The sequence below is a fragment of the Pantoea sp. S62 genome, assembly GCF_016658625.1.
Classification (GTDB): Bacteria; Pseudomonadota; Gammaproteobacteria; order Enterobacterales; family Enterobacteriaceae; genus Pantoea; species Pantoea vagans.
Window position 1 is genome coordinate 56,436 of sequence record NZ_JACVVI010000010.1, and the last position, 57,671, is coordinate 114,106.

The window sequence follows — 57,671 nt, forward strand, 5'->3', positions numbered from 1 at the left end:
TGATGCAGGGGCTGGAGAAAGCGAATCTGCCACCGTCGCTGTCCGTGCCGAAAGGGGACGCAGTTACCGTCGCCTGGCAGCCAGGCTGGATACCCGCAGGCATGTCGCTAGTGTCGCAGAATCGTCGCACGCTGCCGGGGCTGAACAAAAATATTGAGTCGAAGCTCTATAGCGATGGTCTGTTTAGTTTCGCGATCAACGTGACGCCAGCTGATAAAAGCAGCACAACCCAGACATTGCGCACTGGGCGTCGTACGGTCCAGACCGTTGTGCGCAATAATAACGAAATTGCGGTGATCGGCGAATTACCGCCCTCAACCGCAAAGCGTATTGCGGACAGCATCGACCTGGGGTCACAAAAATGATGAGAGAATGGGCCACCGTGGTGGCATGGCAGGATGGCATTGCCACACTGCACACCGAAGCAAAAACGTCCTGCAACAGCTGCCAGGCACGCAAAGGCTGTGGCAGCCATATGCTGAACAAACTCGGTCCGAAGAATGCTCACGTGATGCAGATTGCCAGCAGCAAGCCGCTGCAGCCGGGACAGCGCATTGAGTTAGGCATCAAAGAGAGCAGCCTGCTGGGTTCAGCGCTGCTGGTCTATATGACGCCGCTGTTTGGCCTGTTTGTGGTTGCCGGATTGTTTCAGTCGCTGTTCAGCAGCGATCTGGCGGCCGCCTGTGGCGCACTGCTGGGCGGCATCGGCGGTTTTATTGTCGCGAAAGGCGTTTCAATGAAATTTGGCGATCGCGAAGCCTTTCAGCCGGTCATTCTGAACATTGCCCTCCCTCCCGATGCGCTGCGTGTTGAAAGCGAAGCGTAATGTACGTCCAGGCCGCGCATCCCGCGGCCTTTGTCCGTTCTGCCTTGCGCAGATATCTGTTTCGCTTCCACCACGTTCCATTCTTTTATGCGCGGCGTTAACAGTGTAATATGCGTCGTCATTAATGAGGCTGACAGGATTGTGGGTAAAGAGCGATCTTCCTGAATGTGTCTGTGCTCAGATTTTCAACTGAATTTTAAGCGAAGATATCCCTATAAATGAAGCACATAAGAAATTTCTCCATCATCGCTCATATCGACCATGGTAAATCTACGCTCTCTGACCGCCTTATTCAGATCTGCGGTGGCCTCTCTGACCGTGAAATGGCTGCGCAGGTTCTTGACTCCATGGATCTGGAGCGGGAGCGTGGCATTACTATCAAAGCACAGAGCGTCACACTCGATTACCACGCGAAAGACGGCGAAACTTACCAGCTCAATTTCATCGATACTCCGGGCCACGTAGACTTCTCTTATGAAGTTTCCCGCTCACTGGCTGCCTGCGAAGGTGCATTGCTGGTGGTGGATGCGGGTCAGGGTGTTGAAGCGCAGACACTGGCGAACTGCTACACCGCGATGGAGATGGATCTGGAAGTAGTGCCGGTTCTGAACAAAATTGACCTGCCGGCCGCCGATCCCGATCGCGCTGCGCAGGAGATTGAAGATATTGTCGGCATCGATGCGGCTGATGCGGTGCGCTGCTCCGCTAAAACCGGCGTCGGCGTTCCGGACGTGCTGGAACGCTTAGTGCGCGATATTCCGCCGCCGGAAGGCGATCCGGAAGGCCCGCTGCAGGCGCTGATTATCGATTCCTGGTTTGATAACTACCTGGGCGTTGTCTCGCTGGTGCGTGTGAAAAACGGCACCATGCGTAAAGGTGACAAGATCAAAGTCCTCAGCACCGGCCAGGTCTATAACGCTGATCGCCTGGGTATCTTTACCCCGAAACGTGTCGATCGTAATGAACTGAACTGCGGTGAAGTCGGCTGGCTGGTCTGCGCCATTAAAGATATCCTCGGCGCACCGGTGGGGGATACCCTGACCACCGCCCGCAACCCGGCAGACAAAGCGCTGCCAGGCTTTAAAAAAGTGAAGCCGCAGGTTTATGCCGGTCTGTTCCCGATCAGCTCTGACGACTATGAAGCGTTCCGTGATGCGCTTGGCAAGCTGAGTCTGAACGATGCCTCGCTGTTCTATGAGCCAGAAAGCTCAACGGCGCTGGGCTTTGGTTTCCGCTGTGGCTTCCTCGGTCTGCTGCACATGGAAATCATCCAGGAGCGTCTGGAGCGCGAATACGACCTCGATCTGATTACCACTGCACCGACGGTAGTGTATGAAGTCGTGACCACCGGCGGCGAAATTGTTCATGTCGACAGCCCATCCAAGCTGCCGCCACTGAATAACATCGAAGAACTGCGTGAGCCGATCGCGGAATGTCACATGCTGCTGCCGCAGGAGTATCTGGGCAACGTCATCACGCTCTGTATTGAGAAGCGTGGCGTGCAGACCAACATGGTTTACCACGGCAATCAGGTTGCACTGACGTATGAAATTCCGATGGCAGAAGTGGTCCTCGACTTCTTTGACCGTCTGAAATCCACCTCGCGCGGTTATGCCTCGCTGGATTACAACTTCAAACGTTTCCAGCCTTCAGACATGGTGCGTGTCGACGTACTGATTAACTCTGAACGTGTGGATGCGCTGGCGCTGATTACTCACCGCGACAATGCGCCTTATCGCGGCCGCGATCTGGTTGAGAAAATGAAAGAGCTCATCCCGCGTCAGCAGTTTGATATTGCGATTCAGGCTGCGATTGGTAACCACATTATCGCGCGTTCAACCGTTAAACAGCTGCGTAAAAACGTTCTCGCCAAGTGTTATGGCGGTGACGTCAGTCGTAAGAAGAAACTGTTGCAGAAACAGAAAGATGGTAAGAAGCGTATGAAGCAGGTTGGTAACGTTGAGCTGCCACAGGAAGCGTTCCTCGCCATTCTGCATGTCGGTAAGGACAGCAAATAAGGATTTCCAATGGCTAATATGTTCGCCCTGATTCTGGCGATAGCGACGCTGATTACTGGCATCGTCTGGGTAATTGATCGTTTCAAATGGGCACCCGAGCGTCGCGCGAAACAGGCGGCGGCGCAGGCCCAGACCGGTAACGCGCTTGACAGCAAAACGCTGGCGAAAGTCTCTTCACAGCCAGGCTGGGTTGAGACCACCGCGTCCGTGTTCCCGGTGCTGGCCGTGGTTTTCATCGTGCGTTCGTTTATTTACGAACCGTTCCAGATTCCCTCTGGCTCGATGATGCCAACACTGCTGATTGGCGACTTTATCCTGGTGGAGAAGTTTGCTTACGGCATTAAAGATCCGATTACCCAGACGACGCTGATCCCAACCGGTCAGCCGAAGCGTGGCGACATTGCGGTATTTAAATACCCGAAAGATCCGAGCCTGGACTACATTAAGCGCGTTATTGGCCTGCCAGGCGATAAAGTCATCTATGATCCTTACAGCAAAACGCTGACGGTGAAACCGACCTGTGGTGATGATAAAGCCTGCGACACAGCGTTAGCAGTGACTTACACCGACGTTGAGCCAAGCAATTTTATTCAGACCTTTAGCGGCTTTGATGGCAACGAAACCGGCAACGGTTTTTATCAGGTGCCACAGGGCGATACCCTGCGCGGTGGTCTGCGCCTGGGAACCCGCAAAGAGACAATCGGTAACGTGACGCATGACATTCTGCTGGTTAACGAAGCGCAGAGTCAGGCAGGCATGTATTATCAGCAGCCAGGTCAGCCGCAGGCGAGCTGGGTCGTGCCGAAAGGGCAATACTTCATGATGGGCGACAACCGTGATAACAGCGCCGACAGCCGCTACTGGGGCTTTGTCCCGGAGCGTAATCTGGTCGGCAAAGCGGTCGCTATCTGGATGAGCTTTGAGAAACAAGAAGGTCAGTGGCCAACCGGCGTGCGATTCAGTCGCATCGGCGGTATCCACTAATAATTTTGTCTGATTAACAGGCAAATCGGGTGGCCTCCTCAGGGAGGCCACTGCACACCAAACGGAACGTGTTGGACTGCCAGCCCCGTTTGGTATGCAGAGTCACAGACGCAACAAAGAACTGGAATCGCATGAACCCCATCCTGATTAACAAGCTTCAGCGCAAACTGGGCTACACTTTTACTCATTCGGAACTGTTACAGCAGGCCCTGACTCATCGCAGCGCCAGCAGTAAGCACAACGAGCGCCTGGAATTTCTGGGCGATTCTATTCTTAGCTATGTGATTGCGAATGCCCTTTATCACCGCTTCCCGCGTGTTGATGAAGGTGACATGAGCCGCATGCGTGCCACGCTGGTGCGTGGCAATACGCTGGCTGAAATGGCTCGCGAATTTGATCTTGGCGAGTGCCTGCGCTTAGGACCGGGGGAGCTGAAAAGCGGCGGTTTCCGTCGCGAATCGATCCTGGCGGATACGGTGGAAGCGCTGATTGGCGGCATCTTCCTCGACAGCAGCATCGAGCGGGTAGAGCAGCTGATCCTCGACTGGTATCAGACGCGCCTGGATGAAATCAGTCCTGGCGACAAACAAAAAGATCCCAAAACGCGCCTGCAGGAGTATCTGCAGGGACGTCATCTGCCGCTGCCAAGTTATCTGGTGGTGCAGGTGCGTGGCGAAGCCCACGATCAGGAATTTACCATTCACTGTCAGGTGAGTGGCATGGCCGAGCCGGTCGTCGGCGTCGGCTCCAGCCGTCGTAAAGCCGAGCAGGCAGCGGCTGAACAGGCACTGATAAAATTAGGTCTCGAATAGGTCTGTCGGGGTGACAGTGCCGGACCGGCGCTGAATCAATCACCCTCTGACAGCTCTATCCCGGCGTCAGAAGACGCTGAATGACACATGACTCAAATAGCACTCTTCGGCGCCGCATCAGGCGCTGAACAATTCAGGACTCGAATGAGCGAAAACGTTACTTATTGCGGCTTTGTCGCGATTGTTGGCCGACCGAACGTCGGTAAATCCACCTTACTGAACCAGTTGCTGGGGCAGAAGGTGTCGATCACCTCGCGTAAGCCGCAAACCACGCGCCACCGCATCATGGGCATTCATACTGAGGGCAACTATCAGGCGATTTACGTCGATACCCCCGGACTGCACATGGAAGAGAAGCGCGCCATTAACCGTCTGATGAACCGTGCAGCCAGCAGTTCGATTGGCGACGTAGAGCTGGTGATCTTCGTCGTTGAAGGTACCCGCTGGACGCCAGATGATGAGATGGTGTTAAACAAACTGCGCGACAATAAAGTGCCGGTTGTGCTGGCTGTGAATAAAGTCGACAACATCCAGGATAAAACCATTCTGCTGCCGCATCTGCAGTTCCTCAGCCAGCAGATGAACTTCCTTGATATCGTGCCAATCTCTGCGGAGAGCGGCAAAAACGTCGATACCATTGCGGCGATTACCCGCAAGCATCTGCCGCAGGCCGATCATCACTTCCCGGAAGATTACATCACCGATCGCTCTCAGCGTTTCATGGCGTCAGAGATGATCCGTGAAAAACTGATGCGCTTTCTGGGCGCTGAACTGCCTTACTCGGTCACCGTGGAGATTGAACGCTTCGTGACCAACGAACGCGGCGGTTACGACATTCATGGTCTGATTCTGGTCGAGCGCGAAGGGCAGAAGAAGATGGTGATTGGCAACAAAGGTGCCAAAATCAAAGTCATCGGAACAGAAGCGCGCAGGGACATGGAAGAGATGTTCGAAGCGAAAGTGCATCTCGAACTGTGGGTGAAAGTGAAATCCGGCTGGGCAGATGACGAACGAGCGCTGCGTAGCCTGGGTTATACAGACGATCTCTGATTCAATGGAAGGCTGGCAACGCGCCTTTGTGCTGCATAGTCGTCCCTTCAGCGAAACCAGCCTGCTGCTCGACCTGTTCAGTGAAAACGAAGGGCGGGTTCGGGTGCTGGCCAAGGGCGCACGCTCGCGGCGCTCCCAGCTGAAAGGTGCGTTACAGCCTTTTACCCCGCTGCTGGTTCGCTGGAGCGGGCGTGGGGACGTTAAAACCCTGCGCAATGCCGAAGCGGTGTCGCTGGCTTTACCGCTCAGCGGCATTACGCTCTACTGCGGTCTCTACGTCAATGAGCTGGTCTCTCGCGTACTGCAGCCGGAATCGCCTTTCCAGGAACTCTTCTTCGACTATCTCAACTGCCTTCAGGCATTAGCCTCAACGCACGGCAAGCCCGAACCGGCACTGCGTCGTTTTGAACTGGCGCTGCTCGGTCACCTGGGCTACGGCGTCGACTTCCTGCATTGTGCCGGCAGCGGCGAGCCGGTCAGCGACGACATGACGTACAGTTACCGTGAAGAGCGTGGCTTTATCGCCAGTCTGGTGGTTAATCAGCGCAGCTTTACCGGCCGTGAGTTGCACGCCCTGTGCGAACGTGAGTTTCCCGATGCCGACACGCTGCGCGCTGCGAAGCGGTTTACCCGTATTGCCCTGAAGCCCTACCTGGGTGGCAAGCCGCTGAAAAGTCAGGAGCTGTTCCGCCAGTTTATCCCGAAGAAAAAGCCCGAACAGGCAGATGAATAGCGCAGGGTGTACTGACGGTTTATAGTTGCGCGGTACACTCAACATCACGATGGAAAAGAAGTGAGGATGGTTATGGCTGAGTTGCTGTTAGGCGTCAATATCGATCACATTGCCACGGTGCGTAACGCCCGTGGGACAAACTATCCCGATCCGGTGCAGGCAGCGTTCATCGCCGAGCAGGCAGGCGCAGACGGCATTACAGTGCACCTGCGCGAAGATCGCCGTCACATTACCGACCGCGACGTGCGAATTCTGCGGGACACCATCCAGACGCGCATGAATCTGGAGATGGCGGTCACTGATGAGATGATCGGCATCGCCTGTGATATCCAGCCCCATTTCTGCTGCCTGGTGCCGGAAAAGCGTCAGGAAGTGACTACGGAAGGCGGACTGGATGTGGCAGGGCAGCAGGAGAAGATGAACGCGGCCGTACGACTGCTGCGTGACGCGGGCATTCTGGTTTCACTGTTTATTGATGCCGACCACCGCCAGATCGAAGCGGCCGTTGCCACGGGTGCGCCTTACATCGAAATTCACACCGGCGCTTATGCCGAGGCTCCCGAGGGACGAGAGCGTGACGCAGAGCTGGCACGCATTCGTCATGCCGCGACCTTTGCCGCCAGCCTGGGGCTGAAGGTGAATGCCGGTCACGGTCTGACCTACCACAACGTGCTGCCGATTGCGGCGCTGCCGGAAATGCATGAGCTGAATATCGGCCATGCGATTATCGGCCGTGCGGTGATGAGTGGCCTGCCGGATGCGGTCAAAGAGATGAAGCAACTGCTGCGTGAAGCCCGCCGCTGATGGCTATTCTGGGTCTGGGCAGCGACATCGTTGAGATTGAACGCATTGCCGACGTGATAGCGCGCTCCGGCGACAGGCTGGCGCGTCGGGTGCTGAGTGAAGCCGAATGGCAGCAGTATCAGGCGCACAAACAGCCGGTGCGCTTTCTCGCCAAACGCTTTGCGGTTAAAGAGGCGGCAGCCAAAGCCTTCGGCACCGGCATTCGCGGTGGTCTGGCATTTAATCAGTTCGAAGTTTACAACGATGCGCTGGGTAAACCGGGGTTACGCTTCTTTCAGCAGGCCGCTGACGTGGCAGAGAAGCTGGGCGTTAACCACGTTCACGTAACGCTGGCCGATGAGCGTCACTACGCCTGCGCCACGGTGATCATTGAAAGCTAGCCGTGCAGCAGCACGAACTTATCCCACAGCGCATCGCGTGATTCGGTGTGCTGTGGGTCAGTGATAATGGTGTTGTCGATGGGGCAGACCCGCTGACAGGTTGGCGCTTCATAATGCCCGACGCATTCCGTGCAGCGGCTGACATCAATCTCATAGATCGCATCGCCCAGTGAAATCGCCTGGTTCGGGCACTCCGGTTCACACATATCGCAGTTAATGCATCTGGACGTAATCAACAGCGCCATTTATCCCACCTGGTAACAACAGAAAAAACGCGGGTATTATACGCGCTGCCACTGATCAGACCAGCTTTTTCACCAGCGCTTCGCTGTGACGAATATGACTCGACGCACGTTCCGGATCGTTTTGCACCAGCGCCATAAACAGCAGATCGGTCAGGGCCAGCTGCGCTGTGGTCGAGGAGATCGCCGCGCTGCGGGTGCTCTGCTCTTCCGCCACCGTGTAAAGACAGTAGCTGGCACTCTGCTGCAGGCTGTTCGGCGTAAAGCCGGTAAACGCTACCACATCGGCCCCAACCTGAACCGCTTCCTGCGCCGCCAGATTAATCTCGCGCCGTTCCCCGGTGTAGGAGATAGCGAGCAGCACATCGCCTGGCCCCATCGCCTGTACGCTGGCCAGCAGGGCGTGCATGTCCTGTTCCGCCACCGCATTGATACCAATTTTCATCAGCTTCCAGGAGAAGTCCTTTGCCACCAGGCCCGATGCGCCGATGCCGACCAGTAAAATACGCCGGGCATTTTTCAGCAGCTGTAACACATCGTTGAGCTTTTCTTCGCTATTAATATCCAGCGTGGCGCGGATCGCCGAGAGCTTTTCGGTCAGCAGCTTTTCCCCCACCATTTTAAGCGGATCGTCGCTGAGAATATGGTTATGCACGGTAATGGCATCCTTGTCCGCCAGTGACTCACTCAGAGCCAGCTTAAGCGCCGGAAAGCCTTTATATCCCAGCTTCTGAGCAAACTTCACCACGCTCGACTGGCTGACGCCCGACTCTTCCGCCAGCTTTTGCGAACTCAGGTGACGTGCCCGATCGGGTTGCGACAGTAAAAAATCCGCCAGCCGACGCTCGTTCAATGCCAGACGTGGATAAAGCTGGCGAATGCGCAGCAATGAACTCATGCCCAATCCTCGTAATTCAGGGATAATCAGTGAAGAATAAACTATTCATCGGGCATTGTAGTCATCGGAATTAAAAATGACCGTCATCGCCGTACCGCCTGATGATGGCTACACTACTCTTTATCATCCCGGAATCAGCCGTTAAGGAGAGTTGTTTGACCAGGGGAACACAACGTCGCATCGTATTTTTCGACCTCGATGGCACTTTGCATCAGCAGGACATGTTCGGCACCTTTATGCGCTATCTGCTGCGTCGCCGCCCGCTTAATCTGCTGCTGGTGGTGCCGTTACTGCCGGTGGTGGGCATCGGTCTGCTGTTTAAAGGCCGCGCGGCACGCTGGCCCATGAGCCTGCTGCTCTGGTCAATTACCTTTGGCCGCTCCGAGCAGACATTGCTGCGCCTCGAAGCCGAGTTTGCCCAGTGGTTTCGCCTGCGCGTAAAGGCCTTTCCGATGGTGCAGCAGCGTCTGACGGATTACCTCGGCAGTGATGACGCTGACGTCTGGCTGATCACCGGATCGCCACAGTCGCTGGTGGAGCAGGTCTATTATGACTCCGCGTTTCTGCCACGCGTGAAGCTGATTGCCAGTCAGATGCGTCGCGGCTGGGGCGGGCGTGTGCTGGCGATGCGCTGCCTCGGTCATGAGAAAGTGGCCCAGCTTGAAGAGAAAATCGGCACGCCGTTACAGCTTTACAGTGGCTACAGCGACAGCAAACAGGACAACCCGTTACTGTTCTTCTGTCAGCATCGCTGGCGTGTAACCCCGGCGGGTGAACTGCAGCAGCTGGAATAAGTTTCGACACGCTCGCAGAGATCGCTATAATGCGCCGCTTTTCAGTCGCCCGGAGTGGTCAGCGTGAAACAACAAGATGAATACTGGATGCGCCACGCGCTCAGCCTGGCGCGCCGGGCCTGGGAGCAGGGCGAAGTGCCGGTGGGGGCCGTGCTGGTTCAGAACGACCGGGTGATTGGGGAAGGCTGGAACCGGCCCATCGGCCAGCACGATCCGACCGCGCATGCAGAGATCATGGCGCTGCGGCAGGGCGGTAAAGTACTGGAAAATTACCGCCTGCTGGATACAACGCTTTACGTTACGCTGGAGCCGTGTGTGATGTGTGCCGGTGCCATGGTTCACAGCCGTATTAGCCGACTGGTCTATGGTGCGCACGATATTAAAAGTGGGGCAGCGGGATCGCTGCTGGATGTGCTGGGCCATCCTGGCATGAATCATCAGGTTGAACTGCATAGCGGCGTGCTGGCTGAAGAGTGTGCCGCCATGCTGAGCGACTTCTTCCGTATGCGTCGTGAGCAGAAAAAAGTGCTGCGTCAGGCGCAACGCCAGGGTTAGTTCATGGCGATCTTCGGTTCAACCGCCGGGTAGCCCTTCGCCAGTTCGGCCTGTGCTTCAGCCTGCCGCGCCAGACGCTTCTCCTGCTCCTGCAGATAACCCACCAGGCTTATCTGATACTTGCGGATATTCTCCACGTAGTTATAGGCTTCATGTCCACGGGCATAGCCATACGCTGTCTGCGTGTAGTAGCGCTTCTGGCTTAACATGGGCAGACGCAGCTTCACATCCGCCCAGCTGTCCGGATTACCGCCCTGGCGTGCCGTCAGCTTGCGGACGTCAAGCATGTGGGCATAACCCATGTTATAAGCTGCCAGCGCAAACCAGATGCGCTCATCTTCCGGGATGGTCTGCGGCACCTTCGCCATCATATCCTGCAGATACTGACTGCCGCCGCGAATGCTCTGTTCGGGATCGGTTCGATCGCCCACATCCAGGCTATCAGCGGTGTTACGCGTCAGCATCATCATGCCGCGCACGCCGGTCGGTGAGGTAGCCTGCGGGTTCCAGTGCGACTCCTGATAAGAGATCGCCGCCAGCAGCCGCCAGTCGATGCTGGTGGCGTACTTCTCAAACAGCGGCTTGATGTCGGGCAGCGTATTGTCGATGGCGCGCAGGAATGTGCGGGTATCAACATAGTCAAAGGTACCGACGTGACCGAGATATTTCTCCTCCAGCCGCGCCATCGCGCCTTCTTCGCCCATACCATTAAAAAAGTCGAGCATTGCTGCATTCAGACTGTCGTCATCGCTGTGCCGCACATACCAGGTCACCGGCTCTTCATCGGTAACGTCGAACGCCACCGCCAGCTGCGGATAGATGCGCTGCAGCAGGGCGATGGTCACCGAGTCACCAATGGTGTAGTCGAGCTTGCCGTCGGCGACCGCTTCCAGCAGGGCCTTAGGACTCTGATCGGTGGAGATCGCCCAGTCCAGATCGGGGAACTGATTGGAACGGGCGCTCTTGAGCGTGGACAGATAGGCCGATCCGGACGCAACTGTCAGCCGCCCCTTTAAGTCACCGAGGTTTTTAGGGCGTGGCTTATCCACGCGATAGACCAGCTGTTGTGAAACGTTGTAGTAACCTGGCCCGGTCTGATAGCGCGTCAGGCGTTCATTGTTGTAGTTCAGGCCAGCGGCCAGCAAATCGGCTTTACCCTCGTCAAGATCATCAAACAGATCGCTCAGGTTAGGACGAACCGTCACCTTCAGTTTGACGCCAAGATAATCGGCGAAGCGTTTTGCCAGCTCATAATCCATACCGGCCGGTAACTGGTTAACTGTGTAGTACGTTAATGGGGAGTTGATGGTACTGACCCGCAGGACTCCCCGTGATTTAATCTGTGAAATCCTGTCCTGCCCACCCCCATACCAGGGAATGGATGGCCACAGCGCTAACGCTAACAGCACGGCAACCAGACCGATAAACAGATAATTAAATTTTAGGCGTTTCAAATATTTATCTCTCGCTGGCTCTAAGGCCTCTGTCTTTTAAAGGCAGTATTTATCTTCTTTGAACTCCCAGAGCGAGGGGCATTTTGCGCAACAAAATCACACTGAGCAACTTTTATAGCAGCTTTTGCGCAAAATTCAGGCAAATCCGGGTTGCCAAAAATTGTGCGCAAACGGTTTCGTCGCGAGGTCGCTTTCTCTATAATACGCCCCGTTTTCCCTGTTGCGCCCAATCAAGCGTCGCCCGGCGCCCTGACGAGAGACTTATTAATGGAAATTCTGCGTGGTTCGCCCGCCCTGTCGGCATTTCGTGTAAACAAACTGCTGACCCGCTTTCAGGACGCTCATCTGCCGGTGAGTGATATTTACGCTGAGTACATCCATTTTGCTGATGTCAGTACGCCTTTAACCGCTGACGAACAGAGCCGCCTGCAACGCCTGCTGAAGTATGGTCCCTCTCTCGCTGAACATGCCCCACAGGGACGTCTGCTGCTGGTGACACCACGTCCCGGCACCATTTCGCCCTGGTCATCCAAAGCCACCGACATTGCTCATAACTGCGGCCTGCCGCAGGTACGTCGTCTGGAACGCGGTCTGGCTTTTTATGTGCAGGCTCCGCAACTGACAGAAGCGCAGTGGCAGACGCTGGGTACACTGCTGCACGATAGGATGATGGAAACGGTCTATAGCGATCTGGCCCAGGCTGAGCAGCTGTTTGCGCACCATACGCCGCAGCCGGTGAAGAGCGTCGATCTGCTGGGTGAGGGCCGTCAGGCGCTGATTCAGGCAAATATCTCGCTGGGTCTGGCGCTGGCAGACGATGAAATTGACTACCTGGTGGCGGCATTTACCGCGCTGGGCCGCAATCCCAACGACATTGAACTCTATATGTTTGCGCAGGCGAACTCTGAGCACTGTCGTCACAAGATCTTCAACGCCGACTGGATTATCGACGGCGAGAAACAGCCGAAGTCGCTGTTTAAGATGATCAAAAACACCATGGAGCAGACGCCGGACTTTGTGCTCTCTGCTTATAAAGATAACGCCGCCGTGATGGAAGGGTCAGAGGTTGGCCGCTTCTTTGCTGACGCCGGCGAGAGCGAATACCGCTGGCATCAGGAAGCCGCGCACATCCTGATGAAGGTGGAAACGCATAACCATCCAACGGCCATCTCGCCGTGGCCAGGCGCCGCGACCGGTTCCGGTGGTGAGATCCGTGATGAAGGCGCAACCGGACGCGGCTCCAAGCCCAAAGCGGGCCTGGTTGGATTCTCGGTTTCTAACCTGCGCATCCCTGGCTTTGAACAGCCGTGGGAAGAGGATTTCGGCAAACCGGCGCGCATCGCCAGCGCACTGGAAATCATGACCGACGGGCCTCTGGGCGGCGCTGCGTTTAACAATGAATTTGGTCGTCCGGCGCTGAACGGCTACTTCCGTACCTATGAAGAGCAGGTCACCAGCCACAACGGCACCGAGCTGCGCGGCTATCACAAGCCGATTATGCTGGCGGGCGGCATCGGTAACATCCGTGCCGATCATGTGCAGAAAGGCGAAATCACCGTCGGCGCGAAGCTGGTGGTGCTGGGTGGACCGGCTATGAACATCGGCCTGGGCGGCGGCGCAGCATCCTCCATGGCCTCGGGCCAGTCGGATGCCGATCTCGACTTCGCCTCGGTTCAGCGTGATAACCCGGAAATGGAACGCCGTTGCCAGGAAGTGATCGACCGCTGCTGGCAGCTGGGCGATGAGAACCCGATTCTGTTTATTCACGACGTAGGCGCGGGCGGCCTTTCCAACGCCATGCCGGAGCTGGTTAGCGATGGTGGCCGCGGTGGCCGGTTTAACCTGCGTGACATCCTGAGTGACGAGCCAGGCATGAGCCCGCTGGAAGTCTGGTGTAACGAATCACAGGAACGTTATGTGATGGCCGTCGCACCCGATCAGCTGGCACAGTTTGAGGCGATCTGCCAGCGCGAACGCGCTCCGTTCGCGGTGATTGGTGAAGCGACCGAAGAACTGCACCTGAGCCTGGAAGATAGTCATTTCGATAATAAGCCAATCGACATGCCGCTTGACGTGCTGCTGGGCAAAACGCCGAAAATGACGCGTGATGTGGTGACACAGCAGGCACAGGGGACCGAACTGCAGCGCGACGGCATTACGCTGGTCGATGCGGTGAATCGCGTGCTGCATCTGCCTGCCGTAGCGGAGAAAACCTTCCTGATCACCATCGGTGACCGCAGCGTGACCGGCATGGTAGCGCGCGATCAGATGGTCGGCCCGTGGCAGATCCCGGTTGCCAACTGTGCGGTGACTACCGCCAGCCTCGACAGCTACCACGGCGAAGCCTTTGCCCTGGGCGAACGTTCTCCGGTTGCGCTGCTGGACTTCGCGGCGTCGGGCCGTCTGGCGGTGGGTGAAGCACTGACTAACCTGGCGGCAACGCAGATTGGTTCGCTGAAACGCGTGAAACTCTCGGCTAACTGGATGTCTGCAGCCGGTCATCCGGGCGAAGATGCCGGTTTATATGCGGCGGTGAAAGCGGTCGGCGAAGAGCTTTGCCCGGCGCTGGGGATCACTATCCCGGTCGGTAAAGATTCGATGTCGATGAAAACCCGCTGGCAGGAAGGCACCGAACAGCGTGAGATGACCTCACCGCTGTCGCTGGTGATTACCGCGTTTGCTCGCGTCGAAGATGTTCGTCGTACCGTCACGCCACAGCTGCAGGCTGATCAGGATAACCTGCTGCTGCTGATTGACCTGGGCAACGGCGCGAATACGCTGGGCGCAACCGCGCTGTCGCAGGTCTATCGTCAGCTCGGCGACAGACCTGCCGACGTGCGTGATGCCACACAGCTGGCGGGCTTCTTCAATGCGATTCAGGCGCTGGTGGCTGAGCAGAAACTGCTGGCCTACCACGACCGCTCTGACGGCGGTCTGTTGGTGACGCTCGCCGAGATGGCGTTTGCCGGTCACTGCGGTATCGACGTTGATATCGCCTCGCTGGGCAACGATGCGCTGGCTGCTCTGTTTACCGAAGAGCTGGGTGCGGTGATCCAGATCAATGCCGCCGATCGCGCGGCGGTTGAGCAGATCCTGGCGGATCACGGCCTTGCCGCCTCGACGCATCTGTTGGGCAGCGCACAGCCGGGCGATCGCTTTGTGATCCGTGCCGGTGACAGCGCGGTTTACAGCGAAAGCCGTACCACGCTGCGCACCTGGTGGGCGGAAACCACCTGGCAGATGCAGCGCCTGCGTGACAACCCGGCGTGTGCCGATCAGGAGCATGAAGCGAAGAAGAACGACAGCGACCCTGGCCTGAATGTGAATCTGACCTTCAATCCGCAGGAAGATGTGGCGGCGCCGATGATCGCTACGGGCGCACGTCCACGCGTCGCGGTGCTGCGTGAGCAGGGCGTGAACTCACACGTCGAGATGGCCGCCGCCTTTGACCGGGCTGGCTTTACCGCCATTGACGTTCACATGAGCGATCTGCTGGCCGGACGTCGCGGCCTGGAAGAGTTCCAGGCGCTGGTGGCCTGTGGCGGCTTCTCTTACGGTGATGTGCTCGGTGCCGGTGAGGGCTGGGCGAAATCGATTCTGTTCAACCCGCGAGTACGTGACGAGTTCGAAACCTTCTTCCACCGTCCGCAAACCCTGGCGCTGGGCGTCTGCAACGGTTGCCAGATGATGTCCAACCTGCGCGAACTGATCCCGGGCAGCGATCTCTGGCCGCGCTTCGTGCGTAACCAGTCTGAGCGCTTTGAAGCACGCTTTAGCCTGGTCGAGGTGGCCGCCAGTCCGTCACTGCTGCTGGACGGCATGGCCGGTTCGCATATGCCTATCGCGGTTTCGCACGGTGAAGGCTTTGTCGAAGTCCGTGATGCGACGCATCTGGCAGCGCTGGAGTCGAAAGGGCTGGTGGCACTGCGCTTTGTCGATAACTTCGGCAAGGTGACAGAAACCTATCCGGCTAACCCGAATGGTTCTCCTAACGGCATCACCGCCGTGACCAATGAAAGTGGCCGCGTCACCATTATGATGCCGCATCCGGAGCGCGTGTTCCGTACCGTCAGCAACTCCTGGCATCCGGCCGAGTGGGGCGAAGACAGTCCGTGGATGCGCATTTTCCGCAATGCGCGCAGACAGCTGGGTTAATTTAATCCACTGAAATGAACAGGAGGCCAGCGTGCCTCCTGTTCTTTTTTGCGCCGTTGTTGGCAAATGGCGACAACAGAGTCATTGCACTGTCGCTTTATGGCGACATTTATCTCGTTGATTTTTAATGTGTGCTTATCAGACTGGTTTTAGTGTCGCCTTACGGAGACAGACAGCCTGTGCTGATATAAGGTTTTTTGCGACAGTGAGCGGGTGGGCCTGCTCAATTTGCTGAAAAATATAATGATTTATTTTCTGGCATGGAACTTGCTATACTCATGCAGCTGCTCATTCACCTGTTTATGATTGCCCCGCTTAGCGGATAAGAGCTCATAAAGCCCGAATGACGCACCAAACGGAGCCTGCCGTCCACCTGACCGATAATCGCTTGCGTTATCAAACACCGGACGTAACGTTGAGTAAGGCTCCACCCATTCTTACGCGATGCACTACGCGTCGTGCCAGCGGCAGGCCATTGAGCCTGCCGTTTTCTTTTGTTCCCCTTTCTTCCGCAGACAGAGTCCGCTAGCATCCAGACAGCGAATCTTAAGGAAGCGGCTGCGTGAAAAAATGGCGTTTATTTCCCCGTTCTCTGCGTCAGCTGGTGCTGATGGCGTTTGTCCTGGTGCTGCTGCCCCTGCTGGTACTGGCCTGGCAGGCGTGGGAAAGTCTCTCTGCGTTAAGCGAACAGGCTGCGGACACCAACCGCAATACCTTTACCGATGTACGCAGAAGTGAGGCGATGGCGCGAACGGCAGTTGAGCTGGAGCGTAGCTATCGCCAGTACTGCGTGCTGGATGATGCCTCGCTGGCGCGCCTCTATCAGACTCAGCATACCCGCTACAGTCAGATGCTGAGCTCACACAGCGCCAGCCTGCCCGAACTGCCCGCATTCCAGACCTTACAGGCGACACTGCCGCTGCTGACGCCACTGAAATGTGACAATGGCAATCCGGTGCCGGTTGCCGCAGAGGCGCTGGATCGCTTTTCTGCGACCAATGCGCAGATGGTGCAGGACACGCGCGAGGTGGTCTTTTCGCGTGGCTTACAGTTGCAGCGCGAAATTGCCGATCGGGGCCAGTTTTTTGGCTGGCAGGCGCTGATTCTGTTTATCATCAGTCTGGCACTGATGACGCTGTTTACCGGCATGATTATCGGTCCTGTTAAGCGTATTGAACGGATGATCAACCGGCTTGGCGAAGGGCGGGCACTGGGTAACAGCGGGACATTTCGCGGTCCGCGCGAATTGCGATCGCTGGGACAGCGCATCGTCTGGCTCAGCGAGCGGCTTCAGTGGCTGGAATCGCAGCGTCATGAATTTCTTCGCCATCTCTCTCACGAGCTGAAAACGCCGCTGGCCAGCCTGCGTGAAGGCACGGAACTGCTGGCGGACGAAGTCGCCGGCTCGCTGAATGCCGATCAAAAAGAGGTGGTCACTATCCTCGACAGCAGCAGCCGTCATCTGCAGCAGCTGATTGAACAGCTGCTCGATTACAACCGCAAACTGGCGGATGGCCCGATCGCGCTGGAGCCGGTCAGCGTGGCGGAGATTGTGGAAGATGTCGTTAACGCACATGCGCTTTCGGCCCGCGCCAAACTGATGCAGACGGTCGTCGATCTTAAGGTCAGTCACTGCCTGGCAGAACCGATGTTACTGATGCGGGTCATCGATAACCTCTATTCGAACGCCGTGAACTACGGCAGCGAATCCGGTACCATCTGGCTTCGCAGTCAGCAGCAGGGCGATCGGGTCTGGATTGAGGTCGCGAATAGCGGCTCACCGATTCCGCCTGAAGAGCAGGCGATGATTTTTGAACCGTTCTACCAGGGCAGCCAGCAGCGTAAAGGGCCGGTGAAAGGCAGCGGGCTGGGATTGAGTATCGCCAAAGATTGCCTGCGCCGGATGCAGGGCGACCTGACGCTGGTCTCCTGCGAGCAGGCTGACGTCTGTTTTCGAATTGAACTGAACACCACAGCCGGGAAAGTCTGACTGATGAAATATTTACCCGCTTTGCTGTTGAGCACGCTGACTACGCTGCTCCTCAGCGGATGTACGACCTCCCCGGCCACCTCTTCTTTGCCGTCAGGCCATCAGGTGGCGGAACCCGAGGTCAGAATCGCTGATTACCTGGCGACCCGCTGCAGTGACCTGTGGCCGATAGAAAATAGTACGGCGCTGGGTAACACCCTCTACTGGATGCGGGCGATCGACTGTGCCGAACGTCTTTCTCCCGCGGAGGCCCGTGCCGAAGCCCATCGCTGGCCGGCTGAAAACTGGTCTCGCGCCTTCAAGCAGGGCGTACTGATGTCCAACGGCAACGTGACGCCTGTTGAACGTCGTCGCTATGTTGAAACTCTGGATCGCTACAGCAGCGATTTCCCGCAGTCCGTGCGCCCGCTGATTCAGCTGTGGCGCAGTAATCAGACCGCGCAGCTTGACCTCAGTGAAGCGCGCACCCGTTATGCCCATCTGCAGCAGAGCAGTGATACGCAGCTTGAGGCGATACGCCAGCAGATGGTGAAACAGCAGCAGCAGCTCAGCGACACGCAGCATAAGCTGGAGCGGCTGACTGACATCGAGCGCCAGCTTTCATCACGCAAAGCTCCGGATGTGTCTGACAGCGGTCACGGCACGGCACTCCCGCAGGATGAGGAGCAATGATGGTGAGACAAGCGGCAAAATTGCTGCTGGTGGATGACGATCCCAGCCTGCTGAAGCTGCTGGGCATGCGTCTTCGCAGCGAAGGATATCAGGTCACTACTGCGGCCAGCGGACCTGAAGCGTTGCGTCTGCTGCAGAAAGAGAAAATCGAGCTGGTGATCAGCGATCTGCGGATGGACGAGATGGACGGTCTGGCGCTGTTTGGCGAAATCCAGAAGCGCCACACCGGTCTGCCGGTGATTATCCTGACGGCGCACGGCTCCATTCCGGACGCGGTCTCTGCCACGCAGCAGGGCGTCTTCAGCTTCCTGACCAAGCCGGTGGACAAAGATGCGCTCTATAAAGCCATTGATGAGGCGCTGGCACAGCAGGCGCCGGTCAGCGATGACCGCTGGCGCGAAGCGATTGTCACCCGCAGCCCGCTGATGTTGAAGCTGCTGGAGCAGGCGCACATGGTGGCGCAGTCCGACGTCAGCGTGCTGATTAACGGTCAGAGCGGCACCGGTAAAGAGATGCTGGCGCAGGCAATTCACGCCGCCAGCCCGCGTAACGGCAAGCCGTTTGTCGCCATTAACTGTGGCGCACTGCCGGAGCAGCTGCTGGAATCAGAGCTGTTCGGTCACGCTAAAGGGGCGTTTACCGGCGCGGTCAGTGCCCGTGACGGTTTGTTTAAAACCGCTGGCGGCGGCACGCTGTTCCTGGATGAGATTGGCGATATGCCGCAACCGCTGCAGGTGAAATTGCTGCGGGTGCTGCAGGAGCGTAAGGTCAGGCCGCTGGGTAGCGATCACGATATTGAGATCGACGTGCGCATCATTTCAGCTACCCATCGCGATCTGCCAAAGGCGATGGAGAAGAAGGAATTCCGTGAGGATCTCTTCTATCGTCTGAATGTGGTGAATCTGAAGATTCCGGCGCTGCATCAGCGCACCGAAGATATCCCGCTGCTGGCTAATCATCTGTTACGTCAGGCGGCAGAAAGGCATAAACCGCAGATTCGCAGTTTTTCTGTCGATGCGATGAAGCGTCTGATGGCGGCCAGCTGGCCGGGCAACGTGCGTCAGCTGGTGAACGTGATTGAGCAATGCGTGGCACTGAGTTCATCGCCGGTGATTAGCGATGCGCTGGTGGAGCAGGCCTTAAGCGGCGAGAACAGCGCGTTGCCGACCTTTGCTGAGGCGCGCAATCAGTTTGAGCTGAACTATCTGCGTAAGCTGTTGCAGATGACCAAAGGCAATGTGACCAACGCCGCACGTCTGGCCGGGCGTAATCGCACGGAGTTCTATAAGCTGCTGTCCCGGCATGAACTGGACGCCAGTGATTTCAAAGAGTAGCGGGGGCGGCGAAGTGATACCGGGAGGTTGACTGATCAGGCCCGACGCAGAATGGCTGCAGTCAGCACAATCTGACAGCGCTTGCGGCAACCTGAAGAAACCCGGATATTACCGCCCGACAGCGCCAGTAACATTTATACTTGATAAACCCTCTGACCATGGAGGGAGTGAAAAAGGGTCTGACATGAAAAAGATTGATGCGATTATCAAACCATTCAAACTCGATGATGTTCGTGAAGCCTTAGCGGAAGTGGGCATCACCGGGATGACCGTGAGTGAAGTAAAGGGCTTTGGTCGCCAGAAAGGGCACACTGAGCTGTACCGCGGCGCAGAGTATATGGTCGATTTTTTACCTAAAGTGAAAATCGAGATGGTGGTGGGCGACGATATCGTTGATACCTGCGTCGAGACCATTATGCGCACGGCGCAGACCGGCAAAATCGGTGATGGTAAGATCTTCGTCTTCGACGTGGCGCGCGTAGTGCGTATCCGTACGGGTGAAGAGGATGAAGAGGCGATCTGATAACCTCTTTATCAGCATAAAGAAGCCCGCGCTGCGGGCTTTTTTTATGCTGGGACTTGGTGAGGTTGGCTTTGAAACCGAGCCCGCTCCGGGAACACGGTCAGATCGGAAAGACGCAAAACCCGCCATCCATGGCACGCTCGGCCCGCGACGTCCTGTCGCGGGACGCTTTCCTCCTCTGCCCGTGTTCCCTTCGCTTTAGACTTATGTGCGGCTGCCTGGTTTACATTGGATTTGTTGGCAATTTAAACACGCGCTGCGAGCTTTTTTTATGGCTCAATCACATACCTTTGTGCGGACCAAAGAGTTCGTAATGGATGTGTGAATCTGCCACACCGGCATCACGCAGTTGCGCTACCACATGTTGCATAAAAGGCAGGGGGCCACAGAGATAGAAGTGGGTGTCAGGTAAGGTGAGCCGAGCTGAAAGCGCGGTGATATCCATCAGACCCTGCGCGTCATAGCGACCGGCATCTTCAGCCGCGGGATCGCGGTACCAGACATGACTGACGAAATCGGCGAGCTGTGCGCCTGTGTCACGAACTTCCGCGCTAAACGCATGCTGTTTACCGTTCTCTGCGGCGTGCAGCCAGCTGACCGGCGCGCGGTGCTGGCTTGCTGCCAGCGCATGGAGCATCGCCAGCATCGGCGTCTGACCCACGCCTGCGGAAATCAGCGCGACTGGCGTGACAGGATCGACCTTAAGGAAGAAGTCGCCGTGCGGTGCGGCGAGCATCAGTTCATCACCCACCTTGCCATTCTGATGCAGCCAGCCGGAGACGGTGCCCTGCGCTTCACGTTTCACCGCGATGCGATACGCTTTGCCATTGCTGAGATGCGTCAGCGAGTACTGACGAATCTGGTGATGTTCGAAGCTGGCAGGCTGCAGGTGGACTGTCAGATACTGACCGGGCTTAAAGGCGGCGACCGGGCCGCCATCTACCGGCGTAAAGGTAAAGCTTTTAATCACATCGCTCTGCTGCGCAATTGCGCTGATGCAAAACGCCCGGGTGCCGCGCCAGCCGCCGGTTTGCTGCTCCGTGGCCTGATAAATTTCCTCTTCGCGATTGATGAATACGCTCGCCAGTACGCCGTAGGCTTTGCCCCATGCCGCCAGCGCCTCTTCGCCTGGATCCAGCAGCTCTTTAATGGTTGCCAGCAGATTTTCACCGACGATGGCGTACTGCGCAGGCTGGATATTCAGGCTGGTATGTTTCTGCGCAATCTTTTCCACCGCAGGCAGCAGCGCCGCCAGATTCTCCAGATTCGCGCCATAGGCACAGATGGCGTTGAACAGCGCTTCACGCTGATCGCCGTTGCGCTGGTTGTTCATGTTGAAGACGTTTTTGAGTTCCGGATGCTGCGACAGCATGCGGTCATAGAAGTGGGCCGTAAGCTTTGGGCCGCAGGCAGCGATGGCAGGCAGGGTCGATTTAACGGTAGCGATGGTGTGGGCATCAAGCATGGAATTAGCCTCTCAGATAAACATGTATTTTAAATGCATCTTATGGCCGCTCCGTCTACGGTGTAAATAACCCAATGAACTTTCTGGTTGTCTGAGTGGCAACTTTTTAGTGCATCATGAAAAACCTTCGTCACAGTCTGAAGAAAAATCGTGGCGTCTGAACGGGGTAAAAAGGTGTAAAAATGCCGAGCCAGCAGCCAGCCAATCGTTTGCGTAAAAAGAGGCGGTTCACCCTACCTTCACCTGTTAAAACGGTTTACACTGTGGGCCTTCGCCCCTGAAGGGGGGTAAATACCGTCAGAAAGTTAGCTGAGTCAGGAGATCCGGATGTTAAAGCGTGATATGAACATTGCCGATTACGATGCCGAGTTGTGGCAGGCAATGGAGCAGGAGACAGTGCGTCAGGAAGAGCACATTGAACTGATTGCTTCTGAAAACTACACCAGCCCGCGTGTTATGCAGGCGCAGGGTTCTCAGCTCACCAATAAATACGCTGAAGGCTATCCGGGCAAACGCTACTACGGCGGCTGTGAGTACGTTGATATCGTTGAGCAACTGGCGATCGACCGTGCAAAAGAACTGTTTGGCGCTGATTACGCTAACGTGCAGCCACACTCTGGTTCCCAGGCTAACTTCGCGGTTTACACCGCGCTGCTGCAGCCGGGCGATACCATCCTCGGGATGAACCTGGCGCACGGTGGACACCTGACTCACGGATCACCGGTTAACCTCTCTGGCAAACTCTATAACGTAGTGGCTTACGGTATCGATGAGACCGGTAAAATCGACTATGACGAACTGGCTGAACTGGCGAAAACCCACAAGCCAAAAATGATCGTTGGCGGGTTCTCGGCGTACTCCGGCGTCTGCGACTGGGCAAAAATGCGCGAAATCGCGGATAGCGTAGGTGCATGGCTGTTTGTCGATATGGCACACGTTGCTGGCCTGATTGCCGCAGAAGTCTATCCAAGCCCGATTCCACATGCGCACATCGTGACCTCCACCACCCACAAAACGCTGGCGGGTCCGCGTGGCGGCATCATTCTGGCGAAAAACGGCGATGAAGATTTCTATAAGAAACTGAACTCTGCTGTCTTCCCTGGCGGCCAGGGCGGTCCACTGATGCACGTTATCGCCGGTAAAGCAGTTGCCTTTAAAGAGGCGATGGAGCCAGAGTTCAAAATCTACCAGCAGCAGGTGGCAAAAAACGCCAAAGCGATGGTAGAAGTGCTGATCGAGCGTGGCTATGACATCGTGTCTGGCGGCACCCATAACCATCTGTTCCTGATCGATCTGGTGAGCAAGAACCTGACCGGTAAAGAAGCCGATGCGGCGCTGGGCCGTGCCAACATCACGGTTAACAAGAACAGCGTGCCAAACGATCCGAAAAGCCCGTTTGTGACGTCCGGTATCCGTATCGGTACACCAGCAGTTACCCGTCGTGGCTTCAAAGAAGCAGACGTGCGTGAGCTGGCTGGCTGGATTGCCGATGTGCTGGATAACATCAATGACGAAGCAACCATTGAGCGCACCAAGAAGAAAGTGCTGGATATCTGCAGCCGTCTGCCGGTCTACGCTTAATCGCTAACCTGTTGTGAGACAGAATAAAAAGGATGGCATCTGCCATCCTTTTTTATTGCCTAAAAAACGAGTGCGAAAAAGCTGCAAGACCTGAGTTGTTCAGGAAACACGGTCAGATCGGAAAGTCGCTAAAGCCAATCCCTGGCCGCCCGGCCCGCGCAATTACACACCTCATCCCTGAGGTGTGCCCGTAACCGGGCCAACGCTTTGCGTTGTTTAAAAACGCTCCCGGCATTTTTGTCCATGGCGCGGGACGCTTTCCTCCTCTGACCGTGTTTCCTGCGCGTTAAAACTTAGAGGTAGCGGTAAGAGGCGCTCTGATTTGAACTGGTTAGTGCTCTGAAAGGATGGCATCTGCCATCCTTTTTTATTGCCTGTCCCGCGGCGCTCTGCCAGAGTAGCGCCCACTCATGCTGCGAGGCAGCACACTTGCTGGAGGGAATATGGCAATCGGCTCCGCCAGATGGCTCGGATTGGGCTACTTCACTTACTTCTTCTGTTACGGCATCTATCTGCCATTCTGGGGCGTGTGGCTGAAAGGCACCGGCCTGGATGCTGAGAAGATTGGCCTGCTGCTTGGCTGTGGTATGGTCGCGCGCTTCGTCGGTAGTCTGCTTATCGCTTCTCAGGTTAAGAATCCCGGCCGGTTGATTACGGCGCTGCGTCTGCTGGCGTTGATGACCTGCCTGTTCGCCGCCGGTTTCTGGGTAGGTGAGCAGTGGATGTGGCTGCTGACTGTGATGATCGGCTTTAATCTCTTCTTCTCGCCGCTGGTGCCGCTCAGTGATGCGCTGGCCGCGACCTGGACACAGCAGATTGGGCTGGCGTACGGGCCGGTGCGGCTGTGGGGATCGCTGGCCTTTGTAATCAGCTCGGCGTTAACCGGCGTGCTGGTCAGTGCTTACTCCTCTCAGGCTATTCTGCTGCTGCTTTCCGTTGGTGTCATCGGCATGCTCGCTGGCATGATGCTGAGACCGGCCACCCAGCCACAGGGTCATGAGCGTCAGAGTGCTGCGGGCGGCGGCTGGCAGGAATGGCGTGATTTGCTGCGTGAAAATGCAGTATGGCGATTTATGCTCTGCGTAACGCTGCTGCAAGGCGCGCACGCTGCCTATTACGGCTTCAGCGCTATCTGGTGGCAGGAGAGCGGCTACTCCGCCTCGACGGTGGGTTATCTCTGGTCGCTGGGCGTAGTGGCGGAAATTATCGTGTTCGCTCTGAGCAGCCGCCTGTTCCGCCGCTGGAGCGCGCGTGACCTGCTGCTGCTTTCAGGCATCTGCGCGCTGATCCGCTGGGGCCTGCTGGGAGCCAGCACCGCGTTGCCGCTGCTGATTGTGGCGCAAATCCTTCACTGTGGCAGTTTCACCGTCTGTCATCTGGCGGCGATGCGCTTTATCGCGGCGCGGCAGGGGGCGGAAGTGATCCGGCTACAGTCGCTCTATTCCGCGCTGGCGATGGGCGGGGGTATTGCAGTAATGACCATGATCTGCGGCGTGCTGTTCGCGCATCTGCAGGGGCATCTTTTCTGGGTGATGGCACTGGTGGCCCTGCCCGCACTGTTCCTGCGTCCCGGCTACGACTCCAGTAAATAACGAATGCGCTGCTGATGGTGCAGCGTCAGCGGCAGTTCCGCATGCACCAGCGGCGGAGAGAATAAGGGCAGCGAAGTCGGGTAGGGCGAAATGATGATGTCGACATCCCGCGGCGCGCCGTCCCGCTGAAACTGCTTTACGTCCAGGTAGGAAATATTGACAGGCAGCAGCGTGATCTCCCGGATCTGCTGCTCCACGTCCTGCTCCAGATCGGCATCGTCGCCGGTCAGGATCAGGACCTGTTTCTCCTGCAGCGCACTCTCCTGCATCAGCCAGGCACCAAATATAATGGTGACTAAACTCACCTCTTCCGGCGTAAAAGTAATGTTGTAATGCTGCTCAAAAGCCTGCAGGGCCTGCTGAGTGGTGCGCAGCAGGCGTGGATAGAGGCGGCTGACATCCAGTGCGACGCTATTGTCGATACCGATAGTAAAGTGAGTGCGATCCAGCGCCTGCGCCAGATGCGGGTAGAGCTGGTGCAGCAGTTCTTCGCGGTCAGCAAAAGTGATTTCGGCGCAGGCTTCAAAGTCATTGATCAGTTGCTGCGTCGCGTTCATCAACTGCTGTTCAGCAGGATGGGTAATTGCGTCCACGACCGGCGTATGAATCTGGCTGAACAGCAGCGTCCAGAAGTCGATTTCACTGACGTGCGGGGCAAGATGGCAGCGTTTTCGCCAGTGATGTATCACATCTTCGGCGGCCTGCCGCTCAGGCTTCTGCTGAAGCCAGAGAGACTGCGCCTCACTGAACAGCACCGGCTGACGCTGGCACAAGCCATACTTCATAAATATCTGCAGAAAAAGCCGGTCGCGTTCGCTGAAATCACGCTTCAGACGCAGGCTGCAGTGCTGAATCAGCGCCTGTAAATTGGTCTCATCCCACAACGCTTTTTCAATCTTCATGACCTTCAGGCGCTGACGCAGCGGCGTGGCAAAATGCTGGCAGACAAAGTCCTGCGATAAACGCAGACTGCGTCGCAGGTTGTGCAACAGACAAAGGCGCCGGTCCAGCTCTGTACCATGAAGACGAAAGCTGCCATCCACCATCTGATGCAATTCCAGCTGGTGATATCGCTGTATCTCAAGGCCTACATCCGCGATATCCTGTCGGGCAACGGCAGGATCGATGCCATTCAGCTGGCAGATTTTTTCAAGCGTAAGCACGGGTGCGGGCAGAAACAGCAACAATAAAAGATGGCACTGACGCTGTGAACGGGTGAAGAGTGGTGCCAAAGGGGTAGCAGAACTCATCAATCAGATTTCCAGCAGGCTAATTTGAGCTAAGCGTAGTCAACCCGGTCAGCGCCCGCGCGGTTTACGCGGTTTATTTGCCGGAGGTTTAAGGCGGGTCACAAAATTTTGTTACTTATAGATTCTTTTCATCAGGAACGTTACTTTATAACATTATGAAACGCGCACTCTTTGCCTTACTGATGGTATTAAGTCCGGCTCTGCTGGCCCATCCTCACAGCTTCATCGACATGAAAACCGAGCTGGTGGTGCAGGGTGACACCTTTACCGGATTAAAGATGACCTGGACCATGGATGAGATCACCTCCGCCGACCTGCTGTATGACGCGGGTGAGGCGAAGCCAGGCAGCGTGGTGTGGAAAAAGCTGGCGGCGGGCGTGATGGCGAACGTACTGGGCCAGCACTACTTTTCTGAAATCTGGCACAACCAACAGCGGGTAAAGTTTTTGAATCTGCCAACGGAATATAATCTGTCGCGTAGCGGTCACAAAGCGGTGCTGGAATTTGTTCTGCCGCTGGCGGAACCCCCGACGCTGGCCGGTCAGCGCTTTGAGATCCTGACCTTCGATCCCACTTACTTCGTCGATATGTTCTATGACAATCCCGGCGCGTTAGCGCTGCCGCCGGCGTTGCAGACCCGCTGTAAATTTGCGCTCAATACACCAAAACCCAATGACTCTCTGAAGCAGTATGCGCTGTCGCTGGATAAAGCCGATGCGCCTGCGGAGGAGATGGATTTAGGTCGCCAGTTCGCACAAACGGTGGTACTGACATGTCAGTAATCTCCGCCCCCCTGCGGGCTTCCCGGCTCTGGCCGCTGTGGTTGCTGGCGGGACTCTTCATCGGCGGCGCATTGCTGGTCTGGCTTTACTGGTCGCAGATTCTGCTGCAGAGCGTGTTGTGGCAAAAAGATCTGCACCGGCAGATGACCCAGCTGTTACAACAGGTGGCGGAGCAGCCCAATAAGGCTGGTCTCTCGCTGGTGATTTTCAGCCTGCTCTATGGCGTGCTGCACGCGCTGGGTCCGGGCCACGGAAAAGTGGTGATCGCGACCTTTCTGGCAACTCATCCTGCAAAAGTGAAAACCAGTATCAGGCTGACGCTACTCGCCTCGCTGTTGCAGGGTTCGGTGGCGATTGGGCTGGTGACGGTGATGCTGGTGGTGCTGAAAACCTCGTCGCGCCAGCTGCATCTCAGCAGTTTCTGGCTGGAGAAGGGCAGTTATCTGCTGGTGATTGGGCTGGGCGTGATGATCGGGTATCGGGCGCTGCGTTCACTGTGGCGGGCATTGCGTCCAGCTCCGGTATTTCGTGCCTTCCGGCCCCACCATCAGCATGATGAGCATTGCGGCTGCGGGCATGCGCATCTGCCAACCCCGCAGCAGATGAGCGGCAACGTTAGCTGGAAAACCCAGCTGCTGGTGGTGGTGTCGATGGGATTACGTCCCTGCTCCGGCGCGATTATGATGCTGCTGTTTGCCAAAGTGATTGGCGTTTATGGCTGGGGCATTCTCTCTGCTGCCGTGATGGCGGTCGGCACGGCGCTGACCATTTCGGCGATTGGCCTGCTGGTGCAGCAGGCGCGCTCGGTGGCGCAACGGCTGGCACAGCCTGGTGCAGTCTCAGGCATCTCGCGACTATTGTTGCCAACGCTGGCCTTAACCGGTAGCCTGATTTTAATTGTGGCGGGCATCGCATTATGGCAGTCAGCACAGCTGACGGCAGGCGGCGGAATTCGACCTTTCTGATTATAAACGCAGCGGGAATAAAATTCCCGCGGTTATCCTTACCTCGCTAATTATCTCTTAATTCATCTCTTTATTTTTTTCTCAGGGCAGTTTAGTGGAGAAATGACTATTCCCTGTCTACGCTGTTAATACCAAAACGGCATTCCGCCGTCGGGATGATAAAAGATCAGAGCCGTTTTCTGTTTATTGCGAGGAGTATATTTCATGGCCGATACCCGTATTAATAATGGCTACACCGAAACGCTGGCGACCGGGCCGGCAGGATTACCGTTAAAACGTATTTCCTGGAGCGCGGTGTTTGCCGGTGTTATTTGTGCATTAATCGTTCATATCATTCTGACGCTGCTGGGAACCGCCATTGGTGCTACCACCATTGATCCGATGAAAGAACAGAATCCGCTGGACGGCCTTGGTACTGGCGCGCTGGTCTGGACGGCCATTGAAATGCTGGTCGCGATGGCGGCGGGTAGTTATGTTGCCGGTCGACTGGCACAGCGTGAAGGCGCACTGCACGGTTTACTGATGTTTGGCCTTAGCACAATTTTCACTATTTACCTGGCAATTGCGCTGGCAACCAGCGTATTAGGTGGCGCGATGAATATTGTGGGTTCAGGCTTCCAGGCACTGGGTAGTGGTATTTCCGCCGCTGCGCCTTCGGTCACTCAAATGGCAAAAGAAAAGCTGCAGGAAAATAATATTAATTTAGATAACCTGCAGAACGAACTGGAAACCACATTACGCCAGACTGGTAAGCCGGAATTACAGCCAGAGAATTTGAAGCAGGACGCAAATAAGGAAGCGCAGAATGCGGAAAACCAGGCTAACAACACCGCGAACCATCCGCAGACAGCCGATACCGATCTGACTAACTGGGTCAAAGGTGTGATGGATCGTCATTCAGATACCCTGCAGGCAGCCGACCGTGACGCACTGAAAAATATCATCAAAGCGCGTACCGGTAAAAGCGATGAGGAAGTGGATCAGATCGTTGCGAAAACCGAGCAGAGCTATCAGCAGGCCGTTCAGAAGTATAATGAACTGAAACAGCAGGCTGAGCAGAAAGCACGTGAAGCGGGTGAAAAAGCCGCTGCTGCGACCGCTAAAGCGAGCTGGTATGCCCTGATTCTGCTGATCATCGAAGCCGTACTGGCTGGTGTCATGGGTATGGTGGGTCGTCGTACTCAGCCCCGTCAGGTGCTGGCACACGAACGTCGTTAATCATCACTGATTAGCAGGCAATAAAAAAGGCGGCTGATAAGCCGCCTTTTTCTGTACTGAGACTTAGCGTTTTAACGCTTCGCTCAGCTCATCACGCATGTTCGACAGCATCGCTTTCACCACACGCGGGTTACCCGCGACCAGGTTACCTGACAGCAGATAGCCGTGGTTACCGGTGAAGTCAGTGACCAGGCCGCCCGCTTCACGAACCAGCAGTTCACCCGCCGCAAAATCCCACGGCTTCAGGCCAATCTCAAAGTAGCCATCTACGCGACCCGCAGCCACATAGGCCAGATCCAGCGCAGCAGAACCGGTGCGACGGAAGTCAGCGCACTGAGTGAAGAGTTTGGTCAGGATGTTCATGTAAGCAGGCGCGTGCTGCTTCATTTTGAACGGGAAGCCCGTTGCCAGAACGGTGCCATCCAGATCGCGCGCAATGCTGCCACGCAGGCGATAGCCATTCAACTGAGCGCCCTGGCCACGTGAAGAGGTGAACAGTTCATTGCGCATTGGATCGTAAACGACGGCGACTTCAGTGCGGCCTTTGATGCGCACCGCGATCGAAACAGCAAAGTGGGGCAGACGTTTGATGAAGTTGGAGGTGCCATCCAGCGGATCGATAACCCATTGAACATCCTGATCTTCGCCCGCCAGTTCACCGCTTTCTTCAGTGATGATGGTATGTTTCGGGTAAGATTTACGAATAATTTCGATAATCAGGCGTTCTGCTTCGCGGTCAACATTGGTTACGAAGTCGTTGCTGCCTTTCTGGCTGGCTTCGACGGCGTCCGGGGTTTCATAATATTTGGCAATTAAATTTCCGGCCTTGCGCGCTGCGCGCACGGCAATGTTGAGCATTGGATGCATCGGTATCTCTCGCTGGATGTTAAAGAACGGGGAAAACGGCGCGGAGTATAGCAGCGTGTTCGGTAAATGTCCTGCTTTATGTTACGATTCTCTCCACTGATTTTACTGACCCGTTTCTGAGTATCCCTAATCATGTTGCAAAATATTCGTATCGTGCTGGTCGAAACTTCTCACACCGGTAACATGGGCTCCGTTGCGCGCGCCATGAAAACCATGGGCTTAACCAACCTCTATCTGGTTAATCCGCTGGTCAAACCCGACTCACAGGCGATCTCCCTGGCCGCCGGTGCCAGTGACGTTATCGGCGACGCAAAAGTCGTCGATTCACTGGATGAAGCAATCGCCGGATGCAGTCTGGTGGTCGGGACCAGTGCACGTTCACGTTCGCTGCCCTGGCCGATGCTGGATGCACGTGAATGCGGCGTAAAAAGTGTGGAAGAGGGCCAGCAGGCACCGGTCGCGCTGGTGTTTGGTCGTGAACGCGTTGGCCTGACCAACGAAGAGTTGCAGAAGTGTCATTATCACGTCGCGATTCAGGCTAACCCGGAGTACAGCTCGCTGAACCTGGCGATGGCAGTACAGATTATCGCCTATGAAGTGCGCATGGCATGGTTACAGTCGCAGGAGCAGGCCAGCCCGCCGCCAAAGTTTGAAGAATCGCCTTATCCGCTGGTGGATGACCTTGAGCGCTTCTATCAGCATATGGAACAGATGATGCTGAACAGCGGCTTTATCCGTGAAGCCAATCCAGGCCAGGTGATGAGCAAACTGCGTCGTCTTTATACCCGTGCCCGTCCGGAACGCGATGAACTGAACATCCTGCGCGGTATGCTTTCGTCGTTTGAAAAGCGAAAAAACGAGAAAAAAGAAGCAGATAATAGTTGAGTAAATTACCTGGTTAAATACCTGACTAATTTACCAGGTTAAATAGTTGACCAATTTACTCGGGAATGTCAGACTTCATGGCATCTGTTGCTAATCCTCCGATAACCGGACGCTATTGAGGTCGTACGCTATGAGACTGACATCCAAAGGACGTTATGCCGTTACTGCAATGCTGGACGTTGCCCTTCACTCCCATGAAGGTCCGGTCCCGCTGGCTGATATTTCAGAACGTCAGGGCATCTCGCTCTCCTATCTGGAGCAGTTATTCTCCCGACTGCGTAAAAACGACCTGGTTTCCAGCGTTCGTGGCCCGGGTGGCGGTTATCTGCTGGGTAAAGCGTCAGACACCATCTCTGTCGGCGAAGTGATCACTGCGGTTGATGAGTCAGTTGATGCCACCAAATGCCAGGGTAAAGAAGGCTGCCAGGGCGGTGAGCGTTGTCTGACTCACGTGCTGTGGCGCGATCTGAGCGTGCGTATCAGTGACTTCCTGAACAATATTACGCTGGCTGAGCTGGTGAATAATCAGGAGATTCTGGATGTGGCCGATCGTCAGAATGCGATCGATAATCGTCGCTTCCAGAGCCCGCGTTCGCAGGAAATTAACGTCAACCAGCGCGCCTCGTAATCCCCGCTGTTGCGGCCCTTACTGCTAACGCGGTCAGGGCCGAATCTGCTATAAAGACGTATGATTTTCTATACGGAGCTGTAGCGCAATGAAATTACCGATTTACCTGGATTATGCCGCCACCACGCCGGCCGATCCGCGTGTAGCCAGCAAAATGATGCAGTTTCTGACGCTGGATGGCACGTTCGGTAATCCGGCTTCGCGATCGCACCGTTTTGGCTGGCAGTCTGAAGAAGCGGTCGATGTTGCCCGCAATCAGATTGCCGAACTGGTCAACGCCGATCCGCGCGAAATCGTCTTTACCTCTGGCGCCACCGAATCCGATAACCTCGCGATTAAAGGCGCAGCCCACGCCCATCAGGCGCGCGGCAAACATATCATCACCAGCCAGACGGAACACAAAGCGGTGCTCGACAGCTGTCAGCAGCTGGAGCGCGAAGGTTTTGATGTCACGTATCTGACGCCGGCAGCTAACGGCATTGTCTCGCCTGAACAGCTGCGTGCGGCGCTGCGCGATGACACCATTCTGGTTACTCTCATGCACGTCAATAATGAAACCGGTGTGGTTCAGGATATCGCCGCCTTTGGCGAACTCTGCCGCGAGCGTGAGATTCTGCTTCATGTGGATGCGACCCAGAGCGTCGGTAAGTTGCCCATCGACCTCAGCCAGTTACCGGTCGATTTGATGTCCTTTTCAGCCCACAAACTCTATGGTCCGAAAGGCATCGGTGCGCTCTATGTGCGGCGTAAACCGCGCGTGCAGATTGCTGCGCAAATCCACGGCGGCGGGCATGAACGCGGAATGCGCTCCGGCACCCTGCCGGTGCATCAGATTGTCGGTATGGGCGAGGCCTATCGTATCGCGGCAGAAGAGCGCGAAACGGAGATGGCGCGTCTGCAGGCGCTGCGCGATCGTCTGTGGCAGGGCATCAGCACGCTGCCGGACGTTACCCTCAATGGCGATCTGCATCAGTGTGCGCCGAACATTCTTAACATCAGTTTCGCTGACGTTGAGGGTGAATCCCTGATCATGGCGCTGAAAGATCTGGCCCTCTCTTCCGGCTCGGCCTGTACCTCTGCCAGCCTGGAGCCTTCCTATGTTTTACGCGCGCTGGGCGTAAGTGAGGAGCTGGCGCACAGTTCGCTGCGCTTCTCTCTGGGACGCTTCACGACCGAAGAAGAGATCGACTACGCCATTGCCCTGGTGCAGAAGTCGGTGACCCGGCTGCGGGCCTTAATGAAATTCTGATACCCCGTCATAGTCCGGAAACTGCGCCAATATGGGCGCTTCGCTGGCAACGTCCGGCGGAATCTGTTATCAGGTCTCTGCGAAATACATTTAACATCTTATTAAAGCCGTCATAACAATCAGGCTGGATGAAACAGATAACGATTACGGAGCTTTTCGATGACCACACAACCCATGAACATTACGCTTAGCAGCCAGCCCGCCGATGCGCGCTGGGGCGAAAAAGCGATTCTGAGCAGCAACGACAGCGGCATGACGCTGCATCTCACCGGCGCGGATGCGCTGAATACTATTCAGCGTGCGGCGCACAAAATCGACAGCCAGGGCATCCGCCACGTGGCGCTGACCGGCGAAGGCTGGCACCTGGAGCAGTGCTGGGCATTCTGGCAGGGCTTCCGTGGCCCGAAAGGGCAGCGCCAGGTTGAGTGGCCAGCGCTGGGCGAACATGAGCAGGCGGAGTTTGATCGCCGTCTGAAAATCATCGACTGGGTCCGCAACGTCATTAACCTGCCTGCAGAAGATCTGGGGCCGGAACAGCTGGCGCATACGGCCGTCGATCTGATCAGTGAAGTGGGCGGCAGCGCCGTGAGCTATCGCATTACCAAAGGCGACGACCTGCGCGTTCAGGGCTATATGGGCCTGCACACCGTAGGACGCGGTTCAAATCGCCCGCCGGTTTACCTGGCGCTCGACTACAACCCAACCGGCGATGAGAATGCACCGGTCTACGCCTGTCTGGTCGGTAAAGGCATCACCTTTGATACCGGCGGCTACAGCCTGAAGCAGAGCAGCTTTATGGACTCGATGAAGTCTGACATGGGCGGCGCGGCGACCGTTACTGGCGCACTGGCAATGGCGATTTCGCGTGGCCTGAATAAGCGCGTCAAACTCTACCTCTGCTGTGCCGATAACATGGTCAGCAGCAACGCCTTCAAGCTCGGCGATATCATTCGCTATCGCAACGGCAAATCGGTGGAAGTCATGAACACCGATGCGGAAGGTCGCCTGGTCCTGGCCGACGGTTTAATCGACGCCAGCGAGCAGAACCCGACGCTGATCATCGATGCTGCCACGCTGACCGGCGCGGCTAAAACGGCGCTGGGCAACGACTATCATGCGCTGTTTACCTTTGATGATGTGATGGCACAGTCGCTGATGGGCAGCGCGGTAAGTGAGAACGAGCCTTTCTGGCGCCTGCCGCTGGCTGAATTCCATCGCAGCCATCTGCCGTCTAACTTCGCCGATCTCAATAACATCGCCAGCCCGTCTCATGCGGCAGGCGCCAGCAGTGCGGCAGCGTTCCTGTCCCACTTCGTGAGCAACTATCAGCAGGGCTGGTTGCACATCGACTGTTCCGCCACCTATCGTAAAGGGGCAGTTGATGAATGGGCGGCGGGTGCAACAGGTCTTGGCGTGCGAACCATCGCTAATCTGTTACTGAAATAAGAAGGGCTCAGCGGTGGCGGATGCCGCCGCTGTTCAGAGGGAAACTATGAACCGTCTTGAAGAGGTGCTGAAGCTGGCAGCCACCGAGCCTGCCCATCGGCCCGAATTTTTTCAACTGCTGCTGGAGTCTGATGTCTTTGTTCCAGGCGAAAGCACCACGCAGCAGCTTGATGCCAGCACGCCCGTTGATCTGCAGCACTGGGAAAAAGAGGATGGCAGCAGCATCATTCCTTTTTTCACGTCTGAAGAGGCGATGAGTGAAGCGGTGAGCGGTGAGCAGTCCTGGCTGCGTCTGCCGGTCCGGACGCTGTTTGAGATTACACGTGGCGAGACGCTGTTTCTCAATCCCAAACTGCCTTCCGGTAAAGAGTTTACTGCAGCCGAGATCACCCATCTGCTGGCTGAAGAGGGCAGTGCGCTAAGCCAGCAAACCGTGCTGGAAGGCGGACAGTCCCTGCTGTTGTCTGAAGTGGCCGAGCCGCCTGCGCAGATGATCGATTCGCTGACGCAGCTGTTCAGTAAGCATAAACAGGTGCGTCGGGCGTTTATCGCCAGCATTCGTGAGCGGGCAGACGAAGCGGCCAACCTGCTGATTGGTATTGAAGCGGACAGCAACATTGAGGCGATTATTCAGGCGGCGGGCAGTGTGGCAACGGACACGCTGCCAGACGATGCACCGATTGATATTTGTGAAGTCACGCTGCAGGACCGTGGCATCAGCCACTTCTTTACCGCCCACATCACGCCATTTTATGAACGTCGCTGGGGCAGTTTCCTGCGTGACTTCAAGGGCAGTGAGCGGATTATCTGATTCACTTAAAAAAACAGGCGGCTTATCAGCCGCCTGATTTTTATTTCGCTATCGGTAAGTCGTCGCGACTGCCCCATTCGCCCCAGGACCCGTCATACAGCGTGGCATCCCGAGCGCCCAGCGCCGTCAGCGCCAGAATCAATACGACCGCCGTTACGCCAGAGCCACAGCTGGCGACCACCGGCTGGGTGATATCGACGCCTGCGTCAGCAAACAGCCTGCGCAGTTCCGCTTCCGGCTTGAGTTTTCCCTGCTCAACCAGCGTATTCCACGGCACGTTCAGGCTGTTGGGAATATGTCCGCGATGCAGGCCGGGACGCGGCTCGTCCACTTCGGCGTTAAAACGATTAGCGGCACGCGCATCAACAATCTGTGCACCGCCTTCATGACTGATCAGCAGCACGTCCGTCAGACGTTTCACCCGGCTTTCATCCGCGTGGGCTTCAAACTCACCTTCCGGCAGATTCACGTCGCCGGTTGCCAGCGCAAAACCCGCCTCTTTCCAGCCCTGCAAACCACCGGCCAGAATCGACACCTGCGCCACACCAAAGGTCTTCAGCATCCACCAGGCGCGTGGCGCGGAAAAGAGGTTACCCTCGTCATAGACCACCAGATGCTTATCACTGCTCACGCCCAGCTCGCGCATCGCGACGGCAAAGGTCTCGGCACGCGGCAGCATATGCGGATAAGGGCTGGTGTGATCGGAGAGCGCTTCAATATCAAAGTAAGGGGCGTCGGGTAGATGACCTGCCAGATATTCAGCCTGGACATCGCGAACCGCTTCCATTCCGGGTGGCAACAGACGTGCATCCAGCACCTGAAGTCGCTCATCGTTGTAGTGTTCTTGTAACCAGTCGGCGGACACAAACAGTGGCGTCGTCATAACAACCTCATTTCAGCAATCTGTCATACCAGTGTCAGGGAATGTGCGCACCATCTCAAGAGAAGCGTTGATTAAATGCGAGCATTGATATGAAATTGCGCAGCGTAATCAAACGACACTCCCTGCGTCCCGGTGAAGGAACTACCATGAAGAAACGCACTACCCGGCTGCTGCTCAGCATGCTGATCGGTGGCTCGCTGCTGTCAGCGACCCTGTTACCTGCTTTGCCTCTCCAGGCAGCAGAGGCACCCGCAACCAAACATGTCAGCAAACCGCTGACGATTATCGATCTCTCGGAACTGCAGATCGACGGTGCCGCTGCGCTGGTTTTAACCTTCAGTCAGCCGCTGGATGACAAACAGGATATCGCGCAGAAAGTCAGGCTGACCGATGATAAACAGGGTCGGGTGGATGGCGGCTGGGAGCTTTCCGCTAACCGTAAAACGTTGCGCTTCCGCCATCCCGAACCGTCGCGCCACTTCACCGTCACGGTGGATGCGGGACTGCGTGCGGCCAGCGGTGAGACGCTCGCCGCCGATTACAGTAAAAAAATTGCGTCCAGCGATATCCAGCCGATGGTGGGCTTTGCCAGCCGCGGTTCACTGCTGCCGCTGCGTATCACGCAGGGCCTGCCGGTACTGGCGCTGAATGTTAACCAGGTCGATGTCGATTTCTTCCGCATTAAGAATGCTGGCCTGGCGGAATTTCTCTCGCAGTGGAATTACGGCAATAACCTTTCCAGCTGGCAGTCACAGGATCTGCTGAAAAGCAGCCAGCTGGTCTATACGGGACGCTTTGAGCTTAATCCGGCGCGAAACACCCGTGAAAAACTGCAGCTGCCGATGAGTGACATCAAGGCACTTCAGCAGCCGGGCGTCTATCTGGCCGTCATGAAGCAGGCAGGGACTTATCACTACAGCCAGCCTGCTACGCTTTTCACTCTGAGCGATATTGGCCTGTCACTGCACCGCTTCCCGACTCAGTTCGAACTCTTCGCCCAGAGTCTGGCAAATGGCCAGCCGCTCTCCGGCGTCAGCGTCAGGTTGCTGGATGAGAAAGGGCAGGTGCTGCAGAGCGACACCAGTGACAGCACCGGTCATCTGCGCCTGAAAGCGGATGAAAAAGGCAAGATCCTGCTGGCCGTGCAGGGGGAACAGACCTCAATGATCGACCTGGCGCGTCCGGCGCTGGATCTGGCTGAGTTTCCGGTAGCCGGGCCGCAGGGCTATGACAAACAGCTGTTTGTCTTCGGGCCGCGCGATATCTACCGTCCCGGCGAAATCGTCATTGTTAATGCGCTGCTGCGCGATGCCGACGGACGCCCGCTTCCCACACAGCCGATTAAAGCGGAGCTGGTGCAGCCTGACGGCCAGGTGATGCGAACCTTTGTCTGGCAGCCGGAAGCGGGACTCTACCAGCAGCGACTGGCACTGCCCGCGTCCGCCATGACCGGCGACTGGATGCTGCGGCTTAATACCGGCGATAACCTTAAGCGTGAGTGGAAATTCCACGTTGAGGATTTCCTGCCGGAGCGCATGGCGTTAACCCTGAAAAATGACCCTCAGCCGCAGCCTGCTGATGCCAGCGTTGAGTTCGGTATTGAAGGACGCTACCTCTATGGCGCACCGGCGGCGGGTAACACGCTACAGGGGCAACTCTATCTGCGACCGGCGCGTGAAGCCGTGGCTGCACTGCCGGGCTACCAGTTTGGTGACATCACCGAAGAGGGATTAAAGCGCACGCTGGATGAAGTGGACCTCAAGCTCGATGCCAGCGGTAAAGCGCAGCTTACGGTAGAGAATCAGTGGGATCAGCTGCACTCCCCGCTTAACCTGATCCTGCAGGCCAGCCTGCTGGAGACCGGCGGACGTCCGGTCACCCGTCGCGCTACACAGGCTATCTGGCCCGCTGACGCCCTGCCAGGCATCCGGCCGTTATTTGGGAATAAGGCAGTTTATGACTACCGCAGCGACCGCTATCACGATGAGCCTACCGTACCGGAAGAGAGCCTGGCCGAATTCGACATTGTCTATGCCAACAGTCAGGGCAGGAAACTGGCGGCAGACAAGCTGGACGTGCGTCTGATCCGTGAGCGCCGTGATTACTACTGGAGCTTCTCTGACAGCGAAGGCTGGCAGTCGCAGTATGGCGACAAAGATCTGCAGGAAGATGAACGCGCCATCTCAATCCCGGCTGACGGCAGCACTAAAGTCAGCTTCCCGGTCGAGTGGGGCCACTATCGGCTGGAAGTGCAGGCGGGCGAGAAGATCGTCAGCAGCGTGCGGTTCCAGGCCGGTTATGACTGGCAGGACAACACCAACGGCACGGGCGCGTTGCGTCCCGATCAGGTCAGACTGAAGCTGGATAAAGCCGCTTACCAGCCGGGTGATACCGTGCATCTGCAGGTCGAATCACCGGCTGCCGGTAAAGGCTACCTGATGGTGGAGTCGAGCAGCGGCACGCTCTGGTGGCAGCCGCTGACCGTACCAAAGGGCGGCACCACGGTGGATGTGCCGGTGGCTGAGAGCTGGCAGCGTCACGATCTCTACTTCAGCGCTATTGTGGTGCGTGATGGCGATAAAGTCAGTGGTGCCACACCCAAACGCGCGGTAGGGCTGTTACACCTGCCGATGGCGACCGAAGCACGTCGCTTAAACCTGACGCTTGCGGCACCTGATAAAATCCGTCCTGAGCAACTCCTGACGGTCAACGTTCATGCCAGTCGTGACGGCGGTCCGCTGCCTGAAAAAGTGAATGTGCTGCTGTCAGCCGTGGACAGTGGCGTACTCAGTGTGACGGATTTTAAAACGCCCGATCCGTGGCAGGCTTTCTTTGGCCGTAAACGCTACAGCGTCGATCAGTACGACGTCTTTGGTCAGCTGATCGAAGGCGGCGGCCGGCTGGCGGCGCTGCGTTTTGGTGGTGATGGCGAGGATGAATCGATGACGCGCGGCGGTAAAAAGCCGGTAACGCACGTCAATATCGTCGCACAGCAGTTACAGGCGGTGACGCTGGATAAAGAGGGCAACGGAACGATTACGCTGCCGATCCCGGCCTTTAATGGTGAACTCCGGCTGATGACGCAGGCCTGGAGCAATGACAGCTTCGGTGCCGCAGAGCGCAAACTGGTGGTCGCGGCGCCGCTGATCAGCGAGCTGGCTACCCCACGTTTTCTTGCCAGCGGCGATACCGCATCACTGGCGCTGGATCTCACTAACCTGACCGATCTGCCGCAAAACCTTAAGGTTGATCTCTCCAGCAGTGGCCTGGTGGATCTGGCCGGTGCTGCCAGCCAGAGTGTGACGCTGGCTAAAGGTGCACGCACCACGTTACAGATTCCGGTCACGGCGAAAACCGGTTTTGGTGACGGCGAGGTTACCGTACAGATTTCCGGTCTGAATCTGCCGGGTGAGCAGGTGAAGCCTGGCAGACAGCAGTGGAAAATTGGTGTCAGACCGCCTTATCCGGCGCAGACGCTGAACTTTGATGCCGTAATCAATCCCGATCAGCCCTGGGAGATCGCGGCGGCGGCGCTGACGGGGCTGGATGCACAAACCCTGAGCGGCCAGCTGACGCTGAGCAATCGTCCGCCGCTGAATATCGCCAGCTATATCAGTGCGCTTTACGCCTATCCCTACGGCTGTCTGGAACAGACCAGCAGCGGACTCTGGCCTTCGCTTTACACCAGCCATGCTGAGCTGACCGCGATGGGCATTAAAACCAGCAGCGATGAAGCACGACGGGCCGCCGTCGACACCGGCATTGCCCGTCTGGCTGGCATGCAGCGCGCCAACGGCAGCTTCGGGCTGTGGGATAAACAGAGTGAAGAGGAGTTCTGGCTGACGCCTTACGTGACGGACTTCCTGCTGCGCGCCAGCGAGGCGGGCTATGCGTTGCCGGATAATGTGGTGGAGCGCGCTAATGCCCGGCTGCTGCGCTATCTGCAGGATCCCTCGCAGATCAGCGGCGGCGGTGATAACAACGCCGCGCTACAGTTCAGCGTACAGGCTTACGCCGGGCTGGTGCTGGCGCGTCAGCAGCGCGCTCCGCTGGGTGCGCTGCGCGCCTTGTATCAGCAACGTAAGAAGTCCCGCTCCGGCCTGGCGCTAATGCAGCTTGGCGTCGCGCTGAAGCTGATGGGTGACGGACAGCGTGCACAGCAGGCGATCATGCAGGGTGCCACGCTGACGCGTTCGGATAAAGAGTGGTATGGCGACTATGGCAGCACGGTGCGCGATCAGGGGATGATGATTGCGTTGCTGGCGGAAAATAAACTGCAGCCTGATGTGCAAAACAGTCTGCTGCTGTCACTGTCCAGAGAGGTCAACGGCAAACGCTGGTTCTCGACTCAGGAAAATAACGCACTTTATCTGGCAGCTCACACTCTGCAACGTGCGCAGGGCAGCAGCTGGCAGGCGCTATTGTCGGGCAATCCAGAACCGCTGCAGGGCGATGCGCCACTGAATAAAGGGCTGTCTGCTGACCGCCTGTTACAGGGCTTAGCCATCCGTAATCCGGGCAGTGCGCCGCTGTATGGTCGTCTGGACGTCACCGGTTATCCGCTGGCCGCGCCTCAGCCTGAGAGCAATGTGCTCGGGATAAAGCGTGAATACTTTACCCTGGATGGCAAAGCCGCCGATCTCAGTAATCTGCGCAGCGGGGAGTTGCTGGTGGTGCGTCTGACCGTTTCGTCAAAGCGCAGCATCAGCGATGCGCTGGTGGTGGATCTGCTGCCTGCCGGTCTGGAGCTGGAAAACCAGAATCTGGCCGACAGCAGCGCCAGTCTTGGCGACAGTGCGGATGCGCTGAAAGAGAGTATGGGCGATATGCAGCAGGCTGACATTAAGCATATTGAGTTCCGCGACGATCGCTTTGTCGCGGCACTGGCGGTAGATACTTATCGTCCCGCAACGCTGGTCTATCTGGCGCGGGCGGTCACGCCGGGTCGCTTCCTGATGCCGCCGCCGCAGGTCGAGTCGATGTATGTGCCAGAGTGGCGCGCTACCGGCAGTACGCCGCCGCAGCTGCATATCCAGTAAGTGACGCGACGCGTGTTAAAACCTCGCACCCTTAAAAAGTGGTGGCTCGCGCTGCCGCTTTTTTTTCTGGCGTTATGGCTGGCGACGTGGGGACTGGATCGGCTGTTCCCGCTGCCGCTTAAACAGGTGCAGCCTGCGCGGGTCATTGTGGCCAGCGACGGTACGCCGCTGTGGCGCTTCGCTGACAGCAAGGGCATCTGGCGCTATCCGGTTACACCAGAAGAGGTGGCACCGGCCTATCTGCAGGCGCTGCTCACCTACGAAGATCGCTGGTTCTGGTATCACCCCGGCATCAATCCCCTGGCGCTGGTGCGCGCGGCCTGGCAGGATTTGCGTCATCAGAGTGTGATTTCCGGCGGCAGCACCCTGACCATGCAGGTGGCACGCCTTGTCGACCCGCAACCCCGCACGTTGCGGGGCAAGCTGATTCAGGCGTGGCGTGCGCTACAGCTGGAGTGGCATCTTTCCAAACGAGACATCCTGACGCTCTATCTTAATCGTGCGCCTTTTGGCGGTACGCTGGAAGGGGTGGGCGCGGCAAGCTGGAGCTGGCTGGGCAAAGCCCCGTCACAGCTGACGCCGGGTGAAGCGGCGTTGCTTGCCGTGTTGCCGCAGGCACCCAGCCGTCTGCGGCCCGATCGCTGGCCGGAGCGGGCGGAAGCCGCTCGCAATAAAGTGCTGGATCGGCTGGCGGAATACCACATCTGGTCCGCGGAACAGGTGGCGGAAATTCGTCAGGAGCCGGTGTGGCTGCCGCCGCGACAGATGCCGCAGATGGCACCGCTGCTGGCCCGGCGGCTGCTGTCGATCAGCCGCAGCGATAAGATTGTTTCCACGCTCGATCCTTCACTGCAGCGCGAACTGGAAAGCCTGGCGCTGAACGTTAAAAACCAGCTGCCGCCGCGCACCTCGCTGGCGATGCTGGTGGTGGATCACACCACCATGGCCGTTCGCGGTTATGCCGGCTCGGCCGACTTTACCGATGACAGCCGTTTTGGTCATGTGGATATGATCGCCAGCGTGCGCTCGCCAGGTTCGGTGTTAAAACCCTTTATCTACGGCATGGCGCTGGACGAGGGACTGATTCATGCCGAATCGCTGCTGCAGGATGTGCCGCGTCGCTTTGGTGATTACCGGCCCGGCAACTTTGACACCGGCTTTCACGGACCGGTCAGCGCCAGCGACGCGCTGGTGCGCTCCCTGAATCTGCCCGCCGTTCAGCTGCTGGAGGCGCTGGGGCCGAAAAACGTCGCGGCGCGTCTGCGCAATGTGGGTCTGAATTTACGTTTTCCGCCTGGCGCTGAACCCAATCTTTCATTGATTCTTGGCGGCACCGGGGCGCGCATGGATGAAATTGTCGCGGCCTACAGCGCTTTTGCCCGCCACGGCAATGCCGCTCAGCTGCGCTGGATGCCCGATCAACCGTTGCAGCAGCGACCGCTGCTATCAAAGGAGTCGGCGTGGATCATCCGGCGTATCCTGGCCGGCGAAGCGCAGCCTGCCGGTAATGGCAACGTGCCCGACGTAGTGCCGCTGGCCTGGAAGACCGGCACCAGTTACGGCTATCGCGACGCCTGGTCGGTGGGCATTAATCCCCGTTACCTGATTGGCGTGTGGGTCGGACGACCTGATGCGACGCCGGTTGCCGGCCAGTTTGGTTTTGCCTCAGCCGTGCCGATCATGAATCAGATTAACAGCGTGCTGATGAGCCGCCTCGGCAGGCGTGACGTGCCAGGCGATCCGCGTCCGGCCTCGGTCACGGTCGCGACCATCTGCTGGCCTGGTGGTCAGCCGCTGCCCGCCGGAGACGAAAACTGTCGTCAGCGGCGGCAAAGCTGGGTTGCTTCGGATACGCTGCCGCCAACGCTGCTGGCACCCGGCCAGGAGAGCCTCAGCGGATTACGCCTGAGTTACTGGCAGAATGCGCAGGGGCTGCGCGTTGCTGCCGACTGTCCCGGCGCCACCCGTCACGAACGGCTTGTCTGGCCGCTGCCGCTGGAAGCCTGGCTGCCGCCTCAGGAGCGGCGAGCGCAGCGTCTGCCACCTGTTGATACGCACTGTCCACCGTTACAGCAGGGCAGCAGTGCACCGCTGATCATTACCGGCATCATTGAGGGGCAAATCGTTAAGCCGCTGCCGGGCAACAGTGCGCTGACGATCCCGGTCGCGGTGCAGGGCGGGCAGGGTACGCAGCGCTGGTGGTTCCTGAATGGTGAACCTCTCATAACGCAAAATGCCGCAGAGATGTCGCTGCATCTCGATCATCCGGGCGAGTATCAGCTGGTGGTGATGGATGAAGAGGGTCAGCTTGTCTCGGTCACTTTTAGCCGGGGCTGACGCTTTTCTGCGCTAAATCATAACCGTTGCGCTTCTGCTTCGACTCAGATCAAGAATTTTCAACAAATCAGGGATCTCTGGTAGGCAATGCCGGACTCAGCCCCTATAATCGGCGCCGTTTCTTAACCGGGGCGGACGCCACCGGTTTCTTCAGAACGTCAAGACAGAGGTCATCATGGCAATCGAACGTACTTTTTCTATCATCAAGCCAAACGCCGTCGCTAAAAATGTGATTGGTGCTATCTACAACCGTTTTGAAAGCGCAGGCTTCAAAATCGTTGGCGCAAAAATGCTGCAGCTGAGCAAAGAGCAGGCTGAAGGCTTTTACGCTGAGCACCAGGGCAAGCCATTCTTCGATGGTCTGGTTGAATTCATGACCTCTGGCCCGGTTGTTGTTTCCGTGCTGGAAGGTGAAAATGCCGTTCAGCGTCACCGAGACCTGATGGGTGCCACTAACCCGGCAAACGCACTGGCTGGCACACTGCGTGCTGACTACGCTGACAGCTTCACCGAAAACGCGACCCACGGTTCAGATTCTGCTGAATCCGCTGCCCGCGAAATCGCTTATTTCTTCGGCGAAAACGAAATCTGCCCACGTACCCGTTAATCGCCTGGCGATAAACGTTACAGCGGCTTTACAAAAATCTGCGTAGGGGAGGTCACTCCCGCCTGTTATCAGGCCGCAGATGTTGTACAATATTGCGCCTTCATTGACATCGCTTAATGAAGGCGCAATTTTTTCACCTATCCCTGAACAGCGCCATAACGTGTAACAACGAGGCCAGAGAATATTATGTCCGAACAGATTGTGACGTCCGCGTCCGCATCCCCTATTGTCGTCTCCCCCAAAAGCCAGAAAATCAACCTGCTGGATCTCAACCGTCAGCAGATGCGCGAATTCTTCCTGTCGCTGGGTGAAAAGCCGTTCCGTGCCGATCAGGTCATGAAGTGGATTTATCACTACTGCTGCGATGACTTCGAGCAGATGACCGACATCAACAAAAAGCTGCGTAACCGGCTGATGGAGCTGACGGAGATCCGCGCGCCAGAAGTGGCGGAAGAGATGCGCTCTACCGACGGCACTATCAAATGGGCCATTCGTGTCGGTGACCAGCTGGTGGAAACGGTCTATATCCCGGAAGGCGACCGCGCTACGCTCTGTGTCTCTTCACAGGTGGGGTGTGCGCTGGAGTGTAAATTCTGTTCGACCGCACAGCAGGGCTTTAACCGTAACCTGCGGGTGTCAGAAATTATTGGTCAGGTGTGGCGTGCGGCGAAAATTGTCGGCGCAGCGAAAATCACCGGCCAGCGTCCTATCACCAACGTGGTGATGATGGGCATGGGCGAGCCACTTCTCAACCTCAATAACGTTGTCCCGGCGATGGAGATCATGCTGGATGACTTTGGTTTTGGTCTGTCGAAGCGTCGCGTGACCCTTTCTACTTCAGGTGTTGTTCCTGCGCTGGATAAACTGGGCGATATGATTGACGTCGCGCTGGCCATTTCCCTGCATGCGCCGAACGATAAGCTGCGCGATGACATCGTGCCAATCAACAAAAAGTACAATATCGAAACCTTCCTGGCGGCGGTGAAACGCTACATTGGTAAATCCAACGCCAATCAGGGACGTGTGACCATTGAGTACGTGTTGCTGGATCACGTCAACGACAGCACCGACGATGCGCATGAGCTTGCCGCATTACTGAAAGAAACACCGTGTAAAATCAACCTGATTCCGTGGAACCCCTTCCCGGGCGCGCCGTATGGCCGTAGCTCAAACAGCCGCATCGATCGTTTCTCCAAGGTGCTGATGGACTATGGTTTTACCACCATCGTGCGTAAAACCCGTGGCGACGATATTGATGCCGCCTGTGGTCAGTTAGCCGGAGAAGTGATCGACCGTACCAAGCGAACGCTGCGTAAAAAAATGGCAGGTGAAGCCATATCTGTGAAGGCTCTCTAGAAGAGTGACAGAGTGCGTTTCCTGAAGTGATGACGCGTGGCAGGCTGCAGCCTGTCAACGTCAACCGGATGGAAACGATTATGCGTAACGGATTACCTGCAGTTTTACTGGCGCTGTTTGTTGTAAGCGGGTGTGTCAGCCAGCCATATGAACCCGGCGCTGAAGAGGTGCGTCTGCAGTTAGGGATGCACTATCTGGCCGGTGGAGACTATGCCGCAGCTGAGCGAAACTTTCTGCGTGCACAGGCCGCCGCGCCCGAGGACTACCGGGTCTCGCTTGCGCTGGCACGGCTGGCGCAGCAGCAGGGTAATCAGACAGCAGCGCAGGCACGGTTTATACTGGCACAGCAGCAGGCCCCGGATAATGGTTTTGTTGCTAACAATTACGGTGCGTTTCTCTGCGCTTTAAGGCAGTATGACGAAGCGCATCAACAGTTTAGTCGGGCAGGCGCTGCACCTCAGTTTGATGCACGCAATGACGCGCGTGAACTGGCAGGGTTTTGTTATCTGCAGGCGGGCGATGTTGCCGCTGCCCGCAGGGCGTTACGCCAGGCCCTTGAGGCCGACAGACGCAAAGCGGATTCGCTGCTGTCGGAAGCTGAAAAGCTAATGGCAGATAACCAGCTGGCAAAGGTGCAGGTTTTGCTCGACGTTTACCAGCAACAGTTGCCCGAAACGGCACGAAGTCTGGCGTTACACTTACGTTTCGCCGCGCTACAGGGAAATGCCGCTGACGTTTCACGTTATGGCGACCAGTTAGCGCGACGTTTTCCGCAATCGATACAGTACCAGCGTTATTTAGCTAATGAATACTGAAGCCACTCAAGAAAACTCTGCATTACATTCAACAGGTGAACGCCTGCGTCTGGCCCGTGAGCAGATGGGGCTGACGCAGCAGAACGTCGCTGAGCGCCTGTGCCTGAAACTCTCTACCGTGCGTGATATTGAGGAGGACAAATCGCCTGCCGATTTAGCCTCTACGTTCCTGCGCGGCTATATTCGCTCTTACGCGCGTCTGGTGCACATTCCTGAAGAGGAACTGCTGCCAATGATGGCGAAACAGACACCGGTTCGGGCTGCAAAAATCGAACCGATGCAAAGTTTCTCACTGGGTAAGCGTCGCAAAAAACGCGACGGCTGGCTGATGATTTTCACCTGGCTAGTGGTGTTTGTGGTGGTGGGGCTGACCGGTGCCTGGTGGTGGCAGAACCATAAGGCGTCGCAGGATGACCTGGTGCCGATGACCGATCAGAACAGCAGTAGCGGCGATAATGGCCAGTCGATTCCGCTGGGTGAATCCAGCGGTGACAGCGCGGCACCTGCCGCGCCGGACGAAAGCAATACCACTACCAGCAACAGTGCGGCCAGCACGCCAGCGAGTGCGGCTCCAGCCGCCAGCGCCAGCAATAGCGCGACTGCCGCACAGCAGGACACCAACAGCAATGCGGTGGTATCGCCGAGTCAGGCACCTGTGGAAAACACGGCGGCTGCCCCTGCAACTACCCAGTCCGGTAACAGCACATCACCTCAGATGCCAGTGGGCGCCGCCGCCGTCAGTGAACCGGCGGCTGATCCAAACGCAGTGGTCATGACCTTTAACGCCGACTGCTGGCTGGAAGTGAGCGATGCGACCGGCAAAAAACTGTTCAGCGGTATTCAGCGCAGTGGTGGTAAACTCAGCCTCGCAGGAACGCCTCCGTATCGTCTGAAAATTGGCGCGCCTTCCGCGGTTCAGGTGCAATATCAGAATCAGCCCGTTGATTTAAGCCGTTTTATCCGTAATAACCAGGTTGCTCGCCTGACGTTGGGTGCGCAATAACAGCGTATCGCGTACCGGGCAATTGTGGAGAAGAAATATGCATAACGAAGCACCCATTATCCGCCGTAAATCCAAACGCATTTACGTCGGCAAGGTGCCGGTCGGTGACGGCGCGCCAATCGCCGTACAGTCGATGACCAACACCCGCACCACTGACGTGGAAGCGACGGTAAATCAGATCAAAGCCCTTGAGCGCGTCGGTGTCGACATCGTGCGTATCTCGGTGCCTACCATGGATGCCGCAGAAGCATTCAGACTGATCAAACAGCAGGTAAACGTCCCGCTGGTTGCAGATATTCATTTTGACTACCGCATCGCCCTGAAAGTCGCCGAATATGGCGTCGACTGCCTGCGCATCAATCCTGGTAATATCGGGAACAATGAGCGCATCCGTATGGTGGTCGACTGCGCACGCGACAACAATATTCCGATTCGAATTGGCGTGAACGCCGGTTCGCTGGAAAAAGATCTGCAGGAAAAGTATGGCGAGCCGACGCCACAGGCGCTGCTGGAATCTGCCATGCGACACGTCGATCATCTCGACCGTCTTAACTTCGATCAATTCAAAGTCAGCGTAAAAGCGTCTGACGTCTTCCTCGCGGTTGAATCTTATCGCCTGCTGGCGAAACAGATCGAACAGCCTCTGCATCTCGGCATCACCGAAGCGGGTGGCGCACGTGCGGGCGCGGTGAAATCGGCGATTGGCCTGGGGCTGCTGCTGTCAGAAGGGATCGGCGATACGTTGCGCATCTCGCTGGCGGCCGATCCGGTTGAAGAAGTGAAAGTCGGTTTTGATATCCTGAAGTCACTGCGCATTCGCTCTCGTGGTATCAACTTCATCGCCTGTCCGACCTGCTCACGTCAGGAGTTTGACGTTATCGGCACGGTCAACGCGCTGGAGCAGCGTCTGGAAGATCTCATCACGCCGATGGATGTGTCGATTATCGGCTGTGTAGTCAACGGACCCGGCGAAGCGACCCTCTCTACGCTGGGCGTTACCGGCGGCAGCAAGAAGAGTGGTTTCTACGAAGATGGTGTGCGTCAGCGCGATCGTCTCGACAACAATGACATGATCGATCAGCTGGAAGCGCGCATTCGTGCCAAAGCGTCGATGCTGGATGCCAGCCGCCGTATTGATGTGCAGCATCTGGAAAAATAATGGCGTGCGCGGCCTGCGTACGTGACTTTTTTGACTGAACCTGTGCGGTTTCATCCTCATAAGGTATGATGCCGGACAGGTTTTTTTGCATTAAGAGATTTTAACGTGGCGAAGAATATTCAGGCAATTCGCGGGATGAACGACTACCTGCCTGCGGATACTGCCCTCTGGCAACGGATTGAAGGCGTTCTCAAGCAGACGCTGGCGAGCTACGGTTACAGCGAAATTCGCTTACCGCTGGTAGAGCAAACCCCACTGTTTAAACGCGCCATCGGTGAAGTCACCGATGTGGTTGAAAAAGAGATGTATACCTTCGATGACCGCAACGGTGAAAGCCTGACGCTGCGTCCGGAAGGCACGGCAGGCTGCGTGCGCGCCGGTATCGAACACGGTTTACTCTACAACCAGGAACAGCGCCTGTGGTATATGGGGCCGATGTTCCGCTATGAGCGTCCGCAGAAAGGCCGCTATCGTCAGTTCTATCAGATCGGTGTGGAAGTGTTTGGTCTGCAGGGACCGGACATCGATGCTGAACTGATCATGCTGAATGCCCGCTGGTGGAAAGCCCTGGGTATCTCTGAACACGTTCGTCTGGAACTCAACTCTATCGGTTCGCTGGAAGCTCGTGCTCACTACCGCGACGCGCTGGTTGCCTTCCTTGAGCAGCACAAAGACGTGCTGGACGAGGATTGCAAACGCCGCATGTACAGCAACCCGATGCGCGTTCTCGACAGCAAAAATCCTGATGTTCAGCAACTGCTGAATGATGCGCCACAGCTTGGCGACTATCTGGATGACGACTCCCGCGAGCATTTCAGCGGCCTGTGTGCCCTTCTGGATGACGCAGGTATCAGCTACACCGTCAATCAGCGTCTGGTACGCGGCCTGGATTACTACAACCGCACCGTGATTGAGTGGGTTACCGATAGCCTGGGTTCACAGGGCACGGTGTGTGGCGGCGGTCGCTATGATGGCCTGGTTGAGCAGCTCGGCGGTCGTGCAACGCCTGCCGTGGGTTTCGCCATGGGCATGGAGCGTCTGGTGCTGCTGGTTCAGGCGGTTAATCCTGAATTTGAACCGACGAGCAATGTGGATGTCTATGTTATCGCTTCAGGTCAGGGCGTGCAGTCTGCTGCGATGCAGCTGGCTGAGAAATTGCGTGATGAAGCGCCGGAACTGAGGCTGATGACTAACTTTGGCGGCGGCAACTTCAAGAAGCAATTTGCCCGTGCTGACAAGTGGGGCGCACGCGTTGCCCTGGTGTTAGGCGAAGACGAAGTTAAAGCCGGTCAGGTCGTGATTAAAGATCTGCGCCGTGGCGAGCAGCAAACGCTGGATCAGGCAGAGGCTGCTGCTGTATTGCGCACGCTGTTACAGTCAGCGTGACACAGCACCAACCATAGAAAGGAGAGGGATTGCGTGGAAGTGTATAGCAATGAGAACGAGCAGACCGACGCGCTGCGCAACTTTTTTGCCAGTAATGGCAAAGCGTTAGCCATTGGCGTAGTCATCGGCATTGCTGCGCTGGGTGGCTGGCGTTACTGGAGCAGTCATCAGGATGATACGGCGAAATCCGTGTCCGCGCAGTATCAGCAGCTCACCAGCGCCATGCAGGCGGGTAAACCGGAAACGCTGGAAGCGGTCAGCCGTTTTGCCAGTGAAAACAGCAATACCTACGGTGCGCTGGCTGCGATGGATCTGGCGAAGCAGTATGTTGACGCTGGTCAGCTTGATAAGGCCGCAACGCTGCTGCAAAACGGACTGAAAGACACCAAAGATGCCAATTTGCAGGCGGTGATTAACCTGCGCCTGGCACGCATTCAACTGCAACAGAATCAAGCGGATGCGGCGCTTAAAACCCTTGACGGTGTGAAGGGTGATGGCTGGACAGCCATTGTGGCCGATATTCGTGGCGAAGCGCTGCTGACCAAAGGTGACAAGCAGGGCGCGCGCGATGCCTGGAGTAAAGGAGTCGAATCTGACGCCTCTCCGGCATTGAAGCAAATGATGCAGATGAAGATGAATAACTTAAGCTAAGCCAGTCAAGAGAGCGCACATGGAATTACGTAAATACCTGCTGCCAGGACTGATTTCAGTCACTTTGCTCAGCGGTTGTTCGCTGTTTAGCGGCGAAGAAGATGTAGTAAAAATGGCCCCGTTGCCGAAGGTAGAAAATCAGTTCACGCCACAGAAAGTGTGGAACACCTCGGTAGGCGATGGCGTTGGTGATTTCTACTCAAATCTGCATCCGGCCTGGCAGGACAACACTGTTTTTGCAGCCGATCGTTTTGGTATTGTCAAAGCGCTGGATGCGGCAGACGGTAAAGAAAAATGGAAAGTCGATCTCTCTGAGAAAACCGGCTTCTTCTCGAAAAACCGCTCAGCGCTGTTATCTGGCGGCCTGACCGCTGATGGCGATCGGGTTTATGTCGGCAGCGAGCGCGGCAAAGTTTATGCCCTGAACAGCAGCGATGGCAGCCTGGCCTGGCAGACCAGCGTCGCAGGTGAAGCGCTGTCTCGTCCTGTTGTCAGCGATGGTCTGGTACTGGTGCATACCAGTAACGGCATGCTGCAGGGACTGGATCAGAGCAGCGGTGCGGTGAAGTGGAGCGTCAATCTGGATATGCCAGCGTTGTCTCTGCGCGGTGAATCTGCACCTGCTGTCGCATTTGGCGGCGCCATTGTCGGTGGCGACAACGGTCGCGTCAGTGCCGTGGTGATGAACCAGGGACAGCTGATCTGGCAGCAGCGTATTTCTCAGGTCAGCGGTGCCACTGAGATCGACCGTCTTAATGACGTCGATACCACGCCGGTTATCGTTAATGGCGTAGTGTATGCACTCGCTTACAACGGTAACCTGTCGGCGCTGGATCTGCGTTCCGGCCAGATTTTGTGGAAACGCGAAATTGGCGGTGTGAAAGATCTGATTGTCGATGCCGGTCGTATCTATCTGGTCGATCAGGATGACCGTGTGATTGCGCTGAACGCTGATGGCGGTGTTGCCATCTGGCGTCAGAGCGATCTGCTGCATCGCAACCTGACGTCACCGGTGCTCTACAACGGCTACCTGGTGGTCGGCGACAGTGAAGGTTATCTGCACTGGCTGAACACCACCGATGGTCGTTTTGTCGCACAGCAGAAACTGGATAGCTCAGGCTTCCAGACTGAGCCGGTGGTTGCCAGCGATAAGCTGCTGATCCAGTCGAAAGACGGCGAGGTTTATGCGATTACCCGTTAACGGGTAAACGTCTGGCAGGTGAAATCCTCCGTTCCGACGGCTCCTGATTTAATCAGGGGCCGTTTCGTTTTTAGTCAGGCATGGTATTCTTTGCGCCTTAAGCCTGAACTTAGCGGCCAGAGCCGTTATAATCACGCCATTCGGGCGATTCATTATTTATTGAGGCATTTTGTTATGGTACCTGTGGTCGCGCTGGTTGGGCGTCCCAATGTGGGAAAATCTACGCTATTTAACCGCTTAACCCGCACACGTGATGCGCTGGTAGCGGATTTTCCTGGACTGACTCGCGATCGCAAATATGGTCGCGCCGAAGTGGAAGGGCGCGAATTTATTGTTATTGATACCGGTGGTATCGACGGCACCGAAGAAGGTGTTGAAACGCGGATGGCCGAGCAGTCACTGCTGGCGATTGAAGAAGCCGATGTCGTGCTGTTTATGGTCGATGCACGTGCGGGCATGATGGCCGCCGATCAGCAGATCGCTAAGCATCTCCGCTCGCGTCAGAAAGCCACTTTCCTGGTGGCGAACAAAACTGACGGACTCGATCCGGATCAGGCGGTTGTCGACTTCTATTCACTGGGCCTGGGTGAGATTCATGCCATTGCGGCCTCGCATGGTCGTGGTGTGAGCAGCCTGATAGAAGAGGCACTGCTGCCGTGGATGGAAGAAGCTGAGACGGTCGAGCTCACTGAAGAAGAAGAGAACCAGGCTTACTGGGCTGCGCTTGAAGCTGACGAGATTGCTGAGCAGGAAGCCGCAGAGGAAGAGGAAAACTTCGACCCGACTGGCTTGCCAATCAAACTGGCGATCGTTGGCCGTCCTAACGTAGGTAAGTCAACGCTTACTAACCGCATCCTGGGCGAAGATCGTGTGGTGGTCTACGACATGCCGGGTACCACGCGCGACAGTATCTATATTCCGATGGAGCGTGATGGACGTGAATACGTTCTGATCGACACCGCAGGCGTGCGTAAGCGTGCCAAAATCTCGGATACCGTTGAGAAATTCTCGGTAATCAAGACGCTGCAGGCGATTGAAGATGCCAACGTCGTGATGCTGGTGATTGATGCCCATGCCGGTATTTCCGATCAGGATCTCTCGCTGCTGGGCTTCATTCTTAACAGTGGTCGCTCGCTGGTGATTGTGGTCAACAAATGGGATGGCCTGTCGCAGGAAGTGCGTGATGAAGTGAAAGAGACGCTGGATTTCCGTCTGGGCTTTATCGATTTCGCCCGCATCCACTTTATCTCTGCGCTGCACGGCAGCGGCGTGGGTAATCTGTTTGAGTCGATCACAGAAGCCTATGACTGTTCGACCCGACGCGTTAACACCTCGCTGCTGACCCGCATCATGAACATGGCGGCAGACGATCACCAGCCGCCGCTGGTACGCGGTCGTCGCGTTAAGCTTAAATATGCGCATGCTGGTGGCTATAACCCGCCTATCGTGGTGATCCACGGTAACCAGGTTAAGGATCTGCCTGATTCTTATAAACGCTATCTGATGAACTATTTCCGTAAATCACTTAACGTGATGGGAACGCCAATTCGCATTCAGTTCAAAGAGGGTGATAACCCTTATGAAGGCAAACGTAACCTGCTGACGCCAACGCAGCAGCGTAAACGTAAGCGTCTGATGGCGCATATGAAAAAGAATAAGCGTTAATAAAATGAGGGCCATCTGGCCCTCTTTTTTTTGCGCTGAATAACGCAGGAGGAAAACGTATTGAGTGTACTTTGTGAAAAATGCCAGCAACCGCTGTCGCTCAGCGACGGTGAATTTATCTGCACAGCCTGCGGAGCACATTACCCGGCGCATCCCTGCTGTCCTGAGTGTCATCAGCCACTTGAAGTGCTGAAAGCCTGCGGCGCAGTGGACTATTTTTGCCGCAACGGACATGGTCTGATCTCCCGCAAGCGCGTACTTTTCCAGCCACCCGATCACTGACCTCGCTTTCAGCTACGCTTAAAATGTCAGATAACGCAGCGTGACCCCTGGCCCTTTTTTGTAGCAAAAATGCTATTACGCCGTAACAAACGCGTTGTATATGTTCACTCTGTAATGTACCAGGTGGTACAATCCTGCCGCGTCGTGGGAGGGGTCAGCCACATCCGTGCTCTTCCGGCCCACAGATTCTCACGGACGCGGGTCTGTTTATATTCGATTTGAAACAGAGCAATGCTCTGCGCGGACATGCATAACGCGCCAGAGTCCGGACGGCATCTGTCCGGATGCTCTGTTTATTCAGGAGAGTAAGTGTTATGGCTGAAACATCCTCCCGCTCCGGAAAGGGGCTGGGAATCGCATCCATGCTGCTCGGACTGGTGCTGCTTGCCACCGGTCTGTTTTTTGCCATTGGCGGCGGCAAACTGGTAGCCCTTGGCGGTAGCTGGTACTTCTTAATTGCGGGTATCGTCACTGTACTCTCCGCAATTCAATTCTTCCGTCGCAAATCATCGGCAGTGGTTCTGTTCCTGCTGGTCTTTGTCGGCACCCTGATCTGGTCGCTGTTCGATGCGGGTCTGGAGTTCTGGCCACTGATTTCGCGCCTGATGGTACCAGCCGGACTGATGCTGCTGGCCTTCCTGATCTGGCCTTCACTGCGTAAGCACGAAGGTAAGCACTCACTGGCAAAACCTTCATACGCCTTCTCTGCGCTGCTGGCGGCAGGCATGGTGGTAACGCTGGTGCAGATGTTCCAGCCACATCCTACCGTTGCAGCGACCGGCGAAGAGCTGCCACTGATCCCGGTTGATAAAGCGAAACAGCAGAAAGACTGGGATAACTACGGTAACACTCCGCAGGGCAGCCGCTTTGTGGCGCTGGACCAAATCACCCGCGACAACGTGAAAGATCTGCAGGTCGCCTGGACCTTCCACACCGGTGATACGCCTGTCAGCCCGACCGGTAACGGTGCGGAAGATCAGCAGACACCGTTGCAGATTGGCAATACCCTTTACCTCTGTACGCCGCACAACAACGTCATCGCGGTTGAAGCCAACAGCGGTAAGCAGATCTGGAAACGTGAAATCAATGCCAAAGCAGAAGTCTGGCCACGCTGCCGTGGTCTGGCTTATTTTGACGCAACCAAACCGCTGCAACAGCCGGATAAGCCGGGCTCTTCACCTGTACCTGCCGCTGTGCTGCCAGCCGGTGACAGCTGCCAGCGTCGAATTCTGATGAACACCATCGACGCGCGTCTGATTGCGATTAACGCCGACAACGGTGAGTTCTGTGAAAACTTCGGCGATCACGGCATCGTTGATCTTAAAGCGGGACTGGGCCAGGCACCGGATCCACAGTATCAGCTGACGTCAGCGCCAACGCTGGCGGGCACTACCGTCGTGGTGGGTGGTCGTGTCGCAGATAACGTGCAGACCGATATGCCAGGTGGTGTGCTGCGTGGCTTTGACGTTATCACCGGTAAAATGCGCTGGGCGTTTGACCCAGGCAATGTAGACCCGAATGCGATTCTGATGCCGGGTAAAGATTATACCCGCAGTACGCCAAACTCCTGGGCGCCGATGTCGTACGACCCGGCCATGAACACGGTGTTCATCCCGATGGGTAGTTCCTCGGTTGACCTCTGGGGTGCGAACCGTACCGAACTGGATCACAAATACGGTGCTTCAGTGCTGGCGCTGGATGCGACTACCGGTAAAGAGAAGTGGGTTTATCAGACCGTACATAACGATCTGTGGGACTTCGACCTGCCAATGCAGCCAAGCCTGATCGACTTCCCGCAGAAAGATGGCAGCACCACGCCAGCGGTGGTGATTGGTGGTAAAACCGGCATGATCTTCGTGCTTGACCGTATGACCGGCAAGCCGCTGACCAAAGTCGAAGAACTGCCGATGCCGCAGGGCCATATCCCGAACGAGCAGTACACGAAAACACAGCCACACTCGACCGGTATGCCGCAGATTGGCAACCAGACGCTGAAAGAGTCTGACATGTGGGGTGCAACGCCGTTTGATCAGTTGGCCTGCCGTGTTGCCTTCAAATCGATGCGCTACGACGGCCTGTTCACCGTGCCGGACACCGACAAGTCGCTAAGTTTCCCGGGTTCGCTGGGCGGGATGAACTGGGGCAGCATGTCGATCGATCCGAACAACCATCTGCTGTTCGTCAATGACATGCGTCTGGGCCTGTGGGTTCAGATGATCCCGGCGGATACCAGCAACATTGCCCGTGGCAGCAACGGCGGCGAAGCAATCAACACCGGTATGGGTGCCGTTCCGCTGAAAGGCACGCCATATGCTGTGAATAAAAACCGCTTTATGTCACCGCTGGGCATTCCTTGTCAGAAGCCGCCATTTGGTACGCTGTCGGCGATTGACCTGAAAACCCAGAAAATCGTCTGGCAGGTGCCGGTCGGCACCGTGCAGGATACTGGTCCGTTTGGCATCAAAATGCGTGTGAAAATGCCGGTTGGCATGCCAACGCTGGGCGGTACGCTGGCAACACAGGGCGGCCTGGTGTTCATCGCCGGTACGCAGGATTACTATCTGCGCGCCTTTGACTCTTCAACCGGTAAAGAGGTGTGGAAAGCACGCCTGCCGGTCGGCAGTCAGGGTGGCCCGATGAGCTACGTTTCACCGAAAGATGGTAAGCAGTACATCCTGATCTCAGCAGGTGGCGCACGTCAGTCACCGGACCGCGGTGATTACGTGATTGCTTACGCGCTGCCAGACAGCAAGTAACAACGCATAAAGAAAAGGGCCGACATTGTCGGCCCTTTTTTTGAAAAAGTCTTACCCCATTTGCTGTAAAACCGAGCATGCTCAGGGAAAACGGTCAGATCGGAAAGTCGCAAAATCGTCATCCATGACTGCTCGGCCCGCGCCGTCCATGGCGCGGGACGCTTTCCTCCTCTGACCGTGTTACCTTCGCTTTAAGCTTATTCGTTGCTGCAAGATTCACATCGGATTATCCGCTGTCTCAGGGCCGACATTGTCGGCCCTTTTTATTTGCTTATTTTCCGTCGTGCCACAGCGCCTTTAGCTCAGGCGGGGCTATCTGTTCCGGAATCAGCAGCACAATGGTGCCCGCCTCACGGCGGGTGGCATACTGAATCTGGATGCGAAAATAACGCTGGTCGCCACTGCCCACCTGTGCGGCTTTCTCCTCGGGTTCGCCCAGCGGCATCGCCTGCTCAAGCGCGTGGCAGACGCGCTGTTTTTCAGGGGGTGGCAGTTCGCCCAGCATAAAACGACGTTCGGCACGCAGCCCCGGAATAAAGGCCATGCCGCCTTCACGCGCGACGACGATGGTCGCATCATCGGTGAGTTCGGGCAGGTCACTCATAGCACGCCAACCTCCTTCCACGCCTGTTCAATGGCACTGCTCACTGACGGGTTAAACCGCTTTTCGCCATGCTTAATGGTGAAGCGAGCAAAGGTTTTAAAATCTGCATCCTGTGGCAGTTCGTCGTCACACACCGTGTCATACCAGGCATATCCCGCCTGTTCCCACGCATGACCACCCAGCGCTTTGGCCGCCAGATAAAAAGCCCGGTTAGGAATGCCGGAGTTGATATGCACGCCGCCATTGTCTTCGCGGGTTTTCACATAGTGATCCATGTGGGCCGGTTGCGGGTCTTTGCCCAACAGCGGGTCGTCGTAGGCGGTGCCGGGTTCGGACATCGACCGCAGACCACGCCCGTTAATACCCTTCGCCAGCAGCCCTTCACCAATAATCCAGTCTGCTTCATCCGCACGCTGCTTTTTGCTGAACTGTTTTACCAGCGAGCCAAAGACATCCGACAGCGACTCATTCAGTGCGCCAGCCTGCTCAAAATAGATTAATCCGGCTTCGTTTTCCGTGACGCCATGTGCCAGTTCGTGGGCCACAACGTCAATCGCAATGGTAAAGCGATTAAAGATTTCGCCGTCACCATCGCCAAATACCATCTGCTGACCGTTCCAGAAGGCGTTCTGGTATTTCTCACCGTAATGCACGGTACCCAGCAACTTCAGGCCCTGACCATCCAGCGAATTACGCTGATACGCCTGCCAGAAGAAGTCATAGGTGACGCCAAGGTAGTCCCAGGCTTCTTCAGCCGCGACATCATCATTACCCGGCTGGCCCTCCTGACGAATCAGCTTACCCGGCAGGGTTTCCTGGTTTTGCGCATCATAAATTTCACGATCAACATGACCGCCCGCCGCTGTTTTCACGCCGGTCGGTTTTTGCCAGTGTTCCGCCATCAGGTGCTGAACGTGCGTCAGGGTGCGGCGCGCCTGCTCCTGCTGGTGGCCGGAACTGTGAG

48 protein-coding genes (2 of these 48 cut by a window edge) are annotated in these 57,671 nt (G+C 56.6%); 39 read left to right on the forward strand and 9 right to left on the reverse strand.

Annotated elements, in window-relative coordinates; translation table 11 throughout:
- The 9 genes from rseB to acpS form a co-directional block, all read left to right on the forward strand.
- Nucleotides 1-365, forward strand: the 3' end of a protein-coding gene (gene rseB / locus IBT54_RS15175; protein ID WP_013358762.1) for a sigma-E factor regulatory protein RseB. The gene continues 592 nt to the left of window position 1, outside the view; only the last 365 of its 957 coding nucleotides appear in the window; its start codon lies beyond the left edge, outside the window; its stop codon occupies nucleotides 363-365.
- Nucleotides 362-826, forward strand: coding sequence for a SoxR-reducing system protein RseC (gene rseC, locus IBT54_RS15180; protein ID WP_033783909.1), 465 nt, complete (start codon nucleotides 362-364; stop codon nucleotides 824-826). Before rseB ends, rseC begins: the two co-directional genes overlap by 4 nt.
- A gap of 218 nt (nucleotides 827-1,044) precedes the next feature.
- Complete coding sequence (gene lepA / locus IBT54_RS15185; RefSeq protein WP_013358760.1) at nucleotides 1,045-2,844, forward strand: translation elongation factor 4; 1,800 nt, start codon at nucleotides 1,045-1,047, stop codon at nucleotides 2,842-2,844.
- Between the two features lie 9 nt (nucleotides 2,845-2,853).
- Nucleotides 2,854-3,828, forward strand: a complete 975-nt coding sequence (lepB, locus tag IBT54_RS15190; protein WP_033733550.1) for a signal peptidase I — start codon at nucleotides 2,854-2,856, stop codon at nucleotides 3,826-3,828.
- Between the two features lie 131 nt (nucleotides 3,829-3,959).
- Nucleotides 3,960-4,640 carry a ribonuclease III gene (gene rnc / locus IBT54_RS15195; RefSeq protein ID WP_010257656.1) on the forward strand — a complete coding sequence of 227 codons (681 nt, stop codon included), beginning with the start codon at nucleotides 3,960-3,962 and terminating at the stop codon, nucleotides 4,638-4,640.
- A gap of 144 nt (nucleotides 4,641-4,784) precedes the next feature.
- The gene (gene era, locus IBT54_RS15200; RefSeq protein WP_033733549.1) at nucleotides 4,785-5,690 is read left to right on the forward strand and encodes a GTPase Era; all 906 of its coding nucleotides are present in this window, start codon (nucleotides 4,785-4,787) and stop codon (nucleotides 5,688-5,690) included.
- A gap of 4 nt (nucleotides 5,691-5,694) precedes the next feature.
- Nucleotides 5,695-6,423, forward strand: coding sequence for a DNA repair protein RecO (gene recO, locus IBT54_RS15205; protein ID WP_033733548.1), 729 nt, complete (start codon nucleotides 5,695-5,697; stop codon nucleotides 6,421-6,423).
- 72 nt (nucleotides 6,424-6,495) lie between these two features.
- Nucleotides 6,496-7,227, forward strand: a complete 732-nt coding sequence (pdxJ, locus tag IBT54_RS15210; RefSeq protein ID WP_201252405.1) for a pyridoxine 5'-phosphate synthase — start codon at nucleotides 6,496-6,498, stop codon at nucleotides 7,225-7,227.
- Nucleotides 7,227-7,607: a holo-ACP synthase gene (acpS, locus tag IBT54_RS15215; protein ID WP_013358755.1), complete on the forward strand. Its 381-nt coding sequence runs from the start codon at nucleotides 7,227-7,229 to the stop codon at nucleotides 7,605-7,607. The genes pdxJ and acpS overlap by 1 nt, the downstream gene beginning before the upstream one ends.
- Here acpS and IBT54_RS15220 read toward each other — a convergent pair.
- Together IBT54_RS15220 and IBT54_RS15225 are read right to left on the reverse strand one after the other, a co-directional pair.
- Nucleotides 7,604-7,852 carry a YfhL family 4Fe-4S dicluster ferredoxin gene (locus IBT54_RS15220; protein WP_033733547.1) on the reverse strand — a complete coding sequence of 83 codons (249 nt, stop codon included), beginning with the start codon at nucleotides 7,850-7,852 and terminating at the stop codon, nucleotides 7,604-7,606. The genes acpS and IBT54_RS15220 overlap by 4 nt on opposite strands.
- Nucleotides 7,853-7,907: 55 nt before the next feature.
- The gene (locus IBT54_RS15225; RefSeq protein ID WP_201252406.1) at nucleotides 7,908-8,747 is read right to left on the reverse strand and encodes a MurR/RpiR family transcriptional regulator; all 840 of its coding nucleotides are present in this window, start codon (nucleotides 8,745-8,747) and stop codon (nucleotides 7,908-7,910) included.
- A 155-nt stretch (nucleotides 8,748-8,902) separates the two neighbouring features.
- On the opposite strand from IBT54_RS15225, the gene yfhb reads away from it, so the two are divergent.
- Complete coding sequence (yfhb, locus tag IBT54_RS15230; protein WP_033783907.1) at nucleotides 8,903-9,541, forward strand: phosphatidylglycerophosphatase C; 639 nt, start codon at nucleotides 8,903-8,905, stop codon at nucleotides 9,539-9,541.
- A gap of 63 nt (nucleotides 9,542-9,604) precedes the next feature.
- Nucleotides 9,605-10,096 (forward strand): tRNA adenosine(34) deaminase TadA, encoded by a 492-nt coding sequence (tadA, locus tag IBT54_RS15235; RefSeq protein WP_201252407.1) that lies wholly within the window; start codon nucleotides 9,605-9,607, stop codon nucleotides 10,094-10,096.
- Here tadA and mltF read toward each other — a convergent pair.
- The gene (gene mltF, locus IBT54_RS15240; RefSeq protein WP_013358751.1) at nucleotides 10,093-11,550 is read right to left on the reverse strand and encodes a membrane-bound lytic murein transglycosylase MltF; all 1,458 of its coding nucleotides are present in this window, start codon (nucleotides 11,548-11,550) and stop codon (nucleotides 10,093-10,095) included. The two genes, tadA and mltF, sit on opposite strands and share 4 nt — an antisense overlap.
- A 267-nt stretch (nucleotides 11,551-11,817) precedes the next feature.
- Between mltF and purL the strand changes: the two genes are divergently transcribed.
- The 5 genes from purL (at nucleotide 11,818) to glnB (ending at nucleotide 20,224) form a co-directional block, all read left to right on the forward strand.
- The gene (gene purL / locus IBT54_RS15245) at nucleotides 11,818-15,705 is read left to right on the forward strand and encodes a phosphoribosylformylglycinamidine synthase (RefSeq protein ID WP_201252408.1); all 3,888 of its coding nucleotides are present in this window, start codon (nucleotides 11,818-11,820) and stop codon (nucleotides 15,703-15,705) included.
- A gap of 562 nt (nucleotides 15,706-16,267) precedes the next feature.
- Nucleotides 16,268-17,695, forward strand: coding sequence for a HAMP domain-containing sensor histidine kinase (locus IBT54_RS15250; protein ID WP_061063128.1), 1,428 nt, complete (start codon nucleotides 16,268-16,270; stop codon nucleotides 17,693-17,695).
- A gap of 3 nt (nucleotides 17,696-17,698) precedes the next feature.
- Entirely contained in the window at nucleotides 17,699-18,367 is a 669-nt protein-coding gene (gene qseG / locus IBT54_RS15255; protein WP_107320023.1) for a two-component system QseEF-associated lipoprotein QseG, read from the forward strand.
- Nucleotides 18,367-19,701, forward strand: a complete 1,335-nt coding sequence (gene glrR, locus IBT54_RS15260) for a two-component system response regulator GlrR (RefSeq protein WP_061063753.1) — start codon at nucleotides 18,367-18,369, stop codon at nucleotides 19,699-19,701. The genes qseG and glrR overlap by 1 nt, the downstream gene beginning before the upstream one ends.
- 184 nt (nucleotides 19,702-19,885) lie before the next feature.
- A complete protein-coding gene (gene glnB / locus IBT54_RS15265) occupies nucleotides 19,886-20,224 on the forward strand; it encodes a nitrogen regulatory protein P-II (RefSeq protein ID WP_003848647.1) in 339 nt (112 codons plus the stop codon).
- Nucleotides 20,225-20,504: 280 nt separating this feature from the next.
- On the opposite strand, the gene hmpA is transcribed toward glnB, so the two are convergent.
- Nucleotides 20,505-21,689, reverse strand: a complete 1,185-nt coding sequence (hmpA, locus tag IBT54_RS15270) for an NO-inducible flavohemoprotein (protein WP_201252409.1) — start codon at nucleotides 21,687-21,689, stop codon at nucleotides 20,505-20,507.
- Nucleotides 21,690-22,016: 327 nt separating this feature from the next.
- Here hmpA and glyA point away from each other — a divergent pair, with 327 nt between their 5' ends.
- Nucleotides 22,017-23,270: a serine hydroxymethyltransferase gene (gene glyA / locus IBT54_RS15275; protein ID WP_201252410.1), complete on the forward strand. Its 1,254-nt coding sequence runs from the start codon at nucleotides 22,017-22,019 to the stop codon at nucleotides 23,268-23,270.
- A gap of 443 nt (nucleotides 23,271-23,713) precedes the next feature.
- Nucleotides 23,714-24,862, forward strand: coding sequence for a 3-phenylpropionate MFS transporter (locus IBT54_RS15280; protein ID WP_201252411.1), 1,149 nt, complete (start codon nucleotides 23,714-23,716; stop codon nucleotides 24,860-24,862).
- On the opposite strand, the gene csiE is transcribed toward IBT54_RS15280, so the two are convergent.
- On the reverse strand, nucleotides 24,844-26,112 hold the full coding sequence (gene csiE, locus IBT54_RS15285; RefSeq protein WP_107320019.1) for a stationary phase inducible protein CsiE: 1,269 nt from the start codon (nucleotides 26,110-26,112) through the stop codon (nucleotides 24,844-24,846). The two genes, IBT54_RS15280 and csiE, sit on opposite strands and share 19 nt — an antisense overlap.
- 155 nt (nucleotides 26,113-26,267) lie before the next feature.
- Here csiE and IBT54_RS15290 point away from each other — a divergent pair, with 155 nt between their 5' ends.
- The 3 genes from IBT54_RS15290 (at nucleotide 26,268) to IBT54_RS15300 (ending at nucleotide 29,077) form a co-directional block, all read left to right on the forward strand.
- Complete coding sequence (locus IBT54_RS15290; protein ID WP_201252412.1) at nucleotides 26,268-26,894, forward strand: DUF1007 family protein; 627 nt, start codon at nucleotides 26,268-26,270, stop codon at nucleotides 26,892-26,894.
- The gene (locus IBT54_RS15295; RefSeq protein ID WP_110330749.1) at nucleotides 26,885-27,859 is read left to right on the forward strand and encodes a nickel/cobalt transporter; all 975 of its coding nucleotides are present in this window, start codon (nucleotides 26,885-26,887) and stop codon (nucleotides 27,857-27,859) included. Before IBT54_RS15290 ends, IBT54_RS15295 begins: the two co-directional genes overlap by 10 nt.
- Before the next feature lie 204 nt (nucleotides 27,860-28,063).
- Nucleotides 28,064-29,077, forward strand: a complete 1,014-nt coding sequence (locus IBT54_RS15300; RefSeq protein ID WP_013358739.1) for a TIGR04086 family membrane protein — start codon at nucleotides 28,064-28,066, stop codon at nucleotides 29,075-29,077.
- 63 nt (nucleotides 29,078-29,140) lie between these two features.
- Here the strand turns inward: IBT54_RS15300 and suhB are convergent, their stop codons facing one another.
- Nucleotides 29,141-29,944 (reverse strand): inositol-1-monophosphatase, encoded by an 804-nt coding sequence (gene suhB / locus IBT54_RS15305; RefSeq protein ID WP_013358738.1) that lies wholly within the window; start codon nucleotides 29,942-29,944, stop codon nucleotides 29,141-29,143.
- A gap of 132 nt (nucleotides 29,945-30,076) precedes the next feature.
- Between suhB and trmJ the strand changes: the two genes are divergently transcribed.
- From trmJ to sseB, 5 genes are all read left to right on the forward strand, one after another.
- Complete coding sequence (gene trmJ / locus IBT54_RS15310) at nucleotides 30,077-30,829, forward strand: tRNA (cytosine(32)/uridine(32)-2'-O)-methyltransferase TrmJ (RefSeq protein ID WP_201252413.1); 753 nt, start codon at nucleotides 30,077-30,079, stop codon at nucleotides 30,827-30,829.
- A 130-nt stretch (nucleotides 30,830-30,959) separates the two neighbouring features.
- A complete protein-coding gene (gene iscR / locus IBT54_RS15315; RefSeq protein ID WP_013358736.1) occupies nucleotides 30,960-31,457 on the forward strand; it encodes a Fe-S cluster assembly transcriptional regulator IscR in 498 nt (165 codons plus the stop codon).
- An 88-nt stretch (nucleotides 31,458-31,545) separates the two neighbouring features.
- Nucleotides 31,546-32,706: an IscS subfamily cysteine desulfurase gene (locus IBT54_RS15320; protein WP_201252414.1), complete on the forward strand. Its 1,161-nt coding sequence runs from the start codon at nucleotides 31,546-31,548 to the stop codon at nucleotides 32,704-32,706.
- A gap of 159 nt (nucleotides 32,707-32,865) precedes the next feature.
- Complete coding sequence (gene pepB / locus IBT54_RS15325; protein WP_201252415.1) at nucleotides 32,866-34,152, forward strand: aminopeptidase PepB; 1,287 nt, start codon at nucleotides 32,866-32,868, stop codon at nucleotides 34,150-34,152.
- A gap of 46 nt (nucleotides 34,153-34,198) precedes the next feature.
- On the forward strand, nucleotides 34,199-34,963 hold the full coding sequence (gene sseB / locus IBT54_RS15330) for an enhanced serine sensitivity protein SseB (RefSeq protein ID WP_201252416.1): 765 nt from the start codon (nucleotides 34,199-34,201) through the stop codon (nucleotides 34,961-34,963).
- A 40-nt stretch (nucleotides 34,964-35,003) separates the two neighbouring features.
- On the opposite strand, the gene sseA is transcribed toward sseB, so the two are convergent.
- The gene (gene sseA, locus IBT54_RS15335; RefSeq protein ID WP_033783894.1) at nucleotides 35,004-35,846 is read right to left on the reverse strand and encodes a 3-mercaptopyruvate sulfurtransferase; all 843 of its coding nucleotides are present in this window, start codon (nucleotides 35,844-35,846) and stop codon (nucleotides 35,004-35,006) included.
- A 146-nt stretch (nucleotides 35,847-35,992) separates the two neighbouring features.
- Here sseA and IBT54_RS15340 point away from each other — a divergent pair, with 146 nt between their 5' ends.
- The 13 genes from IBT54_RS15340 to IBT54_RS15400 all read left to right on the forward strand — a co-directional run bounded on the left by IBT54_RS15340 (nucleotide 35,993) and on the right by IBT54_RS15400 (nucleotide 56,103).
- Nucleotides 35,993-40,885, forward strand: a complete 4,893-nt coding sequence (locus IBT54_RS15340; protein ID WP_201252417.1) for an alpha-2-macroglobulin — start codon at nucleotides 35,993-35,995, stop codon at nucleotides 40,883-40,885.
- 12 nt (nucleotides 40,886-40,897) lie between these two features.
- Nucleotides 40,898-43,222 (forward strand): peptidoglycan glycosyltransferase PbpC, encoded by a 2,325-nt coding sequence (gene pbpC / locus IBT54_RS15345; protein ID WP_201252418.1) that lies wholly within the window; start codon nucleotides 40,898-40,900, stop codon nucleotides 43,220-43,222.
- A 175-nt stretch (nucleotides 43,223-43,397) separates the two neighbouring features.
- A complete protein-coding gene (gene ndk, locus IBT54_RS15350) occupies nucleotides 43,398-43,829 on the forward strand; it encodes a nucleoside-diphosphate kinase (protein WP_003848684.1) in 432 nt (143 codons plus the stop codon).
- A 186-nt stretch (nucleotides 43,830-44,015) separates the two neighbouring features.
- On the forward strand, nucleotides 44,016-45,185 hold the full coding sequence (locus tag IBT54_RS15355; protein WP_013358729.1) for a bifunctional tRNA (adenosine(37)-C2)-methyltransferase TrmG/ribosomal RNA large subunit methyltransferase RlmN: 1,170 nt from the start codon (nucleotides 44,016-44,018) through the stop codon (nucleotides 45,183-45,185).
- 80 nt (nucleotides 45,186-45,265) lie between these two features.
- Nucleotides 45,266-46,000 carry a type IV pilus biogenesis/stability protein PilW gene (gene pilW, locus IBT54_RS15360; protein WP_041457250.1) on the forward strand — a complete coding sequence of 245 codons (735 nt, stop codon included), beginning with the start codon at nucleotides 45,266-45,268 and terminating at the stop codon, nucleotides 45,998-46,000.
- A complete protein-coding gene (gene rodZ / locus IBT54_RS15365) occupies nucleotides 45,990-47,003 on the forward strand; it encodes a cytoskeleton protein RodZ (protein WP_013358727.1) in 1,014 nt (337 codons plus the stop codon). The genes pilW and rodZ overlap by 11 nt, the downstream gene beginning before the upstream one ends.
- Before the next feature lie 37 nt (nucleotides 47,004-47,040).
- The gene (gene ispG / locus IBT54_RS15370; protein WP_003848692.1) at nucleotides 47,041-48,162 is read left to right on the forward strand and encodes a flavodoxin-dependent (E)-4-hydroxy-3-methylbut-2-enyl-diphosphate synthase; all 1,122 of its coding nucleotides are present in this window, start codon (nucleotides 47,041-47,043) and stop codon (nucleotides 48,160-48,162) included.
- Nucleotides 48,163-48,267: 105 nt separating this feature from the next.
- Complete coding sequence (hisS, locus tag IBT54_RS15375) at nucleotides 48,268-49,548, forward strand: histidine--tRNA ligase (RefSeq protein WP_095706797.1); 1,281 nt, start codon at nucleotides 48,268-48,270, stop codon at nucleotides 49,546-49,548.
- A gap of 33 nt (nucleotides 49,549-49,581) precedes the next feature.
- A complete protein-coding gene (locus tag IBT54_RS15380; protein ID WP_013358725.1) occupies nucleotides 49,582-50,199 on the forward strand; it encodes a YfgM family protein in 618 nt (205 codons plus the stop codon).
- Between the two features lie 19 nt (nucleotides 50,200-50,218).
- Nucleotides 50,219-51,400 carry an outer membrane protein assembly factor BamB gene (gene bamB, locus IBT54_RS15385; protein WP_013358724.1) on the forward strand — a complete coding sequence of 394 codons (1,182 nt, stop codon included), beginning with the start codon at nucleotides 50,219-50,221 and terminating at the stop codon, nucleotides 51,398-51,400.
- Between the two features lie 174 nt (nucleotides 51,401-51,574).
- A complete protein-coding gene (der, locus tag IBT54_RS15390) occupies nucleotides 51,575-53,065 on the forward strand; it encodes a ribosome biogenesis GTPase Der (protein WP_013358723.1) in 1,491 nt (496 codons plus the stop codon).
- 60 nt (nucleotides 53,066-53,125) lie between these two features.
- Nucleotides 53,126-53,347 (forward strand): zinc ribbon domain-containing protein, encoded by a 222-nt coding sequence (locus IBT54_RS15395; protein ID WP_095706798.1) that lies wholly within the window; start codon nucleotides 53,126-53,128, stop codon nucleotides 53,345-53,347.
- 314 nt (nucleotides 53,348-53,661) lie between these two features.
- On the forward strand, nucleotides 53,662-56,103 hold the full coding sequence (locus IBT54_RS15400; protein ID WP_201252419.1) for a glucose/quinate/shikimate family membrane-bound PQQ-dependent dehydrogenase: 2,442 nt from the start codon (nucleotides 53,662-53,664) through the stop codon (nucleotides 56,101-56,103).
- 271 nt (nucleotides 56,104-56,374) lie between these two features.
- On the opposite strand, the gene IBT54_RS15405 is transcribed toward IBT54_RS15400, so the two are convergent.
- Both IBT54_RS15405 and IBT54_RS15410 read right to left on the reverse strand, forming a co-directional pair.
- A complete protein-coding gene (locus IBT54_RS15405) occupies nucleotides 56,375-56,707 on the reverse strand; it encodes a protealysin inhibitor emfourin (RefSeq protein ID WP_033733520.1) in 333 nt (110 codons plus the stop codon).
- A protein-coding gene (locus tag IBT54_RS15410; protein ID WP_033733519.1) for a M4 family metallopeptidase crosses the window boundary here: on the reverse strand, nucleotides 56,704-57,671 show its 3' portion. Its footprint extends 46 nt past the window's final position; only the last 968 of its 1,014 coding nucleotides appear in the window; its start codon lies off the right edge, out of view — the gene reads right to left on this strand; it ends in the stop codon at nucleotides 56,704-56,706. The genes IBT54_RS15405 and IBT54_RS15410 overlap by 4 nt, the downstream gene beginning before the upstream one ends.

What these genes read in the sequence shown, in the direction of transcription:
- rseC (WP_033783909.1), top strand. Translation starts at nt 362, where the DNA reads ATGATGAGAGAATGGGCCACCGTGGTGGCATGGCAGGATGGCATTGCC.
- lepA (WP_013358760.1), top strand. Translation starts at nt 1,045, where the DNA reads ATGAAGCACATAAGAAATTTCTCCATCATCGCTCATATCGACCATGGT.
- lepB (WP_033733550.1), top strand. Translation starts at nt 2,854, where the DNA reads ATGGCTAATATGTTCGCCCTGATTCTGGCGATAGCGACGCTGATTACT.
- rnc (WP_010257656.1), top strand. Translation starts at nt 3,960, where the DNA reads ATGAACCCCATCCTGATTAACAAGCTTCAGCGCAAACTGGGCTACACT.
- era (WP_033733549.1), top strand. Translation starts at nt 4,785, where the DNA reads ATGAGCGAAAACGTTACTTATTGCGGCTTTGTCGCGATTGTTGGCCGA.
- recO (WP_033733548.1), top strand. Translation starts at nt 5,695, where the DNA reads ATGGAAGGCTGGCAACGCGCCTTTGTGCTGCATAGTCGTCCCTTCAGC.
- pdxJ (WP_201252405.1), top strand. Translation starts at nt 6,496, where the DNA reads ATGGCTGAGTTGCTGTTAGGCGTCAATATCGATCACATTGCCACGGTG.
- acpS (WP_013358755.1), top strand. Translation starts at nt 7,227, where the DNA reads ATGGCTATTCTGGGTCTGGGCAGCGACATCGTTGAGATTGAACGCATT.
- IBT54_RS15220 (WP_033733547.1), bottom strand. Translation starts at nt 7,852, where the DNA reads ATGGCGCTGTTGATTACGTCCAGATGCATTAACTGCGATATGTGTGAA.
- IBT54_RS15225 (WP_201252406.1), bottom strand. Translation starts at nt 8,747, where the DNA reads ATGAGTTCATTGCTGCGCATTCGCCAGCTTTATCCACGTCTGGCATTG.
- purL (WP_201252408.1), top strand. Translation starts at nt 11,818, where the DNA reads ATGGAAATTCTGCGTGGTTCGCCCGCCCTGTCGGCATTTCGTGTAAAC.
- qseG (WP_107320023.1), top strand. Translation starts at nt 17,699, where the DNA reads ATGAAATATTTACCCGCTTTGCTGTTGAGCACGCTGACTACGCTGCTC.
- glrR (WP_061063753.1), top strand. Translation starts at nt 18,367, where the DNA reads ATGGTGAGACAAGCGGCAAAATTGCTGCTGGTGGATGACGATCCCAGC.
- glnB (WP_003848647.1), top strand. Translation starts at nt 19,886, where the DNA reads ATGAAAAAGATTGATGCGATTATCAAACCATTCAAACTCGATGATGTT.
- hmpA (WP_201252409.1), bottom strand. Translation starts at nt 21,689, where the DNA reads ATGCTTGATGCCCACACCATCGCTACCGTTAAATCGACCCTGCCTGCC.
- glyA (WP_201252410.1), top strand. Translation starts at nt 22,017, where the DNA reads ATGTTAAAGCGTGATATGAACATTGCCGATTACGATGCCGAGTTGTGG.
- IBT54_RS15280 (WP_201252411.1), top strand. Translation starts at nt 23,714, where the DNA reads ATGGCAATCGGCTCCGCCAGATGGCTCGGATTGGGCTACTTCACTTAC.
- csiE (WP_107320019.1), bottom strand. Translation starts at nt 26,112, where the DNA reads ATGAGTTCTGCTACCCCTTTGGCACCACTCTTCACCCGTTCACAGCGT.
- IBT54_RS15290 (WP_201252412.1), top strand. Translation starts at nt 26,268, where the DNA reads ATGAAACGCGCACTCTTTGCCTTACTGATGGTATTAAGTCCGGCTCTG.
- IBT54_RS15295 (WP_110330749.1), top strand. Translation starts at nt 26,885, where the DNA reads ATGTCAGTAATCTCCGCCCCCCTGCGGGCTTCCCGGCTCTGGCCGCTG.
- IBT54_RS15300 (WP_013358739.1), top strand. Translation starts at nt 28,064, where the DNA reads ATGGCCGATACCCGTATTAATAATGGCTACACCGAAACGCTGGCGACC.
- suhB (WP_013358738.1), bottom strand. Translation starts at nt 29,944, where the DNA reads ATGCATCCAATGCTCAACATTGCCGTGCGCGCAGCGCGCAAGGCCGGA.
- trmJ (WP_201252413.1), top strand. Translation starts at nt 30,077, where the DNA reads ATGTTGCAAAATATTCGTATCGTGCTGGTCGAAACTTCTCACACCGGT.
- iscR (WP_013358736.1), top strand. Translation starts at nt 30,960, where the DNA reads ATGAGACTGACATCCAAAGGACGTTATGCCGTTACTGCAATGCTGGAC.
- IBT54_RS15320 (WP_201252414.1), top strand. Translation starts at nt 31,546, where the DNA reads ATGAAATTACCGATTTACCTGGATTATGCCGCCACCACGCCGGCCGAT.
- pepB (WP_201252415.1), top strand. Translation starts at nt 32,866, where the DNA reads ATGACCACACAACCCATGAACATTACGCTTAGCAGCCAGCCCGCCGAT.
- sseB (WP_201252416.1), top strand. Translation starts at nt 34,199, where the DNA reads ATGAACCGTCTTGAAGAGGTGCTGAAGCTGGCAGCCACCGAGCCTGCC.
- sseA (WP_033783894.1), bottom strand. Translation starts at nt 35,846, where the DNA reads ATGACGACGCCACTGTTTGTGTCCGCCGACTGGTTACAAGAACACTAC.
- IBT54_RS15340 (WP_201252417.1), top strand. Translation starts at nt 35,993, where the DNA reads ATGAAGAAACGCACTACCCGGCTGCTGCTCAGCATGCTGATCGGTGGC.
- ndk (WP_003848684.1), top strand. Translation starts at nt 43,398, where the DNA reads ATGGCAATCGAACGTACTTTTTCTATCATCAAGCCAAACGCCGTCGCT.
- IBT54_RS15355 (WP_013358729.1), top strand. Translation starts at nt 44,016, where the DNA reads ATGTCCGAACAGATTGTGACGTCCGCGTCCGCATCCCCTATTGTCGTC.
- pilW (WP_041457250.1), top strand. Translation starts at nt 45,266, where the DNA reads ATGCGTAACGGATTACCTGCAGTTTTACTGGCGCTGTTTGTTGTAAGC.
- rodZ (WP_013358727.1), top strand. Translation starts at nt 45,990, where the DNA reads ATGAATACTGAAGCCACTCAAGAAAACTCTGCATTACATTCAACAGGT.
- ispG (WP_003848692.1), top strand. Translation starts at nt 47,041, where the DNA reads ATGCATAACGAAGCACCCATTATCCGCCGTAAATCCAAACGCATTTAC.
- bamB (WP_013358724.1), top strand. Translation starts at nt 50,219, where the DNA reads ATGGAATTACGTAAATACCTGCTGCCAGGACTGATTTCAGTCACTTTG.
- der (WP_013358723.1), top strand. Translation starts at nt 51,575, where the DNA reads ATGGTACCTGTGGTCGCGCTGGTTGGGCGTCCCAATGTGGGAAAATCT.
- IBT54_RS15400 (WP_201252419.1), top strand. Translation starts at nt 53,662, where the DNA reads ATGGCTGAAACATCCTCCCGCTCCGGAAAGGGGCTGGGAATCGCATCC.
- IBT54_RS15405 (WP_033733520.1), bottom strand. Translation starts at nt 56,707, where the DNA reads ATGAGTGACCTGCCCGAACTCACCGATGATGCGACCATCGTCGTCGCG.